Source organism: Devosia sp. XGJD_8 (genome assembly GCF_046614475.1).
Lineage (GTDB): Bacteria > Pseudomonadota > Alphaproteobacteria > Rhizobiales > Devosiaceae > Devosia.
The window spans coordinates 220098-277096 of the sequence record NZ_JBKJHF010000001.1 but is presented as its reverse complement, the minus strand read 5'-3'; the positions used below and the strand labels follow the sequence as shown (position 1 = coordinate 277096).

Sequence of the window (56999 nt, the reverse complement as noted above, 5' to 3'; positions counted from 1 at the left end):
TCTCGGTCACGGAATGTCCACCCATTGGCCGGTCTCGCCCGAGGTCAGGATGGCGTCGGCGATGAGGGCGATGCGATAGCCATCCTCGAAATTCGGCGAGGGCTGCTTGCCGGTGACGATGGCGGTGCAGAGATCGAAGCACTCGACGATCTTGGTCTCACCATAGCCAATGCCAAGGGCCGGGATGGGCCAGAGCCCCGATCCATAGGGATGGGCCGGACCTGTATAGACCGTGCGGAAGCCCCGGGCGTCACCGACGTCGTCGGCGAACATGACCTGCAGCTCGTCGCGTCGCTCGTAGTTGAAGGCCAGCGATCCCTTGGTGCCGTGGATTTCGAAGGTGAGGAAGTTATTGCGGCCATAGGCGTTCCGCGTTGCTTCGATCGAGCCGATCGCGCCGTTGGCAAACTTGAGCATGGTCAGCATCTCGTCATCGACGTCGACCGGGCCGCGTTCGGCATTGCGGTCACCACCGCCGACGCCCAGCTTGTCGACACCACCGGCCTGCTTGGGACGGGTGGGGATATGCGTCTTGACCAGGGCATTCACCGAGGCGATTTCGCCGACGAGGTAGCGGGCAAAGTCGACCACATGTGTGCCGATATCCCCGACCGTTCCCGAGCCTGCGACCGACTTCTGGAAGCGCCAGGACAGCGGGCTGTCGGGGTCGGCGGACCAGTCCTGCAGATAGGTACCGCGGAAGTTCAGGATGTCGCCGATGCGGCCTTCCTCGATGAGCTTCTTGGCCAGCGCCACGGCGGGCGTGCGACGGTAATTGAAGGCGACCATGTGGATGGAGCCGGACGCCTGGACCGCATCGAGCATGGTCCGGGATTCAGCGCCTGTTCGCGCCAGTGGCTTCTCGCAGATGATGTGCTTGCCTGCCTTGGCGGCGGCGATGGCGATCTCGGCGTGGGAATTGTTGGGCGTGCAGATGTCGATGATGTCGATGTCCGGCCGAGCGATCACTGCACGCCAGTCGGCGGAAGCCTCTTCGAAGCCGAAGCGATCGCGCGCCGTTTCGGCCATTTCCTGGTTGATGTCCACGACGACCTTGCGCACCGGGATGGCGGGCGCCGGCCAGAAGAACATCGGCATAGCGGCATAGGCCATGGCGTGGGCCTTGCCCATGAAACCGCCGCCGATCATGGCAACATTGAGCTTCTGCATTTGCTGTCTCGCTTTTGGAATGATGTGCGGGGACGGTCGAGGGAGGGCCGTCCCCGCTAAGGCGCCGGGAGGAGCGCCTAGTTCATGGAATCGCTGACCGTGGCCGGCGCTTCGGTTGAGTAGACCGCCTGCCAGGCGTCGAGCAGGTTGCTCTTCTCCACCGGGAGGGCTGGCAGGGCGACATAGGGAGGCGCATCCTTGCCGAGCAGACCGTAGCCGGCGAGCTTTGCCTCGGTCACGCCCTGGTCGAACGGCCGCTGCGCGCCCAGACCCTTGATGAAGCCGCCACGCGCCATGTCGATGGCGACGTTTTCGCCCAGGTCGATGGTGGTGATGACCAAGTCGTCGCGGCCGTTGGCGCGGGCGGCGGCGATCACGCCTTCGGCCGGCACGTCCCAGACCGCCCAGATGCCGTCGATATTGGCATTGCCCACCATCATTGCCGATGCGGCACGGTCGGCGTCACCCGTAAAGTCCGGCCCGCCGATGCCCTGTTCGGCGACGATATCGATCTCGGGGTAGTTCTGCTCGATGGTCGCCTTGAACGCATCGTAACGCTGGCGCGTCACGAAAAAGTCGGCAGCATGGAAGACGATGCCGATCTGGCCTTCGCCGTTCAGCGCCTTGGCCATCAGATGCGCCGATGCGACGCCATTGCCGTAATTGTCGGCAGAGACCACGCTGACATAGTCGGTGCCAGCCACGAACCCGGCCGGGACATTGTCCATGAAGACCAGTTTGACACCGGCTTCGGCGGCCTGGCGATAGGCTGCGGCCGTGGCCGTTGGATCGGTCGGGATCGAGACGATGATGTCGGGGCTCTGTGCCATGATGGTTTCGATGTCGGAAACCTGCTTGGCCGAGTTGAAGCCGGCGTCGGTGGTGGCGATCACCTCGATGCCCATGGCCTCGAACTGGGTCTCGAGACCATTGATCTGGGCCTGGCTCCAGTCGTCGCCGCCATAGTGCATGACGATCGCGGCTGTGGCGCCCATGGCCTTTATCTGGGCCAGTTCGTCATCGGACAGCGTGATCTCGGAGGCCGAGACGGGGCTCTCGCCGCCCGGGCCGGTGCTCAGCGTCTGGTTGGCGAGTGCAGCCAGCGCCTCGTCCGGGCTCTGTGCGATGGCAGTCCCGGCGATGGTGCCGGCCAGCAAGGCTGCGGTCAGCAGCGCGGTGGTCTTCAGATGTCCCATGGTATCCTCCCTGTGGTGACTTTTTTGGTGTTGGCCTGGTCAGGCGAAGTGCCGTTGCAGGTATGCGTGGCTGCGCGCCGCTCCCTCGTGGGGATCGGGCCAGCTATCGAGCTCGGCCATGACCCAGCCCGAATACTTGGTGTCCTTGAGCGCCTGGATGACCGCGCCGTTGTCGAGGTCGCCGGTGTCGAGCGGGGTGAAGCCGAACGGCTCGCGCTGCAGGCCCTTGAGGTGCACCAGGCTGATGCGCCCTGCAAACTCGCGAACCTGCGCCGCAGGGTCGCCGCCGGCTGCCGCCAGGTGTGCCGTATCGGGGCAAAAGTCGAGGTCGGTAAGGCCGAAAATTCTGGTCACCTCAGCCGGACCTTCCACGATGGTGGAGAGATGCGGATGGTAGTGGGCGCGTAGTCCGGCGCGTCGGGCGATCTCGCCGACCCTATCAAGTGCTTCGCCCAGACGCTGGTAGTCGTCCGCCTGGATGCCGTCGGCCCGCTTGGCGCCGCCGCCGATCACATAGTGGCTGGCTCCAGCCTCGGCGGCCGCCGCTGCTACGCGCTCGATCCGGGCCAGTTCCTCCGGGAGAATGTCCGGAAAGATGAAGTTGCCGCCCGAATAGGTCGAGACCAGTTCAAGGCCGGCATCAGCAAGCTTGCGGCGCAGGTCCGCGGGCGTCTGGTCGAGCAGATTGCCATCGAAGATTTCCACACCCGCGTAGCCGGCCCGCGCGATGTCGGCGAAGGCGCGATCCATGTCGGCAAAGGTCCGATAGGTCAGCTGCGTGATCGACGTGACCCCGACGGCATTGCCGCCGAGCGGGCCCCAACAATTGGCGTGATAGGCAAATTTGACCGCCATGCATTCCTCCTCAGTACAGATCGGCGTGCGCCGAAATGGGGTCCGTTGCCCCGGCTGTTGATCAAGGTTACGCAGCTTGAAAACACGAAGTCAACATTAAATCAGCATAAGGTTGATATCTTTTGCTGGAAAATAAGCAAAAGATCCTTCTTGATGCGGAGAACTACCCGGGCTAGGTTCCGAAATGCAGCCGGCAAGGGATGGATTCGTGGCGGAGGAGAAGACAGCGCAGCGGTCGGTTGGCCGCCCCCGCAGTGTCGAGGCTGCCCAAGCAAGCCTGGCGCTGTTACTCAATCTTGTGCGAACCGGCACGGCGACCACGCGGCAGGAACTCGAGCGCCGCTCCGAGCTGGGGAGGGCGGTCGTCGCCGACAGACTCGCGACGATGATCGACCTGGGCCTGCTCAAGGAAGGCGAACTAGGTCAAGCCACCGGCGGCCGGGCGCCCCGGCAGATGCAGTTCCGCCAGGATGCCGGCTCGCTGCTGGTGTCAGTGATCGACCAGAGCTCCATCGCCCTTGGCATTGCCGATCTCAACGGCCAGATGCTGGTGGAACATCACGAAGCAGCCCAACTCGACGCTGGCCCCGAGGCCATACTCGACCGGCTGGCGACCATTTTCGACTGGCTGCTCAAGGAAACCGAGAAGCCGGCGCCGTGGGGGATCGGCCTGGCGCTGCCCGGACCGATCGAGAAGCCGGTATCTGACTTCGAGGCGGTGCCCGTGCTGCAGACGGTGCAGTCGTGGCAGGACTTTCCGTTCCTGGAACGCATGTCAATGCGGTTCGGCGTGCCGGTTTTCGCCCGCAGCGGCGTTCAGACCATGACCATGGGCGAGGCCAAAGCGGGTGGCGGCCGCGGCCTGAGCGACATGATCTACGTCAAGCTGGGCCGATCGATCAGCGCCGGACTGATTTCCGAGGGGCATCTGCACCGGGGCGCCCAGGGCGCCGCCGGCATGATTGGGCACAGCCGGGTTGGCGAGGATCTGCTCGAGGCCGTGGTCGGCGCCGACGCCATCGCGCGGGAGGGAATGATCGCTGCCGAAGACGGGCGCAGCCCCTATCTGGCGCAGGCATGGGCGCGGCAAGGCGAACTTTCGGTCGTGGACATCGGGCATGCGGCCCAGCTGGGCGACCTGTTCTGCGTAGACTTGCTTGGCCGCTGCGGCCGCCTGGTGGGCGAGGCGCTTGCCCCATTGACCAATCTGGTCAATCCCGCGCTGATCGTTATTGGCGGCGTCGTCTCAGAGTCGGGCGGCGACAGTCTCCTGGCCGGTATTCGCGAAGCGGTCTATCGCCAGTCCCATCCCATGGTATCGCGCGACCTGCAGATCATCCGCTCCCAGATGGGCGCCTCCTCCGGCCTGGTCGGTGCCGCCCAGGTGGTCGTAGAGGAACTGTTTGCGCCCACCATCCTGCAGGGCTGGGTGGGACAGGGGTCGCCGCTGCGCCATCCCGATTTCCAGAAGAGCCGCGAGCACGTGGCTGCAACCCTGGCAAACAGAGCTGCCCCCCCAGCGGAGCGCGTCGCGCCATGAACAGCAAGACTTTGGGCAGGATGCCAGGGGAGACGGCCATGTCGATCGCAGGCCTCGGCCCCCACGGCGAGCGCGCCGTTCCCGCGGACCAGATCCAGCTATCGGAAACCGACGCCATCAATGCCCGGGCCCGCCGATTTTCGGTAGCAGTGGTCCTGCACACGACGACCAGCGACTGGTCCAAGCAGGAACTGGCCGGCATTGCCGCCACACTGGGTCTTCACTCGGCGGCACTGGTGGAAGTGGTCGACTGCAATTTCGATGTCGATCTGCAAATTGCCGCTTTGGCCAGACTGGCACGCCGGCCTGTAGATGCGGTGATCTCCATCCCCATTGGCAACGCCCGAGTGGCAGCGGCCCATAGCGCCCTGACGCAGAGCGGATGCAAGCTGGTACTGCTCGACAATGCCCCGACCGGCATGCTGCCGGGTGCCGACTATGCCAGCGTTGTCTCGACCGACAATTTCGGGCTGGGACAGAGCTGCGCCTCGATGCTGTCGGCCCACATTCCGGCCAATGGCGCTGCCGGCATTCTCGGCTATGGCATCGACTTCTTTGCCACCCACGAACGCGAGATCGCCTTCCGCAAATGGATGGCCACCCACCGGCCCGATGTCACTCTCGTGCGTGAACGTTTTGCTGAACTGGAAGGGGCCGGGCCAGCCGCCCTGGCCATGGTCGACAAGACCCCCGGGCTATCAGGAATTTTTGCTGTCTGGGATGTCCCCGCGATGAAGGCGGTTCGGGCACTCGCCGAGCAGGGCATCGACATTCCGATTACCACGGTGGACCTCGGCAACGAAGTCGCGCTCGATATGGCTCGTCATGGCATGATCAAGGGGGTGGGCGCCCAGTTGCCCTACGACCAGGGCAGCGCCGCGGCGCGCGTGACCCTAGCTGCCTTGCTCGGACTGCCGGTCCCACCATGGGTGGCCCTGGCCGGACGGGAGGTCACGCCGAGCGATGTCATTGAGGCGTATCAGGTGATCTGGCACTTGCCCGCCCCCAGGGCCATCATTGACAGTGTGCAGACGATGGCCTCCGCCAAGGCCTCAGATGCTACCCAATAGCGGGTATCCGTCGCCAAGCGGGCCAACGCCCTCATTCTGCACGGGCGAAGATAGAGCTTCCTTAAGCTATTCTACTCAGGGTGCTGGCAAGGCCAGCGTTGAGTGCGTCTCCAATGACCGTGTTTAGCATCATAAAGACGTTCTTCACGAAAGAGACTTCGCCGCCGCATTTCCTTGCCAAACCAGCACGTGCCATACCCATGGGGGCACGCGTGGCACCCCCCGGCTCGATGCGACCTCCTGCCCCGGACGATGATCGCCTCGAAGATCTGATCAGCCGGCAGGGCGAGACATCGCAATCAGTGGTGGCTGGCAGCTTCGAACTTGTCGGGCTGGACGAAATCAAGGAGGCCTTGGGCGCGAGGTGGCCCGACCTAGCAGCCCGCGCAAGCGATCTGGCCGAACAGGGCATCAGGCGACGGCTTGCCGACCGCGACATCCTGCAGGTGCTCAGCGAGACGGAGTTCTCGATCTGCTTTGCCAGGCTCGACCGGAAAGCGGCAGTCGAGCGCGCCAAGCAGATATCGCGCGAGATCAAGCAGGAGATCTTCGCCGAACTTCCCGAATTTTCCTCGAGCGTCACCGTCAAGCAGTATGTCGCCGAAATCGAAATCAAGAACCTTGCCGGCGATACCGGCAGCCTGGCCGATCGGTTGGTGCTGACCCTGCGCCGCATGCGGCTCGAAGCGGATCGGGCGATTCTGAATTACCGCCGCCTGCTGCTAAAGGACTTCCAGGTGCTCTTTGCCCCGCTGTGGGATCCCGAGCGCGCCATCGTCGACCTCAACCGCTGCGTGCTGGATCTCTCCCTGGGCTGCACCACGCTGTCCCAGTTCCAGGCCATTGCCGATCCCGACCAAATGGTCGACACGCTCGCTGACATGGACTGCCTCGCCCTGACCCGCGCGCTGGAAGTGCTGCACCGCTACGGGAAGGCGAGCAACGTTGCCGCCATACTTGTCCCGGTGGGCTATCAGACGCTGGCCCGCAGTTCGACCCGGCGTGAATACCTCAAGCTGCTATCCAGCGTGCCGGATGTCTATTTCGCCCTTTGTGAAGCTCGAAGTCACGAACGTGCCGGCGCGTCCCAATGTTGATCAGCTAAACACCCTTCTGTTTACGGTCAGTGCCATACGTCGCGACCTGACCCTGCAGGTGAACGCCAGCGCCGGATATCTTTCGGCGCTGGATGCCGCACCGCTTTGGGGCCTGTCTTGCAATCTCTCCGCCGGACAATTGCGCGACCCCACGCAGCGGACCGTGGCGCCGGCATTCATGGAATTTGCCAGAGACAACGGCCTTCGCACCATGGCGCATGGCGCCAATACAATCGGCCTGGCACTGGCCGCTGTCGACAGCGGTTTCGATTATGTCAGCGGCACGGCAATCCATCTCTCTCAGGATACGCCCCGCGCGCCCTCGCGCCTGCACCCCCTGACCTTTCCCAAACGCATCTCGGGATGAATGCCATGAACATTCCGGCGGAGACCGTTGTCCATGATTGACCTGCGCGCCGCACCCCCGGGACGGGATTCTGGTTCCCCGCTGCGTCTGCTGATCCTCGACGATGACCCGCTGGTTGGGGAGATGGTGCGGATGATGGCAGCGTCCATCGGCGCAGAAAGTGTCTATTGTCGAACCGCCAGCGAATTTTTCACCCAGGTCTCGGACTGGGCGCCGAGCCACATCCTTCTCGATCTGGTGATGCCCGGCGTTGACGGAGTGGAGGTGATCCAGCGTCTATCGGAGCTGGGCTGCCAGGCGACACTGATCATTGTCAGTGGCGTCGACCGTCGGGTGCTGGATGCCGCGCAGCGTTCCGCAAGGCAGCACCGCCTGCCGCTGGCGGGCGCCCTGTCCAAGCCGTTCAGCCGCAGCGCGCTGGCCACCCTGCTGGAGACCGGCGATTCGGCCCCGAAGCCGCAACCAGTTGCCGCCTCGCCAAAATCGAATCCATCCGGCGACGAACTGGCGCACGCCCTGTCGGAGGGTGAAATCGGCCCGGTGTTTCAGCCCAAGGTCAGATGCAGCGACGGCAGCCTGATCGGCTACGAGGCGCTGGCGCGCTGGACGCGCGGAGAGACCTACATCTGTGGGCCGGATGTCTTCGTGCCGCTGGCGGAGCGGACGGGACAGGCGGCCAGGCTCACGGAGATCATTGCGGATCGTTCGCTTGCCTGGCTCGGGACCAATTTTGCCACACTGCCGCATACGGTGGCGATCAACATCCCGGCACAATGCCTGCGGGACGATCAGACCGTGCGGATGGTTGCCGACGCCTGTTCGCGTTACGATATCGCGCCGGAGCGGGTGGTGCTGGAGGTAACCGAAAGTGGCGCCATCGACCCCGATTCCGGCGCGCTGGACGTTCTGACCCGGGCGCGACTCATGGGCATGAAGCTCTCAATTGACGATTTTGGGGTCGGCTATTCGTCATTGGTGCAACTGGCCCGGATGCCGTTTTCGGAAATCAAGATCGACCGCAGTTTCGTGGCCGAGCTGTGCCATTCCTGCGAGGCGCAGGCCATCATCGCCGCCATCATCGGCATGAGTGACGGGCTCGGCATGACCACGGTCGCCGAAGGGGTGGAGGATCTCGAGACCTATATGCGGCTCCGGGACATGGGGTGCCATGCCGCTCAGGGATACTTCATCGGCCGTCCCATGGCATCGGCTCGCGCGGTTGCCTGGTCCGACATAACGTGAAGCATCGGACAGGATGGGCATTTCGCGGCCAGCCGAGGCGGCTGGATCCCACTCTGCCGGGCTCGCAAAAGGAAAACCCACGATGGCATCCTCCGATCCATTCCAGTCCTTGCTCGGCCTGACTCCGAACCAAGGCAACGGAGACTTTAGCGGCGATGCCTCAACGCCGCTCGAGCCGGCGGAGACCGATCACCTGCGGCGCATGGCCGGCCGCATGGCGCGCCTGGGCGGCTGGCGCCTCGATCTCCGGCCAACCCGGTTGACCTGGAGCCCGGAAACAACCGAAATCCACGAAGAGGCCCCCGATGTCTCGCCCAATGTCGAGCAAGGATTGAGCTACTATGCGCCCGAGCACCAGCTGAGGATCCGCGCGGCAGTCGCCGACTGTGTCGAAAACGGCCGATCCTTCGACGAGGTGCTGCAACTGGTCACCGCCCGGGGCAACCGCATCTGGGTCCGCTCGATCGGCGAAGCCGTACGCGACGACGCCGGAAGCATCGTGGCCCTAGAGGGGGCATTCCAGGACATCTCCCACCTCGTCGCGATGCGCGATGAAGCCAATACGCTCTCCCGTCGCCTGCGGCAGACACTGGAGAGCATCAGCGATGCCTTCTTCCTGCTGGACAAGGAGTGGCGGTTCTCGTTCCTCAACGGCCAGGCCGAAAAACTCCTGGGGCGCCAGCGGGACGAGCTCGAGGGGCGGACGATCTGGACCGAGTTTCCCCAGGCGATGGGCAGCAGCTTCGAGACCAGCTATCGGGAGGCTGTCCGGGATGGCCATGCCGTGCGGTTCCAGGAGTATTTTCCACCGCTCCAAGCTTGGTTCGACGTCGATGCCTATCCCACACCGGAGGGGCTGGCGGTCTATTTCCGCGACATATCCCGCCGCAAGCGGTCCCAGGAAGAGGTCCGGATAAGCAACGAGCGGTTTCTGCTGGTCGCGCAGGCCACCAATGATGTGATCTGGGACTGGGACCTGGTCGACAGTACCCTCTGGTGGAACGAAAACTTCAAGACCCTTTTCGGCTACGACGCCGCGGACGTGGAACCGGGCCCTGAAGCGTGGCTAAACCGCATCCATCCGGAAGACGCCGACCGGGTCATTGACAGCATCCATGCGGTCATTGACGGCAACGAGAAGTCCTGGGTCAGCGAATACCGCTTCCTGCACCATGACGGGCATGCCCTCACGATCATCGATCGCGGCTCAGTCATACGCGACGAGAGTGGCAGGGCTATCCGGATGGTTGGCAGCATGCTGGATGTCTCCCCGCAGCGTGAGCTTGAGGGGCGGTTGCGGCAGGCGCAGAAGCTGGAGGCGATGGGCCAGCTCACCGGTGGAATCGCGCATGATTTCAATAACCTCCTGACGGTGATCCTGGGTAGTACCGAGCTGCTATGTGACGAACTGGAGAGCGGCCAGCAGCCGTACCTCCTTGCCAAAATGATCGCGACCGCCGCGCAGCGGGGGGCGGACCTGACCAGCCGCCTACTGGCCTTCGGTCGAAAACAGCCCCTGCAACCGCGACTACTCGACCTGGGCGGCCTCGTCGCCGGCATGGAAGCCATGCTGCATCGAACCCTGGGGGAGCACATCGAAATCCGGGTCATCCGCCCAGCGGTTCCCTGGACCGCCGAGATCGATCCCGCCTTGCTCGAAAGCGCGATCCTCAACCTCGCCATCAACGCCCGTGACGCCATGGGCAAGGGCGGCCGCCTGATCATCGAGACCGCCAATGCCACGCTCGATGCCGAGCGGGCCGCGGAGGAGGATATCGCCCCTGGCCAATATGTGGTGCTGACGGTATCCGACACCGGCCAGGGCATCGCTCCCGACGTCCTTCCCAAAGTCTTCGAGCCCTTTTTCACCACCAAGGAGGCGGGCAAGGGATCGGGTCTGGGGTTGAGCATGGTCTATGGCTTCGTCAAGCAATCGGGCGGTCATATCCGCATCCGCTCCGAGCTGGGGCACGGAACCACCGTCAGGCTCTATTTCTCGCGTTCCCTCAAGACCGCCCAGGCTTCGCCGGAGACCACGCCTCGAGGGGCGCCCAAGGGCGGGAACGAGCTGATCCTGGTCGTTGAGGACGATTCCCTGGTCCGTGCCAACCTCTCGCGCCAGCTCGAGAGACTGGGCTATCGCGTGCTTGAGGCCAATGCAGGCGCCCCCGCCCTCGAACTGCTCGCGGCCTACCCCGACGTTGCGCTCCTGTTCACGGACATCGTCATGCCCGGAGCCTTGAACGGCGCGGAGTTCGCGAAAAAGGCACTGGAAATCCGGCCCGGCCTCCGTGTGCTCTTTACCTCCGGTTACACGGAAGACGCCATCACCCATGACGGACGCCTCGATCCCGGCGTCGAGCTCCTGAGCAAGCCCTATAGCCGGGAGCAACTGGCGACCACGTTGCGACGGGTCATGTCATGATCGGGGCCCTAGCGAGGGCAACCGGCCCATTCTGTGGTCGGCACCGCCAGCAACGGAATAGCGGGAACAATCCGCAGTCGTTGTCTCACGTGATCAATTGCTGTTGTGGGAATGGCGAGGCCATGTCAGTACCGTCTGAGTGTTGAACGGGATCGAAATCTCCATGCCGGCCACCCAACGCGAGGTCGCTCGTCGCGCCAAGACATCACTGAAGACGGTGTCACGCGTCATCAACAACGATCCCCTGGTGAACGCGGAAACGCGTGCGCGCATCGAAGCCATCATCGCCGAAGTGGGCTACGAGCCCCACCAGGCGGCAAGGATGATGCGCTCGCAGAAGAGCAATATCATCGGGTTTCTGGCCGACGGTGTCGCAACCTATCCGTCTTCCATCGACCTTGTGCGTGGCGCGCAGGATGTTGCCTGGGAGCGCGGCAAGCAGATGATGCTGTTCAACATCGAGCGTGGCAGGCCAAGTTCCGCATTGGCAGACAGCCAACTGGCCGCGTTCCGGGCCGAGGCGATCATTTACGCGGCAACGTTTCACCAGCAGGTCGACATCGAACCGACCAGTGTGCCGCACATCCTGCTCAACTGTTTCGATGGGGGTGGGCGCCACCCCTCAATCCTGCCGGATGACTATCAACTGGCTCGGGACATCACGCGCATCATCTTCGAGCGCGGCTATCGCAGACCCGTCTTTCTCAACCTCAACACTGACATCGTCGCCAGTCACCTGCGCGGGAAAGGCTTCATCGAGGGCGCCGCCGCGGTGGGCATCGACGCGTCCGCCCGCGTCCATATCGCCGTGAAGTCCGCCGCCGGCGCACCGACCGAGTTCGGCACCCGCCGCATCCTGGCCGACCTGTTCTCCGCAGCGGATCGGCCCGATCTTGTGCTCTGCGGGCAGGACATCATGGCGATGAATGTCTATTTCGAACTGGCCGAGCTGGGGCTCAAGGTGGGCAAGGACGTGGCGGTAGCGAGTTTTGACAATCTCGATCCCATTGCCGGCCTGTTGCAGCCAGGTCTCTCCACCATGGAACTGCCTTATTACGAGATGGGCAGAGCCGCGATGAACCTGGCAATCGATGGGGCGACGCATAATCAAGTGCTTCGTCTCAAAGGCAAATTCATCGAGCGAAGCTCCCTCTAGCATCCGATTTTGCACAGCAGCCATGCGCTATTGACAACGTGAGACAATCTGCTCTAGCAATTGTCTCACGTTGTCATAAGGCGACAAACTACAATCGGGAGGAGAATACCATGAAGCAAACTCTCTATGCCGGGGTGGCCCTGGCCGCATGCCTGACGTCCTCGCATGCCCTGGCCGGTCAGCTCACGGCCTGGGTGATCGATGGCGAGAGCGAGAAGCCCTACTTCACGCAGCTCGAAGAGACGTTCAACGCCAAGTATGGCGCGCAGGGAACCACGCTCGATGTCGTGCCGATCCCGAGCTACAATGAAGCCATCCAGGCCGCGACGCTCGCCAACGACCTGCCTGACATCATCATGCTCGATGGTCCCAACATGGCCAGCGTCGCCTGGGCCGGCACGATCCAGCCGATCGGCGACTTGATCGATCCTGAAATCGTGGCCGACCTGCTGCCCGCCATCAAGGACCAGGGGACCTATGGCCCGGCCGGCGAATTCTACTTCGTCAGCCCCTATGATTCCGGCACTATCCTTTGGGGCAACAAGGCACTTCTCGAGAAGGCCGGCGTCCGTATCCCGACCACTGTCGAGGATGCCTGGACACGCGAGGAGATGCGCGACGCGCTGGAGAAGCTCGCCGCCCTGCCCGAGGTCGAATGGCCACTGGACGTCAAGATGAACTACGGCGCCGGCGAGTGGATGACCTACGGCTTCTCGCCGCTGGCCCAGTCCAATGGGGGCGACATCATCGACCGCACCACCTGGGTGGCCGAAGGCACGATCAATTCGGCGGCCAATGTCGAGACGCTGACGGAGATCCAGACCTGGAACAAGAACGAGTGGATCGTTCCGGCCAGCGCTGGCGACAACAAGTTCTACGGCGAAAAGACTGCGGCCCTGTCATGGGTCGGCAACTGGATGTGGCCCGCCCATCGCGAAGGGCTCGGTGACGATCTCGTGCTGATCCCGCCGCCCAATTTCGGTGCTGCCGGACCTGTCTCGGCCAATGGCGGCTGGGGCTGGGCCGTGCCGACGAGCTCGACCAACCTCGAGGACGTCAAGCTGTTCCTCAACTACGCCATGTCGAGCGAGCAGGTCGCCGCCTATGCCGATACGACCGGCTATGTGCCCTCCCGCACCTCGGCCATCCCGCTCTCGGCCACCTATGGCGAGGGCGGCGAAGGCGAGATTTTCGCCAAGCTCGCCGACTGTTGCGCCGTAGTGCGCCCGGTGCATCCGGCCTATCCGGTGATCACCTCGGCCTGGTCGCAGGCCGTCGTCAACATTCTCTCCGGCGACGTCGACGTGAAGGCCGAACTCGATCGCGCGGCACAGACCATCGATCAGGACATTGCCGACAACGACGGCTACCCGCCCTTCGGCGAGTAACCCAGCGGGACGCGGCGCCATCGCCGCGTCCCATTCGTCCAGACGCAAAGTCGGACCGGAGGAGCCCCCATGTCGATCAAGTCCCGCAGCCAGCGCCAGGAACTGGCCATGCTCCTGCCCGCCGTGATCTTTCTCACGGCGCTAATCGTGGTGCCATTCGCGCTCTCGATCTGGTTCTCCTTCACCGACCAGCGACTGGTGCCCCGTCCGATCCCCACCAAGGTGATCGGCTTCACCAATTACCTCCGCATGTTCGATGATCCGCTGTTCTGGCAGGCAATCTGGAACACGGTCCTGTTCGCGCTGCTGGTCGTGCCGTTCCAGCTCGCCATATCCCTGGGTGCCGCACTGATCCTCAATGCCGCAATTCCCTTCCGCAGCGTGTTCCGAGCGATTGCGATCCTGCCGCTGCTGCTGCCGATGACCGTTATCGTCGCCATCTGGGCGGTACTGTTCCGCATCCCCAATGGCCCGCTCAACACGGCCTACCAATGGTTCGCGGGGTCGGGGAACTATGTCGACTGGATCGGCAACCCTTCCACCGCCATGGTTTCGATCGTCGTGCTCTCGGCCTGGGCCACGTTCCCCTACCAGATGCTGATCTACCTCGCGGGCCTCCAGGACATTCCGCAGGATCTCTATGAGGCCGCCAAACTGGACGGCGCCAAGAGCTGGCAGCGGTTCCGCTATGTCACCTGGCCCGGGCTGCGCAACGTCAACATCTTCCTGCTCATCATCACCACCATCGGGGCGCTCAAGCTGTTCACCCAGGTCAATATCCTGACCAAGGGCGGACCCAACGGGGCGACGACCACCATCATCCAGTACCTGTTCCAACAGGGCTACGCGACCCAGAAGGTCGGCTATGCCTCGGCCGTGGCGGTGTTCTTCTTCCTGGCCGTCACCGCCATCGCCCTGCTGCAGCGCAGGTTCCTCAAGAACGAGGGAGAGGCGTGATGACCACATTGCGCATTCCGCGCGGCGCCGTGCTGCCGCTGCTCTTTGCCGGCATTCTGGCTCTGGGCGTGCTGCTGCCGCTGCTGATGATGGTGACCATCAGCCTCAATCCCAACGAGCAGGACATCATGGTGTCCATGGGCTCGATCCGCTCCTTCATTCCCCAGGTCTTCTCGCTTGAGAACTATGTGCAGGTGTGGACCGATCCCGTGCATCCGTTTCCGCGCTATCTGTGGAACACGCTGCTGATCACCGGATCAACGCTGTTGCTGTCGATCCTCTTCAATTCCATGGCCGCTTTCGTTTTGGCGCAGGGCACGCTCAAGGTGCGCAAGCTGGTCATGATCCTGATCCTGGCCACCCTCGCCGTCCCCGGGGAAAGTCTGGTGCTGCCGCAGCTCATGCTGGCGAGCTGGGCAGGACTGATCGACAGCTATCAGGTGCAGATCATTCCCGGCGTCGCCAACGCCATGTCCATATTCCTTTTCTACCAATTCTTCTCGCGCCTGCCCAAGGAGCTGATCGAGGCGGCGCGGATCGACGGTTTTTCCTTCTTCCAGATCTACCGCTACGTCGCCATGCCGCTCTCCAAGCCGGTGATCTCGGCGATTGCCGTGCTGCAGTTCCTCGAAATCTGGAATGCCTATCTCTGGCCGGTCATGGTCACGCGCGGGCCGGAATACCGGCCGCTCTCGGTTGCAATGTCCGCCTATTTCGGCACCAACCAGGCTGCCTGGGGCAACATCATGGCCTTCGCGGTTTCGATGGCCATACCCGTCATTCTTTTCTTCCTCATCATGCAGCGCCAGTTCATCGCCTCGGTGATGAGCTCGGGTGTCAAAGGTTAGTCAGCCGTGTCCGAAAAATTCCGTCCAAAGTTCCACTTCGCGCCGCGCGCCGGCTGGATGAATGATCCAAACGGCATGATCCGGGTCGATGGCGCCTATCACCTGTTCTTTCAGCATGATCCGGACAGCACCCTGCATGGGCCGATGCATTGGGGCCACGCCCGCAGCACCGACCTGGTGAACTGGGAAGAACTTCCGGTGGCGCTCTATCCAACCGAACTGGGCACCTGCTTTTCCGGCAGCGCGATCGAGACAGGCAATGGCGAACTGAAGCTGTTCTATACCGCGCATCAGAGGCACGGCGACCGGGACTTCCAGACGCAGTGCCTGGTGCATGCCGACCGGGCTCTGACCACCTTCGCCTCGGAACCGGGCAATCCTGTCGTCGCCAATCCGGGGATCGAGTGCTTCCGGGATCCCAAAGTGATCTGGCACGCGGGCACCGCCCGCTGGATCATGGCTGTGACCCAGGGCCAGAGCATCGGCTTTTACTCTTCGACGGACCTGATCGACTGGACCTTCGAAAGCGCCTTCGGCGAGACAGAAGGTCGGCACAGCGACGGTCCATGGGAATGCCCCGACCTCGTCGCCATGCGGGCTCCAGACGGATTCGAACACTGGATCCTGCTGGTCGGTATCGGCTCCGGCGCCTATGGCCACGGTTCGGGCGGCCAGTATTTCCTCGGCCAGTTCGATGGCCACCGCTTCGTCAATGCCAATACGCCCGAGACAGAGCTGTGGCTCGACTACGGGCGAGACTCTTATGCCGCCCAGACCTTCTTCGACCGAATGGGCGCTGCGCCGGTCAGCATCGCCTGGGCCAGCAACTGGACCTATGCCCGCGCTACCCCAACCCAGGCCTTTCGGGGCGTCATGTCCCTGCCCAAAGAGATGCACCTCGTCGAGACAGGACAAGGCCTCCGCCTTGCCCAGCGCGTTCCGGCATCCGTGAAACAGGCATTTGCGGCGCTCGCCGGGCCGACCGGCACCTATCGGCAGGATATCGCAGTCAATCTGGCCGTCGGCCAGCAAACCAACATCGCCCTGTTTAGCGAGCAGGCGCCCCATTTCATTGTGCAGCGAATATCCGGCGCCAGCGCGACCATCAGGACCATCCGTGCCGGTGTTACCGGCATGCCCGACTTCGCGCACGACTATGCCGTCGATCTCGCCTATCCCGCCGAGGGGCCGCTAGCGCTCGAACTCTATGTCGATCGCGGCCTGGTCGAACTGGGGTCAAGCGATGGACTGGTCTGGATCACCAACCTGTTCTTCCCCGAACATCCCGCCGGCGAGGTTGCGATCGTGACCCGGGAAGAGACGGAAAATGCCTAGGGCGAAGGTCCGGTTGATCGCGGCACTGCTCGCCACGACCCTATTTGGCCCAGCCGGCCATGGGCAGCAGGCGGTCTACTTTGCTGGCGAAACGGCGGGGGTGGGCGACCCGAATCCCTATGCAGAGAACGGCGTCTATTCCGTGTTCTACCTGCAGAACCAGGGACGCCATCCCTGGTGGCTGACGCAAACAACTGATCTCTCCAGCTATTCCACGCCGGTCGAAGCCATTCCGGTGGGCGAGTCTGGCGCGCCAGACTACTGGACGGGCTCGGGCAGCGTCGTGCGCGCCGACGACGGGCAGTACCACATCTTCTATACCGGCCATGACCCTGAGGCGCAGCCCAACGAAGTCACCATGCATGCCACTGCGTCCGCCCTGGACGGCCCGTGGCAAAAGCATGAGGCGAACACCTTTTCGGGCCTGCCGACATACGACGAATGGGACTTTCGCGACCCCTTCGTGTTCTGGAATTCCGAGGCAGAAGCCTGGTGGATGCTGATGACCACCCGCCACGAGGGCAAGGCAGCCGTCGGCCTCTACACGTCGCCCGATCTCGAAAACTGGGTGGCGGATGCTCCAATCTACAGCGAGGTCTCAGACCTCAACCTGGAGGTACCAGACCTGTTCCCGGTGGGCGACGACTGGTTCCTGCTCTATTCGGACCAGCGCGGCGATTCCCGGCAGGTCCGCTATCTGAGCGCAGCCAGCAGCGATGGCCCCTATGCCTACGGCCCATTCGACGCCCTGGACGGCAAGGCGTTCTATGCCGGCAAATCCGCCGGAGGCGAGGATGAGCGGCTGCTGTTCGGCTGGGTGCCACACAAGCAGCTGCGCAAGGACGCCATGGACTTCGTCTGGGGCGGGGACCTCGTGGTGCATGAACTGGAGCGCACCGGCGACGGAACGCTTGGCGTGCACCTGCCCGACATGATCCGCTCCCAGTTCGACAGCGAACGGCAGGCGATCGGACCTGATGAAGCCGACCTCGGCCTGGCCGATACGCCCCTGCTGATCACGGCTTCGCTCGACATCGCCGAGGGTGACCATTTCGGCATTGCGCTGACCGCTGCCAATAGCGGCCGTGTCAGCTCCATCGAGCTGGATGATGCCCGCGGCGTGGCCAGCTTCCTCTACAACGGGGACGCCAACTTCGCGCCGTCGGTGCGCTATCCCGTGCCCGAGGACGGCCAGTATCGGCTCGATCTCGTCATCGATCCCGTGCTGGGGCTCGGCATCCTCTACATCAACGATTTCCACGCGCTGAGCTTCCGCTACTACAAGGTCGGCGCCGCCGATCTGTCCCTATTCTCCGACACCGGGTTTAACGCGCTTGAGGGCACGGTCTTCACCCGCAGTCGCGACACCGAGGAGGCCAACAATGGCTGACGTGCGTTTTTCATCCGTTCGCAAGGGCTATGGTGCGGTGGAGGTCATTCCCGAACTCGATCTCACCATCGAGGATGGCTCATTCACCGTGCTGGTGGGCCCTTCCGGCTGCGGCAAGTCTACGCTGCTGCGCATGATTGCGGGCCTTGAAGAGGTTACGGCTGGCACCATCACCATCGGCGGCGAGGACGTGACGCATCGCGATCCGTCCGAACGCGGCATTGCCATGGTGTTCCAGAGCTACGCGCTCTACCCGCATATGACGGTGGCCGACAATATCGGCTTCGGCCTCAAACTGTCGGGTCTGCCCAAGGACGAGGTGGCCAAGCGCGTCGCCGATGCCGCGGCGATCCTCCAGCTCGACAAGCTGCTTGAGCGCAAGCCGCGCCAGCTCTCTGGCGGCCAGCGCCAGCGCGTTGCGATCGGTCGCGCCATCGTGCGCAAGCCAAAGGTCTTCCTGTTCGATGAACCGCTCAGCAACCTCGATGCCGCTTTGCGCGCGCAGATGCGCGTCGAGCTGGCAGAGCTGCACACCCGCATCGGGGCCACCATGGTCTATGTGACGCACGACCAGGTCGAGGCCATGACCATGGCCGATCGGATCGTGGTGCTCAATGGCGGCCGCATCGAACAGGCGGGGGCACCCATGGACCTTTATCGGGCTCCAGCAACCCCGTTCGTCGCCGGCTTCATCGGCTCGCCGCGCATGAACTTCCTCGAGGGCCAGGCGGCGAAGGCCCTGGGCGGGGACCTGGTCGGTATCCGCCCGGAGCATCTGGATATTTCGGCTGCATCGGGACTCTGGCAGGGCCGTCTGCGCCACGCCGAGCATCTGGGCTCGGAAACCTTGAGCTATGTGGATGTGGAAGGGGTCGGCTCCATGACGGTCAAGACCGAGGGCGAGGTCTCCGTGGCGCCGAACCAGCTGGTCTACCTTTCTCCACGCGAGGGACAGTTGCACGTCTTCAATGCGGGGAAGCGAACGAGAACCTAAGCCAAAATAGCAGGGCGCCGGCTCACCGCCTGCATCCGCGAGACGCTGGAAGTCTGCTGGCGCCCCTGCCCTGCCGGGCAGCGTGGCGCCCCCTTCGTCCGCACGATCAACATCCGCTATTCCCAAAGCGGACAGGGCGGATCACGCAGCAGGCTCGATCGACTATCCTCCAATTCAGCCCAACCCTGCCTGCGCCATGCAGATGCGGTCGACGAGGGCATCGAGGTCGCCCCTGGGCGGGCGGTGTGCCGCGAGCCGCTGCTTGAGATGCATGATGGGCTCGGCAAGGATTTCATCGAGCTGCTGGGCGCAGGAAAAATCGCCGACGACACCCTTGACCTTGGAATTGTCGAAGATCGCCGTCCATGACTTGTCGCCCAGCAGCGGGCCGACCCATTCGGGATTGTAGCGCACCAAGGTATCGGTGGGGACATGCACGATCCTGGCTTCGACGCCGAGCAGGCGGGCGATGGCGTTCTGGATGTCATCCCAGATATGGGCGCGATCATTGGTGATGTGGAAGATGTTGTTGAGTGCTGCCGGTTTGCCGAACAGCCGGACGAAGGGCACGGCGAAATCCGCCGACCGGGTCAGGGTCCAGGGGGTGTTGCCGTCGCCGGCCACGATGGTGGGTTCGCCCTCGAGCATGCGTCGCGCCATGATGTCGCTGTCGCCGATCATGACGGGCAGGCCGGTGCGTACCGTGTGGCTGGGCCGCACGATGGTCCAGGGCAGGCCCGCCGAACCGGCCAGCAGGTCTTCGCAGGCGATCTTGGCTTGGCTATAGGGCCAGTAGGGATTGATGGCCGGCGTCGCCTCGGTGATGACGTAGTGGCGGGCCGGCTTTTCGTAGACCGAGGCGGACGAGATGAAGATGTACTGGCCGCAGTGGCCGGAAAACACCTCGATATCGCGCGCCACCTGATCGGGCGTGAAGGCGATGAACTGGCAGACGACGTCGTATTTCGCCTTGGCCAGCTCGGCATATTCGGGCCCGCCCAGATCGCCGACAATCGAGGTCACGCCCCTGGGCAGCGCATCCGGCCGCTTGCCGCGGTTATAGACACTGACGCTGTGACCCCGCGCGACGGCATCCTCGACGCAGGGATGGGAAATCTGACCGGTGCCGCCGATGAAAAGAACCGTCATAGCCATTGCAATAACCTCGAAGTCGGACAGGAATGATGGATGCGGCTAGGCTGCCGCACCGGCAACTGCCTTGATATGGGCCAAGCCGCGCCGGTATCCGGGAACATCGAAATGCTCGAGCATCAGGGGCACGTCGCGCCCCAGTTTTTCGATCTCGGCGATATAGGCGCCATAGTCGAGATTGCCCTGGCCGGGGGGCACTTCGTCGAAGTGGAAGGAGATCGTGCCAGGCCCGCCCTGCATCACGATATCCTTGGCGTGGCAGGAGACGATCCAGGGACCCAGCAGCGCAAAGGCCTCGCGGATCATGCGCCCGGTATTGAAGTAGAGGCGCGGGGTGATCACCATATTGACCGCATCGATATGGGCGCCGAATTGCGGGCGATCGATGGCCTTGAGCAGCTTGAGGTAGTTCTCGGCCGTATCGGTAACCAGCCAGGGCACCATTTCAAGCGAGAACTTGGCGCGCCTTGGCTTGACCGCATCGATGACATAGCGGGCGGTCTCCACCGCGCGCTGGAAACCGGCCTCGCTCTGGTTGTCGGGATGGGGGCCGTAATCATAGTTGTCGCTGAGCTGCCAGGGATCGCCGGCGTGCCCGACCGTGCCGTGAAAGGCGACGCAGGCGCGGGCGCCCAGCTCGTCGGCCAGGGCCAGCTGGTGGACGGCATAGTCGAGATTGGCCTGACGCTGGTCCGGGTCATGGGCAATCAGGTTCTTCCAGGCGCCGCCCTCGGCAATCACTACGTCGGCATCCGCCATGGCCTGGACCAGGGCGGCGATCTCGTCGCGACTGTCGATGCTGATATTGGGCATATAGGCCGCGTTATAGCCAAAGGCGACGTGCGCCCGGGCATAGGCCTCGGGGTCGCCGGTATAGTCGATGCCGTATCCGCCGAGTCTGAGGGTCATGCGCGGTCTTCCTGTGCGGGCGGGCCGGGGTAAAGCAGGACCTTGCCGCATTGGCCGGTTTCCTGCAGCGCAAAGGCCTCGTTGACATCGGCCAGGGCGAAGCGATGCGTCGTCAGCTTGTCAAGCAGCGGGCGGGCATCGCGCACCCGCTGCATCATGCGCTCGCCCGCCTGGTCGTGGTTCCAGTGCCAGCAGCCGAAGATATCGACGCCCTTGCCAGTGATGCGGTTGACCGGCAGTGCCCCGCTCCAGGTGACGAAAGCAAGGCGGCCACGTGCCCGCACCAGCTCGAGCACGACCGGTGGCGCGGCCTCGTTATTGCTGGTCTCGATGGCGGCGTTGGCGCCATAGCCCCCGGTCAATGCCCGGACCTGCTCGGCCAGATCGGGCGCGCGGGGATCAAGCACATGCTCGGCGCCAAGCGCGCGGGCGAGCTCGGCCCGGAAGGGCTGGAGTTCGAGCGCGATGACGCGCGCCCCGATAGTGCGGGCATTGACGATGGCCCCAAGCCCGACTGCGCCACAACCCGAAACCACGATCGTATCGGCAGGCGACAGCTGCATGCGCTCCATGGCCGTGAAGCTGGGACCGAGGGCGCAAAGCGCCATGGCCGCATGATCGGTGTCGATGTCGTCGGGAACCGGATAGAGCAGATAATCTGGCTTGAGCAGATATTGCGCATAGCCACCCAGGCCGCAGCTCGAGCCAGTCTCGGCCAGCAGATCGCGCTGCTCGGTGCAGTGGATGTGGTCACCCGCGAGACAAGAAGGGCACTGGCCACAGCCCCAATGCGGCATGGCGATGACGCGGTCGCCGACCTTGAGCCGCGTCGAGGCGGCAGCATCCACCACCACGCCGACGGCCTCATGCCCGAGTTCGCCGCCCAGCTTGCCGGCACGCCAGGACTGCCACTCGGTGCACATCGGCGCCACGAGCACCTCGATCTTGACGACATCCCCCGCGGCCTGCGGCTCGGGTTGCTGCGATACCAGAGCCTGGCGCGCGCCTGTTATTTCCACGCTTAGAATTTCGCTTCCTCCTCAGAAAACCAAAGCCGGCCCGTGCCTAGTCTCCCCTGCCCGCAGTGCTGTCGCGCACGATCAGTTCAGGATCGATCAGAGTGACCCGCGGCTCGGGGAGGCCATCGGGCGCCGCGATCAGTTGCAGCAGCCGCTCCACTGCCAGCTCGGTCACCATGTCGACTTCATACTTGACCGAAGAGATCGGCGTGGCCGCATGTTCGGCGAATTCGATATTGTCGAAGCCAATGATGGCGACATCCCGGGGGACGCGCAGATTGTTCTTCTGGGTCCAGCGCAGGGCGCCGATGGCGAGGGAATCATTAGCGGCGAATACCGCGCTCGGCCGAACTGGCATGCTCATCAGGCGATCCATGGCCCAATAGCCCCGGATCACCGAATTGCCGAGCGGATCGGCCAGCAATTCCATGTCGACCGCGATGCCTGCCTCCTGATGAGCCTGGAGGTAGCCGTCGCGCTTTTCGAGGTTCCCCCTGGCATTGGAGGTATCGATGATGCCAATCCGGCGGTGGCCAATATCGATCAGGTGGCGCACCGCGCGATAGGCACCGCGCCGCTCGTCGACACAGACGGCGTCGATTCCGGCATCGGGATCGCCCACCAGCAGCACCACCGGATAATTGGCCTCGCGAAGCCGGCGGATATGGGCCAGTTCGCGGTGGCTGCGGGGATAGATCAGCATCCCGTCCACCTGCCGGGAGCGGAACATCTCGATGACGCGCTTTTCCTCATCGAGATCATTGTTGGAGGTGGCAAAGAGCGTGGAATAACCACGCTCGGAGAGTGCCATCTCGATGGCCTGCGCCACCTGCGTCAAAGCCGGGTTGGTGATATCAGTCAACACTAGGCCGATGGTCTTGGTCTCGCGACTGACGAGCGACTTGGCCACGTGGTTTGGCAAATAGTTGAGCGCCTCGGCAGCCTCGCGAATGCGAAGCGAGGTCTCTTCTGGGATGCGCGGACTCTGTCGCAGCGCAAGCGACACCGTATTGACCGAAAAGCCGGTGCGGTCGGCGATGTCCTTCAGGCGGATGGTGGACTTGCCCATGGTCTCAACATGCCCAAGGCGGCAGGGAGGCGGCGCAGGCCGCCCCACGGGCGCGTTTACGGGGCCGAAATGGAAGGATCAAAATCATGGGCGACCATACACATCAGAAGCGGCCGTAAACTAGACACCTTCTGCAAACTAGACACCTTCTGCGTGAAGGCGCCGGATGGCCTGATACTGCAGGCAGTCGGGGTGCATTTCCATCAGTTCGATGCGGTTGCCATCCGGATCCTCGAGCCACGCCTGGCGATTGCCATCCAGCCCGGCCTTGGGTTCGGAGAGCAAGGTGATGCCAGCAGCCTTGATGCGGTCGCAGGTGGCGTCGAGATCATCGATGGTCCAGCACATATGCGTCATGCCATTGGTGTGCCAGCTGGCGGGTGCACGGTCGTTTTCGGCGCCCGGGAAGATCTCCAGGTACTGCTCGTCGGTGATGCGCAGATACACCAGCCAGGTTTCGCCGTCATCGCGCTTGAGCCGCAGCATTTCGGGAAAGCCGAGCTTGTTGACGTAGTAGTCCAGTGACTTTTCGAGATCGATCACGTTGATCGCCACATGCCCGAGACTGGTAATGCCCTTCATAATTCCTCCCGCCGACTTTGCGGCATGACTGATCGTTTCCGCTGGCGACAGGCCAGCGGACCGCCCTGACATGACAGTAAGGGCGACCAAGTAGGAACGTTAATACGACAGCTATTATCCCAAGCCGCGACGTTGTCAACTGCCGCCAATGATCTCAATCCCAGTCCGGTCCCCAAGCTGGATCGATGACGCGCTGGCCGCGATCAATCGCCTCGATAGCAGCAATATCGTCATCGGAAAGGACCAGCTTGGTTGCCAGAAAGTTGGACCGGATGCGCTCGGGCTGGCCCGATGTGGGGATAGCGATGTAGCCCTTGGCGAACTCGAAAGCCAAGGCCACCTGCTCCGGCGTCGCGCCGTGGCGGCTGGCGATTTCAGCGATGACCGGCACGTCGCCGAGAATGCCGCGCGCGATGGGCAGGTAGCACGTGACGGAAATTCCGTTTTTTACACAATAGCTTGCGAGCTTCTTGTTCTGCAGGAGCGGGTTGAGCTCGACCTGATTGTTGGCGATCGGCAGGTCGCCGAGGATCGTCCGAGCCTGGTCGAGCATGGCTATGGTGAAATTGGAAACGCCGATCAGCCCGGTCAGGCCGAGGGCATGGGCCTCGGCCAGCTGCTCGATATAGACGGGCAGGGGCACGGCATTGTCTGGCGATGGCCAATGGATCAGCGTCAGGTCCAGCCGGTCGGTCTGCAGGTTGTCGAGGCTTTGCCGCAGCGAGGGAAGCAGCGCGCCTGCGCCCAGGTTGCCGGTGGCGATCTTCGTCGTGATGAAAATCTCGCCACGGTCCAGGCCCGAACGCTGCACGGCGTGGCCAACCTCCTTTTCGGTGCCGTAGTCCTGCGCCGTGTCGAGGTGGCGGTAGCCGGTCTCCAGCGCAACCAGCATTGCGGCAATACCCGCCTCCCCGGTCCGGCCATAGGTTCCGAAACCCATGGCAGGTATATCATATTGATTTTTCATCATTTTCCTCCACATCGAGAGGATCGCTGGCGACCCGCTCCCATCATTGGTCGATCAAAACATCCATCGGGCAAGCGAAATGTCTATTGACGGATCGTTCTGCATGAACCTAGTTTAACGATAATACTGCCCGCAAGAGCTGACACGACGAAGAGCGGAAAAATCCGTCGCGACGTGCAAGGGAGGACGAGCATGACCTTTCGGTGGAGCCGATGGTCACCCCAACTGGCCCTGGTGCCGGCTGGACTGGTGACTCTGGTTGCCTTCATTGGCGCCATCCTGTGGACCATCTACCTGTCGCTGACGCGCAGTCGCCGGCTGCCGGAATATGCGATCGACTGGTCCGAATGGGGCCGGCAATACGAGCGTCTGTTCAAGGACGATGCCTGGATGATCTCGTTGCAGAACCTGATCGTGCTCGGTCTGGGCAGTGCCCTGGCCATTGTCTTCGGCTTTGTGCTGGCCGCGATGATCGATCGGGAAAAACGCGGCGAGAGCCTGTTTCGCACGGTGTTTCTCTATCCCCTGGCCATTTCGCTGATCGTGACGGGCGCAGCCTGGCGCTGGATCTTCAATCCCGAACTGGGGGCCGAGCATTTCATCCATTCCATCGGCCTGACCTGGGTCAATGCCAGCTGGCTGGCCCGGCCGGAGACCGCCATGTATGGCGTCATTCTTGCCTCGGTCTGGCAGAGCGCCGGGTTCTACATGGCGCTGATGCTGGCCGGCCTGAAGTCGATCAATTCGGAAATCTGGAGCGCCGCCCGCCTCGATGGCGTGGGCATGTTCAAGCTCTATACCGAGATCATCATTCCGATGATGAAGTTCACCTTCGTCACCTGCGCCATACTGCTCTCGCTGGGCGTGATCAAGGCCTATGACGTCATCGTCGCGATGACCAATGGCGGACCGGGCCAGTCGACCTATGTGCCGGCCTATTTCACCATCCAGGCCCTGTCGGCCAAGGGTAATCTCGGCTTTGCCTCCGCCGCCGCGGTGATGATGCTGGTGCTGACCGCGGTCATCTTCCTGCCGCTGGTCCTGCTCACCGCCTGGCAGCAACGCCGCTCGGGAGCGCGCGCATGAACGATCTGAGCAATGCCCAAAAGGCCGTCGGGGCCGATATCGCGGTGCGCAGCGCGCCCTATTTTCCGCGCCGGAAAAAGGCCATTACCGGCCGGTCCATCGCCATCATCGCCTTTCTGTCCATCTGTGCGCTGTTCTTCTGCGTACCGCTCTATGTGGTGGTCGTCACGTCGTTCAAGACGATGGACCAGATCCGCGAAGGCGCCATGTTCGCCCTGCCCAATGTGTGGACGCTGGAAGCCTGGGACCATGCCTGGAACTCGGCCTGCTCGGGAACGCGATGCGAGGGGCTCAAGGTCGGGTTCTGGAACTCGGTCTTCATCCTGGTTCCCTCGCTGATCCTGTCGATCGGGCTGTCCATCGTCACCGGCTATGCGCTGGCGCTGTGGAACGTCAAATGGGCAGGACCCTTCCTCTTCGTGCTGTTCATCTGCGCCTTCGTGCCCTTCCAGATCATCATGTTCCCGCTGATCTCGATGACGGCAACGCTCAAGGTCTATGGCAGCATCTGGGGCGTGGCGATCATCCATGCCGTCCTGGCCATGCCGGTGCTGACGCTGATCTTCCGCAATTACTACAAGGACATTCCCCAGGAGATCATGAGCGCGGCCGTGATGGATAGCGGTTCGTTCTGGAAGATCTTCGTCGAGATCATCCTGCCCATGAGCGGGAATATCCTGATTGTGGTGCTCATCCTGCAGATCACCTCGATCTGGAACGACTACCTGATCGGGGTGACCTTCGGGGGCATGGGCGCCCAGCCGATGACGGTCAACCTGGCCAATCTCATCACCATCTCGACCGGCACGGTTCGCTACAACGACAACATGGCGGCGGCCCTGCTCACCGCCATTCCCCCCCTCGTCATCTATTTCCTCGTCGGCAAGCTCTTCGTCCAGGGCATTACCGCCGGCGCCATCAAGGGTTGATCGACATGCCCCGTGTCAGCTTCGAGCACATCACCAAGAATTACGGCGCGATGAAGGTTCTCGACGACCTCAACCTGGCCATAGACGACGGTGACTTCCTCGTCCTGCTCGGCCCATCGGGCTGCGGCAAGACCACGCTGCTGAACCTGCTGGCCGGCCTGCTCGACATTACCGACGGTCGCATCATGATCGGGGAACGCGACGTGACCGATCTTGATCCCAAGGACCGGGGGCTGGCCATGGTGTTCCAGTCCTATGCGCTCTATCCGACCAAGACCGTGCACGGGAACCTCAAATTCGGGCTATCAGCCAGCAAGCTGCCGCGCGAGGAGATCGAGAAGCGCATCGCCTGGGCGGCCAGACTGCTGCAGATCGAGCCGTTGCTGCATCGCAAGCCGGGCCAGCTCTCGGGCGGCCAGCGTCAGCGCGTCGCCATCGGCCGGGCGCTGGTCAAGAATGTCGCCGTGTTCCTGTTCGACGAGCCGCTGTCCAACCTGGACGCAAAGCTGCGCACCGAGATGCGGCTCGAGATCAAGAAGCTGCATGACCAGCTCAAGTCCACCATCGTCTATGTCACGCATGACCAGATCGAGGCCATGACCATGGCCACCAAGATCGCGGTGATGAATGGCGGCGTCATCCAGCAGTTCGGCACGCCGGACGAAATCTACGAGCGGCCGGCCAACCTGTTCGTCGCCGGCTTCATCGGCTCACCAGCGATGAACCTGCGCCAGGCCAGGCTCAGCGTGGCGGCCGGGAAGGTCGAGGCAGTGTTCGACTCGGGAGTGCGCCTGGACGTGTCGGACTATCCCTTTGCGGCCTCGCCGCAGGACGGCGCAGCGGTGATTGCCGGCCTGCGTCCGGAACATTTCGTGCTGGCGGCGAGCGGGCCGGTCGCGGCCAGCTTCACCGTCCCGGTTCAATATGCCGAGCGCACCGGGCCCGATGCCAGCGCCTACTTCATGTTCGAAGACGATCTGCTTGCCCTGCGCGTGGAGCCCGACTCCGCCGCGCGGCTGACGCCCGGCCAATCGGTGACGGTGAGCTTCAGCAAAGGCAAGGCCAACCTGTTCGACGCCCGGTCCGGGCAGCGAATGTAAGAAGATAAACTAGGGAGAGAGAACGATGTCTACCAAGAGGCTTGCCGGCATAATTGCCGGTCTCATGCTCAGCACCGCTTCGTTTGGTGCCATGGCCACCGACCTGGTCATCTACCATAGCTGGTCTGCCCCGCCGGAAATCGCTGCCCTCAACGTCCTCAAGTCCGGCCTCGAGGCCAAGGGCCACGCCTGGTCCGATATCGCCATTCCGCACGATACCGGCTCCAATGTGAACCTGATGAGCCTGATCACCGGCGGCCAGCCGCCCAATGTGTTCATGGAATCCAATCCAGGCGTCTATCGCGACATTGCCGGCATGGGTCTGGGCTTTCCGCTGACGCAGTGGTTCAACGAGCAGGGGATCGTCGAAAAGCTGCCGGCTGCGGTTGCAGCGTCGATCTCGGTCGATGGCGAGATCGTCAAAGTGCCGCAGGCGCTGCATATCGACGGCATGGTCTACTACAATATGGAAGTGGCCAAGGCGGCCGGGGTCGATCCTGCCGCCTGGACGTCGGTCGACGCCATGTTTGCCGATTTCCAGAAGATCCGCGACGCCGGCTATGCGCCGCTCGCCGTGGGGAGCCAGCCCTTCCAGGTGGGCTATCTGACCCATGCCCTGGTCGCGGCAATTGCCGGCCCAGACATCTACAAGAAGCTTTATGGCGAAGAGGTCGATCCGACGGCGCTGGACGACCCGGCTTTTGCCAAGACGCTCGAAACCCTGCGCCTGTTCGCCAATGAAGCGGGTCCGGAAGCACAGAACCGCCCCTGGAACGAGACCACCAACGAGGTGATCACCGGCAAGGCACTAATGCAGATCCATGGCGACTGGATGAAGGGGGAATGGCTTGGCGCAGGCAAGGTTGCCGGCACCGATTTCGGCTGCATTGAAATCCCCGGCGCACAGGCCGTGGTGGTGACGGTGGATGCCTGGGGCCTGCTCGGCGGCACCGCCGAGGACGTCAAGACGGCCGAACTCGACTTTGCCGCCGAGGTGCTCGATCCGGCTGGACAGGCCAAGTTCGCTGCCGCCAAGGGCTCGACACCGGTGCGCCTCGACGCGCCGGCCGAAAGCCTCGACGCCTGCTCGACCGAGGTGCTGCGCATTCTCGATGACCCATCCCAGCAGGTGCAGAACCCGCACAACACCGCCGACGCCGACTGGCAGGATTCGATCTGGAACGTTGTCTTCAACTTCTGGAGCGATCCCGACATGAGCGTGGAAGACGCCATCGCCCAGATGCATGAGAACTACGAGACCATTCTGGGCTGACACGAGTCCCTCCCTGGGCCGGCGACCACCGTGGCCGCCGGCCTCTCCCAGAAGCTGAAATGGACCGTTTGAAATGGACAAGCGCCTGCTTGATGAAGACGAAGTGATGCAGATCTGCTTCGTCACCGACGATGTGGTGAAATCCGCGCAATGGTTCGCGGACCTCACCGGCAAGCCCCTGCCCAAGGAAGGCCGTGCAGCCGAGCCGGCAGAGGCTCAGGCCATCTACATGGGCCAGCCAGCCGATGTCGGCTGCCGCATCATGATGTTCAAGTTCGGCAATATCGATGTGGAATTCCTGCAGCCGGGCCCGGAAAAGAGCGCCTGGCGCGACCTGCTGGAGCAAAAGGGCCCTGGCTGCCACCACATCGCCTTTCGCACCCGCAACCTGACCAAGCGCAACGCCTATCTTGAATCCAAGGGCCACGGACTTTTGCAGCGCGGCGAATTCGACGGCAGCCATGGGCGCTACGCCTATTACGACACGGTCAAGGAGCTGGGCGTGATGATCGAGCTGCTCGAGTTCGACAAGGACAAGGAAGCCCAGCCCTAGCGCCCATGCGCCTCCGCCCGTCGGGGCGGCAGGCGCGCGTCAACCATCTGAAGGCACCATGTCCTATCCCATCGCCTACCAGCTCTATTCCTCGCGCAATTTTCCGCCGCTGGCAGGGCAATTGCCCCTGCTCAAGGCCATGGGCTATGACGCAATCGAGCCGTGGCTGCCGGCCTACGAGGCTGATCCAAGACTGTTCCGCCGCCAGCTCGATGACGCGGGCCTGGCCTGCTACGGCTTTCACATGCCGCTGGCCGGGCTGGTGCAGGAGCCGAACCGCTTCATCGACATTGCGCTGACGCTGGGCGCCACGGTGATGATACCGCCCTATGTCACGGCGGAGGAGCGCCGCAATACATCCGACTACTGGCGCGGTCTGGGACACAAGCTGGGGCAAGGCGCGGACGTGGCAGCCCCCCACGGAATCAAGGTCGCCTGGCACAACCACGATTTCGAATATGTTCGGCTGCCCGATGGCACCCGGCCCATCGACCATATCTTCGAGGGAGGCGGGCCCGATGTCTGGTTCGAAATCGACTGCGGCTGGATCACCCGTGCCGGTGCCGACCCGGCCGCCGAACTGAAGCGCTACGCCGACCGCATCATCGCCATCCAGACCAAGGACACCGCGCCCCAGGGTACGCTGGCCGATGATGGCTGGACCGCGACGGGCGACGGCATCATCGACTGGTCCGCCCTGGTGCCGCTGTTCCGCCAGACCAGAGCCGATCACATCGTCACCGAACATGACAATCCCAGCGACTGGCAGCGTTTCGCACGGCGTTCCATCGACCATATCAAGGCCTTGGGGGTCTAGCCATGACACCACCAAGCCTGGCTGATCTCGACAATGAGCAGAGCCAGCTCGAACTGCCGAGCTTCGACTATGCGACGGCGTGGACCCTGGGGCTCAGGATGCAGCTTGAGGCGAGCGCGCGGTCTTTGCCGGTCGCGATAGAAGTCAGCCACGGCAATACCGTGGTGTTTTTCGCCCTGCTGCCGGGAGCCACGCCTGACAATCCGGACTGGACCCGGCGAAAGCGGGCTGTCGCTTTGCGCTACCACAAGAGTTCGCTCTACATGCGTTTGCTGTGCGAACAGCATGGCTGGGACTTCCATGATCGTTTTCGCCTGCCGCAGGTCGATTTTGCGGCCAGCGGCGGCGCCGTGCCCGTCGTGGTGCGGGGTGTCGGCGTGGTGGGCGCTGCTGCCGTGAGTGGCCTGCCCGATGTGGAAGACCACGCTCTCGTGGCCAGCGCCATTGCCGGTTTGCTGCTGCCGGACCCCAGGGAGGGACAGTGATGAGTACCAGCGAAACCGAGCAATTCTGGTCCAAACCGAACGGCATGATCCCGAACAGCCGCTACCCACTCCTGGTCCACCGCTCAGCCGTGCCGGGGGGCGGCGAGGACCTGGTGGTGGCGCGGTTCAGGGAAAATGGCTGGCTGAACAACTGGCATTACCCAGGCGTCTATACCTACCGCCATTTCCATTCCACCACGCATGAATGCCTGGGGGTTGCGCGTGGCTGGATGCAGGTGGAAATCTTCGGTGAAGGCGGCCCCATCTTGCGGGTCAGTGCCGGCGACGTCATCGTGATGCCGGCCGGTGTCTCGCATATGATGGTTGGCCACTCCGAGGACGTCAGCATGGCGGGCGGATATGCTGACGGTCGCGACTGGGATAACATCCGCCATGACCACCTGACCGAAGATCTGCGCCGCGATGCTGCCAAACGCATCATGATGCTCCCCATCCCTGGACGTGACCCGGCAACGGGAGCTCCCATGCAGCACTGGATCGACGCACCGTCTTCGGTTGACGCCGGTCTGAATGACTTCCGCGATGGCCTGGAAGTCAGTGACAGCTAGGCAATCGTGGAAACCACGATGCGGGACACGGCTCGGGCGTAGTGGCCCAGACTATCGCCGGGGCAAGGTCCGGTCTGGGGACATAATTGCCCGGGCTCGGGCGATAATTGGAGCGTCGATCATCTTGCCGTCCATTTGAAAGGCCCCGTCGCCGGCAGCGGCGCGTTCCAACACGCGCTTGGCCCATGCCTGCTCCTCCGCACTTGGCGCAAAGGCGGCGTTGAGCAGCGGCACAACGGCTGGATGAACGCAGGTGGCCCCGTCGAAGCCATGCGCCCTTGCCTCGCGGGCTGCCCCGGTGATGCCGGGCAGGTCGGAGTAGTCAGCCACGCTGCGCAGCAGGCCAAACGAGAGCAGCCCCGCGGCCTTTGCCGCGTAGTGGACCAACAGCTTGGGCAGGTGCAGCACGTCGGGAGTTGGCTGGGCACCGAGCGCCAGCGCCAGGTCTTCGCCACCCAGAGAGAGCGCGACAAGGCGCGGTGCCTTCGCTATTTCACTGGCGCTGAGCACGGCTGCCGGGTCCTCGATCAAGGCGACAAGACCCATTGGCGCCCTGCCCGCCTGTGCCTCCACACCTTCCAGCACTGACGCCAACGTGCCGAGCTCTTCCGCGCTCCGGACTTTGGGCACATAGAGCGCATCGGCGCCGGCGTGGCAGGCAGCAAGCGCATCGTCGTGCTGCCGATCGCCGCTATTGACGCGGACCATCACTGTCGCGCCGCCCCGGCGCACCATGGTCACCGCTTCGGCGAGTCCGAGGCGCGCCTGATCTTTGGTGTCTTCGGGTACAGAGTCCTCGAGATCAAGGATAATGGCGTCCGCCCCGCGCTCATGCGCCTTGGCAACGAAACGTTCGGAATGCGCGGGAACGTAGAGGAGAGAGCGCATCAAGTGGCCCCGATCCTGATGGACTGGGGATCGATCCCGGCTGCCAGCAGCACCTCGTCATTGTGCTGGCCAAGTTCGGGCGCCGGCAGCCGCCATGCTCCAGGCGTGGCGGAAAGGCGCGGCACGATATCGTGCATCGGCAGGGTGCCGAAGGTCGCGTCTTCGACATCGACGATAATCTGGCGCGCCTCGAAATGTGGATCGGCCATGGCGTCGGCAATGTTGAAGATGGGCCCCACCGTTGCGCCGGATTTGCGCATGGTTTCCAGAGCTTCTGCGCTGTTGTGGCTGGCAAACCAGGCACCCACCGCCTCATCGACCAGCGCGCGGTGCTTCACCCGGTCGGAATTCGTGGCAAAGCGCGGGTCCTCGTTCATGTCCGAGCGTCCGATGACCTCGAAGATACGGCGCGCCACGGCCGGGGTCGAGCCGGACAGCGCCAGAAACTTGCCATCGGCGCACTTGTAGACATTGCGCGGCGAGGCGGTATTGGAAGCGCTGCCGACACGCTGTTTGACCTTTCCGGTGATCGCGTGGATTGATGCTTCCGGTCCCAACACCGAAAACATCGGCTCAAGCAGCGACAGGTCGATCACCTGCCCGCGTGCCCTGCCCGTCTGGCGCGCGAACAGCGCCATCATCGTGGCCGAGGCGCCATAGATGCCCGCAATCATGTCGGCAAGCGCCAGGGGCGGCAGCACCGGCTCGCGATCTGGAAACCCAGTGCGATCGGCAAAGCCGCTCATCGCCTCGACAATGGTGCCAAACCCCGGAAACTGCGCATAGGGGCCGGTCTGCCCGAAGCCGGATATCCGCACCACGATCAGGTCCGGATTGCGTTCGAGCAACCTTTCGGGCGCCAGCCCCATCGCTTCCAGCGTCCCGGGCCGGTAGTTCTCGATGAACACATCAGCCGTCTCGATCAGCGTCCACAGCGCCGCCATTGCCGGCGCCTGCCGCAGGTTCAACACCACCGAGCGCTTGTTCCGGCCATAGGTTTTCCAGAACAGGGAATGCCCGTCGTCCTTCCAGTCGCGCAGCGGATCGCCCTCGGACGGCTCGATCTTGATCACATCGGCGCCGAAATCGGCCAGTTGTAGGCTCAGCATGTTGCCCGCCATCAGGCGCGAAAGATCGAGCACCCGGATGCCCTCGAGCGGCCCGGTCTGGGCAGGGTCGAAGAACTTGCGGGCGTGGCTCATCGCAGGCGCAGCCCGGTTGCCTTGTCGAACACGAAGAGCTTGGCGGGATCGATCACCAGATGGATGGTCTCATCCGGGCGCAACGGCGCATGATCGCGCACGACCACGGAGATATCCTCTTCTCCAATCCGGGCCAGGACCTCCTGCGCATCGCCAGTCGGCTCCACCACCAGCACCCTGGCCGGCACGCCGACCTCGCCCAGCGTGATGTGCTGCGGCCGCACGCCATAGACGATCTCGGTGCCCGCCGGGATATCCAGGGTGGTCCCCAGCGGCAGGGTCTGCCCGCCTTTCACCTGCACATCGGTGCCTCCTTGATAGCGCGCGTCGAACAGGTTCATCTCGGGTGAACCGATGAAGCTGGCGACAAAGAGGTTGGCCGGATTGTTGTAGAGCTCGAGCGGGGCGCCAGCCTGCTCGATGCGGCCGCCATTGAGCACGACGATCTTGTCGGCCATGGTCATGGCCTCGGTCTGGTCATGCGTCACGTAGATCATGGTCTTGCCCAGTCGCTGGTGCAGCCGCTTGATCTCGCCGCGCATCTTGACCCGCAGCTTGGCGTCAAGATTGCTCAGCGGCTCGTCGAACAGGAAGGCCCGAGGGTTGCGCACGATCGCGCGCCCCATGGCGACGCGCTGGCGCTGGCCGCCCGAAAGTTCGCGGGGCAGCCGGTCGAGCAGGTCTTCAAGCCCCAGGATATCCGCCGCCTCGCCGACGCGTCGCTTGATCTCGGCCTTGGGGGTGCCCGCCAGACGCAGCGAGAAGCTCATATTGTCGGCCACCTTCATGTGCGGATAGAGCGCATAGCTCTGGAACACCATGGCGATGTCCCGCTCCTTGGCCGGCATGTTGTTGACCACCTTGCCGCCGATGGTGATCTGGCCTGAGGTGATGTCCTCAAGGCCGGCTATCATGCGCAGGAGGGTCGACTTGCCGCAGCCCGAGGGGCCGACCAGCACAACGAATTCTCCATCTCCCATCTGCAGCGAGATGTCGTTGAGCACGGTCACCGCACCATAGCGCTTGCCGACATGGGCGAGTTCGATTTCCGACATGCTGGTCTCCTTGGTGGCCTAAACCGTTTCGACGATCTCGATACGCCCCACGCTCATGCGGCCCGCGGAGGCCAGGCGAATGCCGGCCATGCCATGGGCATAGCTGGCATCGGTGGTGTTCAACATGGGCACGCCGTCGACGGCCAGGCCGAGCGCATCGCCCGTGACGCTGAATGCGAGCTGGTAGCTCTTGCCCGTCTCCACCCTGAACGGCGCCCGCGCCAGTACCGTGCTGCCGAAATCCTCCCTGAGGATCACGACCTCGTCGCCCTCGAAGCCCGCCGCATAGAACCGTCCGGTGCCCTGCACCCGCGCCGTCACCAATTGCGACGCCCCCGCCAGCCGCCGCATATCGGCCTTCACCACCACGTCCCGCGCATAGTAATGGCCGGTCCACATGTCGGCATCGCCCGCTGTGTGTCCGTGGATGCGGCCATCCTGTTTCGTCCAGTGCCCGCGATTGTAGGTGAACCGCGTGATCGCGCCCCATTCCTGCGTCTCGGTCTTGGGCTCGATCACCGTATGACCGGCGCCTTCGACCCTGAAGTCCGCCAGGAACAGCCGCCCGAGAAACTTGAGCCGCCCGAAATACTCGATGGAGATGCCGACCTCGTCGATCGCTTCATCGCCCGCCGGCACGACGAAGCTGTAATCCTGCCATCCCGCCGCCGAGGGCACATCCCACGCCCCGGTCTCCTCGATGGCCCCGCTCATGGTCCGCCGCACATAGGGCGCGACGCGCAGGTTGCCGTCGCCGTTCCAGGGGTCGAGCCACAGCTTGAAGCTGACCGTCTGCCCGCCATCCACCACCGGGGTGAACATGGGCCGGTAGCGTTCGTCGTCAAAATCGCTGCGGCGGTAGAACGGTTTCCAGAACACCCGTCCGCCCTGCCCGCGCTCCAGCCGGTCGAGCTGGATTTCCAGCGACCCGCGCGAGCCCTCGACATGGCGCTCGGCGGAGTGGCGCAGCGAAATCTGGTTGAAGCCCTCGGTACGGAAACCATGGGTGGAACCCGGCAGGTCAAAATCGAACCGCAGCCCGCGGCGGGTAAAATCCTCCAGCCAGAGCTGAGGCACGTCACGCCCCGCCAGTTGCAGCGCCAGCACCGTCAGTTCGCGGGCAAAGCTGGGAATGTCGACAATGTTGATTGATCCCACGATGCCCGAGGCCACCAGGAAATCGTTGATCGGCTTGCGATACTTGTCCCAGCCTTCATGCAGGCCCTGGAACGTGGCGACGATGGCCGCAGCATTGCCCGCATTACAGTCGGTGTCCCAGCCCGCCATGGTGGCGATTTCTGCCGTCCGTGGCAGGTCGCCCTTGCCATAAAGGATAGCCATGATGGTCACCCCTGCATTGGGGATGATGTGGCAGACGCCCGGATAGCGGTCATAGCCCCACTCCGCTTCGAGCATGTCGCGGCAGGCGCGCCAGTCGTCCGGGTTGGCCGTGTAGAAATCGATCACCGCGCGGCAGACCCTGGCATAGGTCGAGGCTGCGTCGATGGTGCCCATCGCCGTCTCGATGATCTCGTCTATGCTCTTGGCTTCAAACGCAGCCGCAATCGCCGCGGCGCAGAAGCGCGCGCCGTTGAGGCCGTCACCATCGTGGGCGACGCTGGCGGCCATGGCCGACATGTCCGCGGCCCGCTGCGGATTGCCCGGGTTCACCCAGCCCCAGCTGTCGATGAAGATCTGCCCGCCGATCTGCTCGGCCACGGTGGTGCCGTTCTGGGCGATCGAGCCGGACTGCGGCGCCGGTATGCCGGCGCGCAGGTTGCGGTAGGCGGTGTGCTCGGTCGAGACGCCGAAGCCGCCCCACCAATACATGCCATGCTCTTCGGCGGCGTAGTTGAGCCAGGTCTTGCCCACATCCTCGGCGGTGGCATTGAGCCCATAATCGCGCAGCGCGCGGATGAAGTAGACCGGCCCGTTGGTATCGTCGTCAGCGGCGAAATTCTTGAAATCGCGCAGGTATTGCGTCACCTCGCCATAGGTCTTCTGGATGCGATCATAGCTCCAGATGGTCGGCTCGACGGGAGCGCCCAGGCGCACGCCGATCGCCTTGCCGATAAAGCCGGCATAGATCTTTTCGAGGATTTGGATTTCGGAGAGCATAGTCCGTCTTTCTCGGCAAAGGTGGTCAGGAAACCAGCGCCTGTGCTGGTACGATCAGGGCGGCGCGGGCGGCGTCGCGCTTGGTGGCAATCGCGCGGTCGGTCGCGAAGATGTCGCTTACCGTGCGCGTAAAGGCATCGGCGGAAGCCAGCAGATCGAGGCGGTTGGCAGCGTCGATCTGGGCGCGATCAGCGGCATCGATGACACTCTCGCCATGCAGCGCCCCCAGGATTGCGCCAGCCATCACCCCGATGGAATCGGTGTCCCGGCCCGAATTGATGCCGTCCTCGATGGAACGCCGGAAATTCCCGTCATTGAGCAGGCAGAAGCCCAGCGCGAGAGGCAGTTCTTCGATGGCCTGCAAGCGGCTCGGGCGATAGGCATCGGTGGGTCGCCCGACCTTTTCGGGCATGTGATTGACGTCGTCGCCCATCACAGAATAGCGGGCGATCACGCTGTGGAAGGCATCGCAGGCGCTGGCATGGTCGGTGCCGCTGGCGCGCAGGGCACGCGCCGTTTCGGCTATGGCTATGATGGCCGTGCGCGTACCGTCCTTGGCGAGCCCGATGACGGTGTCGACGATGGCGTCGATCGTTGCGCCAGGCACGAAGGCCGCGGCAACGGCAGCGGCCATTACCCCGGCGGCCTCGAGGCCATAGCTCTCCTGATGGCCGGCGGCAAAGGCGATGGCCTCGTCATAGGCCGCCTTCGGATCGGCGGCGTTCACTACGCCAACCGGAGCGATATACATCGCAGCCCCGCAGTTGACCATGTTGCCGATGCCGCCCTGGCGGGGGTCGCAACTGGAAAGCTGGTGGCGCTGGAAAATCCATTTTTCGGGGTAGAACAGGCGGTCGATCAGCATCGCTTCGCGTTGCAGCTCGGGTACCCACCGCTTGATCCAGGCGATCTGGCGCACCATGCCGTCGGCCATGTCCCAGGCGTCAAGATGCCGGCGCGTATCGGCATAGATGTCCATCATCGCCAGCGTCATCAGCGTGTCGTCGGTGACGATGCCGTCGCCCCGCACGCGGTGGTTTCGCTGCTCAGGCGGTAGGTCCATCTTGTGCCAGCGCGTCATCACGGAGGTCACCCGACCGTAGCGCTCGCGGATCTGGGCGGCGGAGAGCTTTTCCACCGGCGCACCGAGCGCATCGCCCAATGCAATGCCATGCAGCATGCCGCGAATGCGAGATTGGAGGGATTGGGTCATGACGCTTCGACTTTCATTCCGGTTGTGCCATCGGGCATGTGGACGATGGTTCAGTCGATAGGGATCTGGGGGTTGGGGGTTCCGGCCTCTCCACCGTTGGGAGATCGTGGATGGTTCAGAACCCCCACCCACCCCCTCCCGAAGGAGGGGTTCTGGGCCCTTATCCTAGTCGCCCAGCACTGTCGCCGCGTATTCAGCCATGCGCTGGCCACCGGCGGCGTTGTACTCGCTCACGAATGTGTCCCACTGGTCGAGCGAAGCCTCGCCGGTGATGAACCGGGCTACCCAGGAGCGATAGACCTGCTCGGCCGCGTCCACATCGGCTGCATAGTCGGCCGGCCAGACAAAGGCATTGTCGGCGGTAAAGTCAGCCTTGATCGTGTCGAGCGCAGACTGCGCCGTGGGGGACAGCAGAGCCGTCGGCGGAGTCCAGTTGGCCGCATTGAAGAAGCGCGCATACCAGGTCGAGATCTGGTCGGTGAAGGTCACCGTGCCATCGGCGCCCACCGTGTGGTGCACATCCGCAAAACCCATGCGGTCGATATCCTGGCCTTCCTTGGAGGCCATGAAATCGAGAACGGCAAAGGCCTCTTCCTTGTGCTCGGAGAGCGACGACATCGCCCAGCCGCGGGCTTCCTTGGATACGTCGACGGCTGCGAGCCCCTGGCCACCAGGGCCGGAGGGAACGGGCAGCAGGGCCAGCTCGATGTCCTCGCCGGGATGGGCCTGACGCATCTTGCCGGCATAGATGTCGATGACTTCCGGCGACGAGCCGAAGATCACCCCAGCCTTGCCGGTGTAGAACTTGTCTTCCTTCACGTCGAACGTGTTGGTCACATATTCCTTGTCGTAGAGACCCTTCTCGGCCAACCGGGCGTAAAACTCGATCTTGGCCTTTTCCGCATCGGTGACGCGGGCATTGACCCAGGCTCCATCGGCATTCTTCATCCAGGTGCCGGTGATGCCGAAAGCCTGGTTGAACACGGAGTCGAGTTCGGTGGTGTTACCAAAGCCGGTCAGGCCAAGCGTGTTGCCGGGCGTGCCGTCGCCATCGAGGTCGGCGTCGTGGATGGCCTGGAACAGGGCCTCGTATTCTTCCACCGTGGTCGGGGCCGCAAGACCCAGCTGGTCCAGCCAATCCTGGCGCATCACCGGCTGCGGCGCACGCGGCGGATAGACATAGAGCAGGTAGGGATAGTTGGCGAGGCGCTCCACGTTATGCGGCCACAGCGCCGCCTTGATGTGCTCGGACTTTTCGATCCAGGGATTGAGGTCTTCGAGGATGCCCTGCTCGGCCATCTTCTGGTCGCCCCCCTGGAAGTAGATGATGTCGGGAATATCGCCCGACAGCAGCATCACGCCGAGCGCATCGACATAGGCCGAAGTGCCGCCGGGCAGGTCGATGGTCTGGATGTCGATGTCGTGGCCCTGGGCCTTGAGCGCGGCCTCGATGGCCTCGATCTCCTTGACATCGTCAGGGTTGGTGGTGAGCAGGTCCTTGCTGACCAGCCGGATCGTGGTCTGGGCGAAGGCCGGTGCGGCAAGCGCCCCCAGCGTGGCGATGGCGGTTGTCGCCAGCAGCAGTTTCTTCAGCGTCATTTTAGTCTCCTCCTTGGTTTCTTGGTCTTGGTCGTTCACCGCTTGCGCGGAATTCTTGTTCACCCCGTTGGGGTGGTCGTCTGCGCTCTCATCCCTTGAGCGCTCCCGACATCGTTCCCTTGGTGAAGAACTTCAGGATCAGCGGGTAGATCGCCAGGATCGGCAGGATGGTGATGAAGATCATCCCGGCCTTGAGCGCGCGGATGTTGATCTGGGCCAGGCCGATATTGTTGTTGGCATTGTTGGCGCCCACGATGGCGATCTTGTCGCCTTCGATGACGAACTGCCGGAGTACGACCTGCAGCGGCCATTTGGTCTGGTCGTTGAGGTAGATCATCGAGCGGAAGAACTCGTTCCAGTGCAGCACGAGATAGAACAGCGCGATGGTGGCGAGCGCCGGCTTGGCCAGCGGCAGCACGACCATCCAGAAGGTCTGGAACGGGTTGGCGCCATCGAGCTCGGCCGCTTCCAGCAGCTCCTTGGGAATTTCCTCGAAGAAGCGGATCAGGATGATCAGGTACCAGGCGCTGATCGCCTTATACATGATCACCGACCAGGGCGTGTTGAGCAGGCCCAGGCGCTTCATGAGGAAGTAGTCCGGGATAATGCCGGGCTCGAAGACGATGGTCACCAGCACCAGGATAAAGATCAGCCGGCGCCCCGGCAGACCGGGTCGCGACATGCCCCAGGCCATCAGCGCCGTGCCGAAGACCCCGATGCACACGCTGGTGGCGGTCATCCAGATCGAGTTGAACAGGCCGCGCTGCACATTGGGATGCTGCAGCAACAGGGCCCAGACATCGATCGAAAACCCGTCGGGAATGATCGACAGACCCGAGAAGCCGGCGACCTTGCTGGGGTCGGTGAATGACAGGGCCAGCAGATTGAGCAGTGGCTGCAGGGTGAACACCACCAGCAGCAGCAGCGTCGAGACGATCAGCACATATTCGACCCGCTCGAGCGGCGTCCGGCGCGATTGGCTGGCCATCACCACACTCCCTTGCCGGTCAGGCGCTTGCTGACGAGATGGGAGGTAACGACGAGGATCATGCCGATCACCGCCTTGAACAGGCCCGCGGCCGTGGCCAGCGCGTATTCGCCCGTCGACAGCCCCATCCGGTAGACATAGGTGTCGAGGATATCGATGGCCGAGGCGTTGACGTCGTTCTGGAAGTTGATGACCTGGTTGAGGTCGGCGCTCAGGAACATGCCCATGTTGAGGATGAACAGCGTCGCAATGGTGGGGATGATGCCCGGAATGGTGACGTGCCAGATCTTCTGCCAGCGACTGGCGCCATCCATCTCGGCGGCCTCGTAGAGCGCCGGATCGATGGCAAAGATGGCTGCAAGGTACAGCAGGCTGTCCCATCCAGCCGAGCGCCAGATTTCCGAGATCACCAGCACCCAGCGGATCGTGCCGGTATTGGTCAGGTAATTGGTGGTGCCGAAGCCCATCGCCTGCTGCACCTGATTGACGGCGCCATCGGTCGGCGACAGCAGCGCGATGAACACGCCGGCAATCACCACCCAGGACAGGAAGTGCGGCAGGTAGATCGCTGACTGGATCACGCCGCGCAGCTTGCCGTTGCGCACCTCGTTGAGCAGCAGCGCCACCATGATCGGCACCGGGAAGACGAAGAGAATCTTCATGCCCGAAATGATCAGGGTGTTGGCCAGCACCTGGTAGAAGATCGGCGACGAGAACAGCTGCTGGAAGTTCTTCAGCCCGACCCAGATATTGGGCGGAATGATGCGGACCTGCTCGAAGGCCATCTTGGCTTCCCAGATCGGCACATAGTGCCAGATGAAGAAGAACAGCAGGCCTGGCGCCATCATGGCGTAGTACGGCCACCATTGGCGGACAGCACGCAGAAAACCATCAGCTTGCTGCAAGCTATCTGCAGGCAAACCGCCAGCAGGCTGACCGCGTTGCATGCCATCTGCGGGAACGTTCCCATCAGGTAGCGCAGCAGTAACCCGTTGTCCGTCACTGGCAACCATGGTCAGACCCTCCCTGCCCCCGCAACGCGCTGGGGTGCCGCGATCGACAGATCGGCGAGTGAGCCTCGCTCCATGAGTCGACACGGCATGTAGATGCGCCGGTGTTCCGGCTTGTGTTGTATTTCGTCGAACAGGCTTTCAACGGCCTTCTCGCCGATATCCCGGCCAGGCTTTGCCACCGTGGTCAAACCCGGCCAGGCGAATTCGCCAGATGGAATGCCGTCGAAGCCCAGAATGGAAACGTCGCGCGGGCAATCGAGGCCGGCATCGCGCACCGCCATCATCGCGCCCAGCGCCATCAGGTCGTTCGCGGCGAACACCGCAAGATGGCCGACCCGCGGCCGGTCGAGCAAACGGCGCATCGCCTGGCGACCGCCTTCGACGGTATATTCGCCGTCTTCGATCGCAAGGATGGCCGGATCGACATCGCGCTCGACGCAGTGCTCATGCACCGCCCGCAGGAAGCGGGCCCGCGCCAGACGCGATTTGGGCCCCAGGATCAGTGCCGGCGCCCTGTGTCCCTTGGCCACGAGATGGTCGAGCCCCAGTCGCACAGCCTGGGCAATGTCCGATCCGACGCTCGAAATATCGGGAAAGCGCTCGGCGCTCGAGCCGATGAAAACGCAGGGCAAACCGAACCGGTCCAGATCGTCGAAATTGTCGGACACCGGATTGACGATGGCGCCGTCGACCCGCGCCCGGCGCAGCGTCTTGAGGTGCGTTGCCTCGGCATTGGGGTCCCAATCAGACGAAAACACCAGCAGAGATGCACCTGCCCGAGCCGCCCGATCCTGGGCACCGCGCGCCACATCGGCCCAGAACGGATTGGCAATATCGGGGATCACGAGGCCAAGCATGCCGCTGCGCCCCGAACGCATACCCACGGCCAGGTGATTGCGCTCGTAGCCCACCGAAGTCGCGGCGGCGACCACACGCTCCCGCGTCTCGTCGGTAATATTGGACGAACCGGCCAGGGCCCGCGCCGCGGTGCTCTTGGACACCCCTGCGCGCTCGGCAACATCAATAATGGTGGGCCGACGTGTCCGGCTCTGTCCCATGATCCATCCCATGACGTCGGCCGCAACAGCTCCAAGACGTCATGGGAACGTTACCGCACACGGTCCATTTGTCAACTGACACCGTTGACAATTCCGGAAAGTGCCGGAAACCAAACGGCGGCTGACGTGGTCAACATCGCGTTTCCCGCCAAAGCGTCAAGACTTGATCGACCATTTGCGGATCGCGATGCGGCTCTCGATCTGTGCCCCGCAGCATCGGAAGGATCGATGCGACCTGCCGCTGCATTCAATCAGTGCTGAATGTCGGACCAGGTGTGGACTTTGCCGATGAGGTAGGTGGTGGAAAATGGCGGAGAGAAAGGGATTCGAACCCTTGAGACGGTTCCCCGCCTACACACTTTCCAGGCGTGCGCCTTCGACCACTCGGCCATCTCTCCGCATCGCCTTGTCTCCGGTCTGGAAGGCCGGAGGGGCCGGGGTTAGCCGGCGCGAGCGAGGCGCAATATACTTATCGCGGGCGGGGGCGCAAGGGATCACGACGCCGGGATGACAATTGTTTTTGTCGCAGGGGCCTGCCATCTTGTGAGCGAGCGGCCCGCCATGGCACAAACAAACTTGTGCACGGGGTGGAACGGGTGGGCCAGCCCCAACTTATCCCCGTCAGCACAGGGGATGGGAATGCGGCTGATCCTGAGAATATTGGGCACCTGGCTAATCGGCCTGGCGCTGGTCCTGCTTGTCGTTGACGGCACCAAATCGCTGGCCGCCAATGCGGTGGTGTACACGAGCCTGGCGGATCTGTGGATGCAGGTGCATCCGCCAAGCCTCGATGCAGTGGCCGGGTTTTTCGAGAGCCGGTTCTTTGCCGCGCTTCTCGATGCCGCGCTCAAGGCGGTGCTGGATTATCCGGCTTTTGCGGTGTTCGGACTGCCCGGAATTGCGCTGGCGCTGGCCGGGCGCGCACCGCGGCGGGAGCGTTTCCTGCGGCAGGACCAGATCTGAGCCGGGCTGTAACCTGGAGGCCGGCGCAAGCGAATAGGGCTGTGAAAGGAAGATATCATGTTCTTCAAATCCAAACCGACGACGATCCCCAACGCGGCCGAGGCGCTGCCAGGCCGCGACATGCAAATGCCTGTGGCGGCTGAGCATTTCGTCAACGGCCAGGCGCTCAAGGGCCCCTATCCCGAAGGCGCCGAGACGATCTATTTGGGCCTGGGCTGCTTCTGGGGTGCCGAGCGCCTGTTCTGGCAATTGCCGGGGGTGATCGTCACCGCGGTCGGCTACCAGGGCGGGGCGACGCCCAACCCGAGCTATGAGGAAGTCTGCTCGGGCCGCACCGGCCATACCGAGGCGGTGAAGGTGGTCTATGACCCCAAGGCGATCAGCCTCGAGATGCTGCTCAAGACCTTCTGGGAAGAGCATGACCCGACCCAGGGCATGCGTCAGGGCAATGACGTGGGCACGCAGTATCGCTCGGCCATCTATACGACCACGCCCGAACAGGCGGCGGTGGTGGAGCAGAGCCGGCAGGCCTATCAGGCAGCGCTGAACGCCAAGGGGCTGGGGCGAATCACCACCGAGATATCCCCGGCGGCCGAGTTCTTCTATGCCGAGACCTATCACCAGCAGTATCTGGCCAAGAATCCGCGCGGCTATTGCGGACTGGCCGGCACCGGGGTGTCCTGCCCGATCGGGCTGGGCGTGACGGCTGCCGCAGAATAGTCACCACTGTGAACGATGAATGAATAGACTGAACGCCGATCCGGGACACCGGGTCGGCGTTTTTCGTCTTGCCGGACCATTTCCTTGGCCAACAGCTATCCCGCCATCATGCATCGCGACGGTTTCGAGGCGTTCATCCTGACGCTGCCGAAGGCGACCCTGGTGCGCCAATGGCGCGACGATTCCGTTGCCAAGGTGGGCGGCAAGATCTTCGCGCTGCTCGACCAGGACCCCGGCGAGGTGTGGCTCAAGGTCTCGGAGCTGGCCTACCTAATGCTGACCGAACTCGATGGCGTGCGGCCGGCGCCATATTTCGCGCGGGCGGGGTGGGTGGCGATTTCGGCCGCCAGCCCGCTCAGCGGCGATGAGGTGGAAGCCTATATCAGGGAGGCGCATCGGCTGGTGGCGGGAAAGCTGAGCCGGAAGGTGCGGGCCGAGCTGGGGCTGGACCTGGCGGGCATCTCGCGCTGAGAGACCCCCACCCGGCCTCCCCCTGGAAGGGGGAGGAGCTGGCCGGTGGGTGGGGCGGTATGGCGCCAAGGCTATTCGGGCATGACCGCGAAGACCTGGAGCGGGGTGTCGGGCAGACTGACATCAGCGAGCCAGGGTGGCAGCGTGCCGGCGGCATGGAGCTTGACGAAGCTGTCCTCAGCGGCGCCGGGAATGCCCTGCAGTTCCGGCATGGCGGGGCAGAGCACGACGAGGCCGATGCCGCGGGCATCGAGAATGGCGCGGGCCTCGGCAATCGGCTCGTTGAAGAAGCGGAAGGCGTCGAGGACGCCCTTCTCGTTGCGGTGATAGGGGGCCGCGACCACTTCGTGCGGGGTATAGAGCAGGAGGTGGGCGCCCAGATCGATGGGGCTCATGATGCGCTCGGGCGGCAGCGCCGCCAGATCGGGGAAGGCCGCGGGAACAAGGCATGGCTCCTTGCTGGCGCGGACCTCGGACACGGTCTGGGCGCGGCCGGGCACGACATTGACCACGGCCGTCACCAGCAGCGACAGCACCACCCCGGAAAAGGCCAGCCAGCTCAGCACCAGGCCGGCAATGGCGGGGGCGCGCGGGGCGGCAAGGTAGCGACGGCGGGCAGAGACGATGAGCCAGGCGGCGGCCGGCATGGCGGGCATGACGGCAAGACGGGCGCCGCGCACCTGGGCCAGCATGACGATGGCGGTGAGCGCCAGGAAGACCAGCAGGGCGGCCCACTCGGCCCGGCCCTCGCGCACGCGCCACAGGCGCCAGAGCACGACAATGGTGCCGAGCAAGGCCGGCACGCCGACGGCCACGGCATAGGCGGGCAGGTCGAACAGGTTGGTGAACCAGGGGCGCGCCTCGACGATGGCGCCGATCCAGTTGGCCTGCAGCCAGGGATCGAGATTGCCGTAGGGGCCACCCAGGCATTGCGGATAGGCGGCGACAACCAGCGCCAGACCGGCGAGGCCCAGCCCGGCCAGCAGCAGGAAGCGCTGCCAGGCCGCGCGCGGCGACGGCAGCAGGCTGGCAAGGGTGAAGACGGCGCCCACGACCAGGGCGACGGCGACATAGACCGGGGAGATGACGTCGCAGGCCGCCTCGAGCCAGCGGGAGGGCGGGCGGAAGATGGCGAGGTGGATGATGGCGCCGGCGGCAAAGGCGAGGCCGAAGCCGCGCATGGCGGCGGCGCGGGCGGTGTCGAAGGTCCAGGCCAGGCCCATGACGAGGATGGCCGCCGCAATGGTAGGCAGCGCCTCGGTGGCGATGGCAAGAGCGGTGGCGGCGCAAAGCCCGCAGAGCAGGGCAAAGCGCGGCCGGCGCAGGGCCTCGATGCCGGTCCAGACCATGATGAGGGTGAGCAGGATGATGACGTTGTGATGATCGACCCGGCCTGGCATGAATTCGGCCGTGATGGCGGGGCTCAGCACCGGCAGGACGAGAGCGGGCAACACGCCCTCGGGACCGACGAGGCGCTGGGCCAGACGGGCACTGACCCAGAGCAGCACGGCCAGCAGCAGCATGGGCCAGACCGAACCGGCAGCGACCAGAGCGCCATCCATGCCGAACAGCGGTGTGAAGACCATGACCAGGATGGCCAAGGGCAGGTCCACCAGGCGGGACCAGTGCAGCTCGGCGCCCCAGGGCGTATTGAGGCGATGGGCCGTGAGGTCGTACCAGCCCTGCCCGCCGAGAAAATCGCGCACCATGACCATGCGCATGGCATCGTCGGTATCGGCGAAAAAGGGCAGGCCGACCCGGCCATAGAGCGTGCGGACCAGCAGGATGGTCACCGCTGCCAGGAAGACCATGGCAAAGAGGCGGAGATCAATGCCGCGGCGGGCGGAAGTCTGGCCGATCAAGGGGATGTCCTGGGCTGGGGCGGCGGCAGGATGACCCTAGACGGGTTAAGACGGGGTGGAAACCGATGAGCGGCGATGACCGCTTTGCCAACCGCCCAAACAAGCGCATTGCTTTTGCCTCGGACTGAATATACCAAGATTGTCCTTTTTTAATTACGGGCTGGATCATGTCGGATTCGCAAAGCGGCAGCTGGGCCGAGATCTTCACGCCGCGCTTTGCGCCGGTCACGCTGATCATCGGGCTGGGCGTGGCCCTGCTGGCATTCAACTCCTTCGTGGCGACGGTGTCGCTGCCCACGGCGGTGCAGGAAATGGGCGGCGTCGCGCTGATCTCCTGGGCCATCACGCTCTATCTGGTCTTTGCCATTGTCGGCGGGTCGGGCGCGGCGCTGCTCAAGCAGCGGCTGGGCGCACGGCTTGGCCTGCTGGTTTCGGCAAGCGTGTTCCTGGCGGGGACGCTGATTGCGGCCGCTGCGGGGCACATGCCGCAGGTGCTGGTGGGGCGGGCGCTGCAGGGGCTGGGCGAGGGCGTAGTCGCCTCGATCTGCTTTGCGCTGATCCCCGAGCTGTTTCCCTCGCGGCTGGTGCCCAAGGTGTTCGGGCTCAATGCGATGATCTGGGCCGTGGCGGCGTTTGGCGGGCCGGCGGTCGCGGGGCTGCTGACCGAGTTGGTGTCATGGCGGGCGGCGTTCCTGTTCAGCGTGCCGCTGGTGCTGATCTTTGCCGCCATGGTGGGCTTCGTAGTGCCGGCCAAGGACGTGGGGGCGGCCAAGCCGGTACAGTTTCCCGGGCTGCGGCTGCTGGCCATCGGGGTTGGCATCATGCTGGTGGCGCTGGCGGCGGTGACCGGGCCCTGGCAGGCGACGGGCCTCCTGCTGGGTGCGGGCCTGCTGCTGACTGGCGCGGTCTGGTTTGACGGGCGCAGCCGCGACCGGTTGATGCCGCTGGATGCGTTCCGGCCGATCTCGGTGGTGGGGACGGGGCTGTGGATGACGCTGCTCATCAACGTGGCGGGGGCCGGCTCGGCGGTCTATCTGGTGCTGGTGGTGCAGCAGATGTGGGGCTTCGGCCCGACCATGGCCGGCGTCATCGCGGCCGTATTGGCGGTGGCCTGGAGCATCTCTGCCGTTGCCGTGGCCAATGTGCGGCAGAAGGAAACGCGGAAGATCCTGATCAAACTCGGGCCGGCCATGATCGGCACGGGGCTGATCCTGGTGCTGGCCGGGTTGCAGCTGGACCAGGTGGCCGTGGTGGTGATCGGGCAATTGATCATCGGGGGCGGCTTTGGCAGCTGCAACGGCTATCTCAACCTCACCATGATGGAAGCGGCCAGCGATGGGGAACGGGACCGCACCTCGGCGCTGATGCCCACGACGCAATCGGCCGGCAATGCCATCGGCGCGGCCCTGGCGGGCGTCGCCGCCAATTCGGCGGGCCTGGCCACCGCCGCCTCGACGGGTGAGATCCGGAGCGCCATCATCCCGGTCTATCTGCTGGGCGCCGCCATGGCCGCACTGGCCTTTGCCGCGGCCTGGCAAACAGTGCGCCTGGTGCGCCCGCAGGACCCCGAATCGAGCTTTGCGGCGGGGTAATCGCTATCGCGATAGGTCGATGGCGTAGATCTGCAGGGTGGCATCGGGCGGGCTGACCGGCACCAGCCAGGACCAGGACAGACCCGAAAAATCGGGGAGGCCATGGAGCGCCTGGCTGGGCGGGAGACCGCGACAGAAGACCAGGTAGTCAAGCCCCCGCTCGCGGGCCACCGCCCGCGCCTCGGCCTCGCCGCCCGCATAGAAGCGCACCATGTCGCGCAGGCCGGCCTCATTGCGGTGATAGCCGGCCGAGACGATGGAATGGGGCGTTTCGAGCAGCAGGGTCGGCCCGATCAGCAGGAAGGACATCAGCCGGCCCGGCGGCAGGGCCGCCAGGGGCTCGTAGGCAGACCGTTCAAGGCAGGCGTGCCAACTGATCCCTTCCGGGGAGGGTGGCTCGGGCGCCAGCATGGCATAGGCATAGGTGAACAGGGTCCAGTGGGCCGCGCTCATGAAGGCCAGCACGGTGAGCCCGGCCTGGGCGGCGGCAACCAGCGTCTGGCGCGTGCGGAACCAGGACCAGACGCGCCAGACCAGCCAGGCAGGGCCGGGCAGGACGGCGATGGTCAGCAGGCGAAAGCCGCGCACCTGGAGGCAGAAGACCAGGAAGAGGGCGAGGCAGAAGCCGGCGAGCACGAGCCAGCGCCAGCGCTGCCCGGCGGGCGCCAGCACGGTCACCAGCAGGACGGCGGCCATGCCCAGTACCGGCATGATGAGCAGGGCAATCTGCGCGCGCATCTGGCTGCCCCAGATCCAGATCGGCTGCGCCTCGCCGATCTCGGACAGGAGGATCGTCGCCAGATCGGCATCGAGATTGCCATAAGGGCCATTGCGGCATTCGGGAAAGAGCCACAGCACCACGACCAGCGTCAGCAGGCCCAGGCCGGCCAGCAGCCCCAGCCGGGCCAGAGGATGGCGCAGGAAGGGACCGGCCAGCACGGCGGCCAGCATGACCAGGCCATAGCTGGCGCCGGCCACGACATAGGTGGCCGAGAGCGCGTCGCAGGCCGGTGCCAGCCAGGCCTCGACGGGGCCGGAGGCCAGGAGATGGATCAGGAGGCCAGCCGGAAAGGCGGCGGCAAAGGCAAGGACTGCGGGCCTGCTGCGCTGCGGCTCGACCAGCCAATAGAGCGCAAAGCAGATAAGCGCTGCCACGACCGAGGGCAGGACCTCGGTGCCGATGGCGAGGGCGGTGGCGGCGATGATGCCGGCGGCGAGCGCCCAGAGGGTGCTGCAGCGCCCCAGCAGGCTGGCCAGGATCAGTGCCAGGGTGAGCGCAATCTGCACATTGTGGTGGTCGACCCGGCCGGGCATGAATTCGGTATAGATGGCGATGGCCATGGCCAACAGACCCAGGGCCGGCAGGCGAGCGGCGGGGCCGGCCAGGCGCTCGGTCAGCTCGGCCAGCAGCGCCACGGTGGCCAGCAGCACCAGGAGGGGCCAGACAAAGGCCGCCCAATAGGGCGCCGCCTCATGGGCGAATGGCGTCAACAGGGCAATGAGCAGGACCAGGGGCGCGTCGACGAGGCGCGACCAGTGCATTGGCGCGCCGAAAGGGGCATTGTCGCGATACTGGGTGGTATCGAACCAGGACTGGCCGTTGAGCAGGTCCATGGCCTGGACGAGGCGCATGGCATCGTCGCCGGCGACGAAGGGGACGTCGCCGCCGCGCAAAGCCGTAATGGCCAGAGCAATGGCAATGACCGCCCAGACCAGGACGATCTCGACCCCCTTATGCCGCAACCAACCCATCTGCCACCCTGCCCCCAGTGGCAAAGCCATAGCAATGGCGGGTTAAGCCCCGCCTAAAGCGGGCGCAAAAGAAAGGGCGGCAGCTTCTGCTGCCGCCCAGTTTCGTCAGGGAGAAAACGCTCTTTTCGCGCTATGCGCGGGGCTGGGGAACAATGCGGAGATAGGGCTTCAGTTCCTTCCAGCCTTCGGGGTACTTGGCCTTGGCCGCCTCGTTGGTGACGGCGGGCACGATGATGACATCCTCGCCATTCTTCCAGTTTACCGGGGTCGCCACCTGGTGCTTGGCGGTGAGCTGGAGGCTGTCGATGACGCGGATGACCTCATCGAAATTGCGGCCGGTGGAGGCGGGATACTCGATCTTGAGCTTGACCTTCTTGTCGGGGCCGATGACGAAGACCGAGCGTACGGTCAACGTGTTGTCGGCATTGGGATGGATCATGTCATAGAGGCGCGCCACCTCGCCCTTGGTATCGGCCAGGAGCGGAAAGTTCAGCGCGGTGCCCTGGGTCTCGACAATGTCCTTGGCCCAGCCGGCATGATCTTCGAGCCTGTCGACGGAAAGGCCCAGCACCTTGACGCCGCGCCTTTCAAATTCAGGCTTGAGCTTGGCAGTATAGCCCAGCTCGGTGGTGCAGACCGGAGTGAAATTCTTGGGGTGGCTGAACAGCACCGCCCAGGCGCCATCGATATAGTCGTGGAAATGGATCGGGCCTTCGGTGGAATCGAGGGTAAAATCGGGGGCGGTATCGCCAATCAGAATTGCCATCTTTTTGCCTGTTCCTTATTGGGCCCAAGGCCCTTATGCGGTTGACTTGAATATCGGCTGCCGCGCCGCCAAAAGCAGCTGTCGCGGGCGAAATGCTTTTATGTTGTGAGCGAGGGCAGCGCCATGGCGTTCCAAACGGCGCAGCCTTGGGAGAACAGCGCCTAGCTCAGCAGCGCGAGCAGGCTGACCGGGCTGCGGGGATTGCCGACCATATAGGCCAGCAGCGGCGGCAGCACACCGAAGCACATCGCTACCAGCGGGGATGCATTGAGCAGCCGGGCGATGAGATAGACGATGAGAAAGGCCGCCGACGCAAAGAGCAGGTTGGCCGCATTGTCGGCCAGCAGTGCCATCAACCGTCCCATAGCGACCCTCCCAGATGCGCCCGTCCATTCAGGGTGGGCGCGGGATGTTTTCATTCCATGGCGGAATGAACTCGCATTTGGCTAAAGTTGTTATCGGGTGGAAGCGGGGGCGCCGTTGCTCCAGGTGACCTGCTCGCCGGCCAGCGGAATGACCGACAGGCTCATCTTGCCGCTGCCCTGCTGAATTTCGCGGGCATGGGCCAGGTAGATCAGCGAGTTATTGGCGGCGTCATAGATGCGGCTGACGCGCAGCGACTTCCAGATCAGCGAGCGCCCTTCGCGGAAGATTTCCTCGCCGCCCGAACGGGTGGCGATGTCGCCGATGGTGATGGGGCCGGTGACCGAGCAATCGAGCGCGGAATAGGAGGGGTCCTCGAACCAGTTGCCCTGCTGCAGCCGATCGATGAAGGAGCGGTTGAAATAGGCCAGGTGGCAGGTGACGCCGTCGACTTCGGGATCGGCGACGGCATCGATGGCGATGTCATTGCCGGTCCAGTCGACGCCAACGCTGCCCACCTCTCGGCTGTCGCCGCAGGCGGCAAGCGTGACGGCGAGAATGGCGGTCATGGCGAGGGCGGCGAGACGGTGCATCAGCGGGGCTCCTGTAGGTCGGGGCATAGATGGCCCTTCGGTGCCACCACCGCAAGGGCGGGCGGGTTCAGTAGCGCTTCTGGCGCAGATGCCGCTCCAGCCAGCGGACCAGGAGGGACAGCGAAATGGTCATGGTGAGGTAGAGGAAGGCCACGACATTATAGGTCTCGAAGAACAGGAATGTGCCCGAGGAATAGACCTTCCCGAGCTGGGTAATGTCCTGCACCCCGAGCGCCGAGACCAGCGCGCTGTCCTTGATCATGGAGACAAAGTCATTGGCCAGAGGCGGCAGGATGGTGCGCAGGGCCTGGGGGAAGATGATGAGGCGGAAGCATTTCCAACGCGAAAAGCCGAGCGCCCGGGCCGCCTCGATCTGGCCGCGGTCCACGGCCTCGATGCCGGCGCGGAAGATTTCGGCGATGAAGGCGGAGTAGCAGATGGTGAGCGCCACGATGGCGCGCCAGACGAAATCGAACTGGCGGACGGTGATGGCGGTATCGAAGGGCTGCAGCAGCCAATTGACGCCGCCCACCATGGCCGGGGCGCCGACAAAGGCGACGTAGAACAGGAAGACCAGTACGGGAATGCCGCGGATGATCTCGACATAGAAGGTGGCTAGTTCGACGAGGATCCGATTGCCGGAGGTGCGCGCCAGGGCGATGAGCAGACCGAGAATGGTGGCGGCAAAGAAGGCGACGGCGGTGACCCAGAGCGTGGTGGCAATGCCGCCGGACAGGGCGCGGAAGATCTGGGAATAGCCGGTATCCCCGGTTATGCCCCACAGGCCGAGCACGAAGAGCAGCGTGATGGCGAGCAGCCACCACGGAATGCGGGAGAGGATGGAGGGCTTGCGGGGGGTGTAGGTCATGTGTTTTCCGGCGCCGGAGTGGGCGAAGGCCGCATCCGGCGTGTGTGGCCCCACTCCACCCTCGATCCCTCCCCATCAAGGGGGAGGGAGGCGCCAGCGCGGGTATTGGGGTTCATCGTCTCCCCTCCCCGCGAGGGGAGGGTGTCGAGTGGGAATTCAGCGCCTCAACTACTGCGCGGAATTGTATTCGTAGAACCACTTCTGCTGCAGGGCATCCATGGTGCCGTCGGCCTTGATCTGGGCGAGGGCGGCGTTGACCGGGGCGACGAGGTCGGAGCCGGGCGGGAAGATGAAGCCGAAATCCTCGGTGCCGAGCGGGGTGCCGACGACTTTGAAGGCACCCGGATTGGCGCCGATATAGCCATTGGCCGAGGTCTGGTCCATCAGCACGGTATCGATGTCGCCGGACAGCAACGCCTGGACCGAGGCGCCGAAAGTGTCGAACAGCTTGATGCGCGGATTGGCTTCGTCGCCATCCAGCACATTGTAGACCGCGACGTAGAAGTTGGTGGTGCCGGCCTGGGCACCGACCAGGAAGCTGGCATCGGCGGCAAAGCTCTCGGCGTCGGTGAAGCGGCTCTCATCGGCCCGCACCAGCATGAGCTGCTGGGAGGTGAGGTAGGAGTCGGAGAAATCGACCTGGCCCTTGCGCTCGTCATTGATGGTGATGCCATCCATGCCGACATCGAACTGGCCGTCGCGCACCGACTGGATCATCACATCCCAGGAGGTCAGCTCCCAGCGGACGCCGGCATTGAGGCGCTTGGCGATCTCGTTGAAGAGATCATATTCAAAGCCGATGCCCTCGCCGGTGGCCGGATCGGCGAAGTTGAGCGGGACATAGGCATTTTCGGTGACGGCGACGATCTCGCGGCCGGCCAGATCGGGCAGGTCCTGCGCCTGCGGGGCAGCGACGCCCAGGGCGAGAATGGCCGCGGCGGCGGCAAGCAGCTTGTTCAGGTTTGGCATGAGGCAGCAGTCTCCCGGTGCATAGGTTTGCCGGGAGACTAGACCAGACGGAGAGGGGTTGGAAACGGGGATTTCCCGCTTGTCAGCTCTCGTCGACGACTTCGGCCTCCGGGCCGTTCTTCTTGACGGATTCGATGGCGTTGACCGCGCTGGCCTTCTGCTTGTAGCGCTCGGAGCGGACCATGGTTTCGCCATTGGAGGCGACGAAGCGGACGAAGAACTGTTCGTCCTTGGAGGCGTCGATCTCGAAGCGATAGCCCTTGCCTGTCTCCCCCTTTGTCAGATCGACCGTGGCGGCGCCGGGGGCGTTCTTCTTGACCGATTCGATGGCCGACTTGGCGCTGGCCTTCTGCTGGTAGTTTTCCGACCAGACGATGGGTTCGGCATTGTAAACAAAGGCGAATTTGAACTGATCGTTGGCGGCGGCTGTGATCTTGAACTTATGCGCCATGACGCTGGCCCTCCTCAGGAGCGGCCCGCGACCGGGCCGCTTTGCAGGAAACAGAGTAACGCACTGACGGCGGAAGAATAGAGGGAGCCAGCGCCAAATCGCAGGCCCCCTCACCTGGCGCTACGCGCCGACCTCTCCCCCGAGGGGAGAGGTAAGGAAGTATCAGGTGCGCAGCACGCCGCCAGATTGCTTGGTGACTGCTGCAATTATGCTGGCGGAAATCTTGTCGATTTCTTCCTCGGTCAGCGTCTTGTCGGTGGGCTGGAGCGTCACCGCGATGGCGACGGACTTCTTGCCTTCGCCCACATGGCTGCCCTCGAAGACGTCGAAGACATTGACGTCGCGGATCAGCGCCTTGTCGGCGCCGCGGGCGGCCTTGAGGATGGCGCCCGCCGTGACGGCCTTGTCGACGACGAAGGCGAAATCGCGGGTCAGCGGCATCAGCGCCGAGAGATCGAGCGCCGGCTTGGTTTTCGTCGGTTTCTTGCGCGGCTCGGGCAGGGCATCGAGATCGAGCTCGAAGGCAGCCACGGGGAAATCGAGATCGAGCTCGGTGGCCCAGGCGGGATGCAGTTCGCCGAACCAGCCCAGGGTCTTGGGACCCTGCGCGATGCGACCACCGCGACCGGGATGGCTCCAGGGCGCCGGCTCGGCGAAGAGCTGCACCTTGTCGATGTCATAGCCCAGCGCATCGAGCACGGCAGCCAGATCGGCCTTGGCATCGAAGACGGTGACCGGCTCGGCCTTGCCGGACCAGTGGCGGCCCGACCCTTCGAGCCGGGCCGTGCCGGTGCGGATGCCGGTGGCATAGGTGTGCTGCCCTTCGGGCGCGTCGGAGAGGAAGACCTGGCCGACTTCGAACAGGGCCAGGTCCGCCAGGCCGCGATTGGCATTGCGGCGGGCGGCGGCGAGCAGGCCGGGCAGCAGCGAGGGGCGCATGTCGGTCATGTCGGAGGCAATGGCATTGGCCAGCTGCAGGCCTTCCTGGCCGCCGCCGAAGCGGGTGGCCTCGTCATGGGAGATGAAGGACCAGGTCACGGCCTCATCGAGACCTCGGGCAGCAAGAGCGCGGCGGGCGATGCGGCGGCGGTTCTGGATGGTGGTCAGCATGCGCGGCGCGACGTGGTTGAGACGCGGCAGCGGCTCGACCGGGACGTTGTCGACGCCGACCATGCGCATGACCTCTTCCACCAGATCGGCCTTCTGCGTCACGTCGGGGCGCCAGGAGGGCACCTTGACGGTGAACGTATCGCCCTTGCCCGTCATCTCGAAGCCGAGGCGGAAGAGAATGGCGGTGGCCACCATGGGCTCGACGTCGAGCCCGGTGAGGCGGCGAACCTCGGAGAGGGGGAATTCGACGACGGTGTCGGGGAAGACATCCTCGCCAGAAATGGCGGGCTCAAGCGGGGTGCCACCGCAGAGCTCGAGCACGAGGCGGGTGGCGAGTTCGAGACCGGGTTCGGTGAGCGCGGGATCGACATGGCGCTCGAGGCGATAGCGGGCGTCGGAGACAATGCCGGTCTTGCGGCCGCTGCGGGCGATCAGTTCGGGATCCCAGCTGGCGCATTCCATGAAGACATTGGTGGTCGCATCGGTCACGCCCGAGCGGATGCCGCCCATAATGCCGCCGAGGCATAGCGGGCCGGTATCGTCGGCAATGACGGTCATGGTCTCGTCGAGCGTATAGACCTTGTTGTCGAGGGCGTCGAAGGCCTCGTTGCGCGCATTGCGCAGCACCGGCTGGCCATTGAGCTTGTCGGCATCATAGGCATGCAGCGGGCGGCCCCAGCCGAGCGAGACCAGGTTGGTGATATCGACGATGGCGTTGATGGGGCGCAGGCCCACCGCGCGCAGGCGCTGCTGCAGCCAGGCGGGGGACGGTCCGTTCTTGATGCCCTTGATATAGCGGCCGGCGAACTTGCGGATGGCCTTGGGCTCATCGGAACCGAACTGGTGCGGCAGCGGCGCGATGGGGCTCGGGCCGTTCGAGGCGACCGGGGACATGTCGGTGGCTTTGAGCGTGCCCAGGCCAAAGGCGGCCAGATCGCGGGCTATGCCATAGACGCCGGTGGCGTCGCCGCGATTGGGGGTGATGGAGATGTCGAAGACCACGCCATTGATGCCGGCATAGTCGGTATATTTGACGCCGACGGGCGCATCGGCGGGCAGCTCGATAATGCCGTCATGGTCGTTGGACAGTTCCAGCTCGGCATTGGAGCAAAGCATGCCGTTGCTGACCTGCCCCCGGATATTGCCTTTGCCGATGGTCATGTCCTTGCCCGGGATATAGGTGCCGGGGAAGGCGAAGACCGACTTGAGGCCGGTGCGCGCATTGGGGGCGCCGCAGACCACGTCGATGAGCTCGCCCGTGCCCGCGTCCACCTTGCAGACGCGGAGCTTGTCGGCATTGGGGTGCTGTTCGGCCGAGACGATATGGGCGGTGACGAAGGCCGCGAGCGCTTTGCCCTGATCTTCCATGCCCTCGAGTTCGAGGCCAACCAGGGTCAGCGTCTTGCCGATCTCGTCGGGGGACGCATCGGTATCGAGGTGCTCCTTGAGCCAGTCGAGGGTGAATTTCATGTGTTTGGCACCTTAGCGGAAATCGGACTTGCTGCCGTTGATCGGCGGCAGGGCACGGGAAATTTTCATCAGTTCGACGAGGACGTTGGCAAAGCCGCGGGCATCGTCGATGGCTTTGTGAGTGTGGGCGATGTGGCCGTAGAATTCGGCGGGCAGCTTGCTCATGCCCCAATCGAGATAGGGCGCGCCGCGCAGGGTGCCGGCCATGGTGTAGAGGCAGACGCCGCCGCCGCGGAAGATCTGCCGGCCCTTGAAGGGACCGGACAAAGCGCGCGTGCCGGCATATTCGTCGAGATAGTGGTCCATCCACAGCCCGTCGAAAATCATCGGCGCGGCGACGAAGACCTTGGGGCCGGGCAGGCCTTCGACCCAGTC

Annotated in this window: 54 protein-coding genes, 1 tRNA gene and 1 pseudogene (2 of these 56 cut by a window edge); 25 read left to right on the top strand and 31 right to left on the bottom strand. The window is 63.9% G+C overall.

The features are described from left to right. From ACLI1C_RS01385 to ACLI1C_RS01370, 4 genes are all read right to left on the bottom strand, one after another. Positions 1-25, bottom strand: the 5' portion of a protein-coding gene (locus ACLI1C_RS01385; RefSeq protein WP_411395060.1) for a sugar ABC transporter ATP-binding protein. It extends 1547 nt beyond the left edge of the window; the window shows 25 of its 1572 coding nt (coding positions 1-25); the start codon lies at positions 23-25; the stop codon falls past the left edge of the window. Continuing rightward, entirely contained in the window at positions 7-1170 is a 1164-nt protein-coding gene (locus ACLI1C_RS01380) for a Gfo/Idh/MocA family protein (RefSeq protein ID WP_411395059.1), read from the bottom strand. Before ACLI1C_RS01380 ends, ACLI1C_RS01385 begins: the two co-directional genes overlap by 19 nt. Before the next feature lie 77 nt (positions 1171-1247). Further along, the gene (locus ACLI1C_RS01375) at positions 1248-2366 is read right to left on the bottom strand and encodes a substrate-binding domain-containing protein (protein ID WP_411395058.1); all 1119 of its coding nucleotides are present in this window, start codon (positions 2364-2366) and stop codon (positions 1248-1250) included. Between the two features lie 39 nt (positions 2367-2405). Further along, a complete protein-coding gene (locus ACLI1C_RS01370; protein ID WP_411395057.1) occupies positions 2406-3221 on the bottom strand; it encodes a sugar phosphate isomerase/epimerase family protein in 816 nt (271 codons plus the stop codon). A 208-nt stretch (positions 3222-3429) separates the two neighbouring features. Between ACLI1C_RS01370 and ACLI1C_RS01365 the strand changes: the two genes are divergently transcribed. The 13 genes from ACLI1C_RS01365 (at position 3430) to ACLI1C_RS01305 (ending at position 19030) form a co-directional block, all read left to right on the top strand. Then, a complete protein-coding gene (locus ACLI1C_RS01365) occupies positions 3430-4761 on the top strand; it encodes an ROK family protein (protein ID WP_411395056.1) in 1332 nt (443 codons plus the stop codon). Between the two features lie 38 nt (positions 4762-4799). After that, positions 4800-5831 carry a substrate-binding domain-containing protein gene (locus ACLI1C_RS01360; protein WP_411395055.1) on the top strand — a complete coding sequence of 344 codons (1032 nt, stop codon included), beginning with the start codon at positions 4800-4802 and terminating at the stop codon, positions 5829-5831. 212 nt (positions 5832-6043) lie between these two features. Beyond that, positions 6044-6928, top strand: coding sequence for a hypothetical protein (locus ACLI1C_RS01355; RefSeq protein WP_411395054.1), 885 nt, complete (start codon positions 6044-6046; stop codon positions 6926-6928). Next, on the top strand, positions 6867-7295 hold the full coding sequence (locus ACLI1C_RS01350; protein ID WP_411395053.1) for a hypothetical protein: 429 nt from the start codon (positions 6867-6869) through the stop codon (positions 7293-7295). Before ACLI1C_RS01355 ends, ACLI1C_RS01350 begins: the two co-directional genes overlap by 62 nt. Before the next feature lie 33 nt (positions 7296-7328). Beyond that, on the top strand, positions 7329-8537 hold the full coding sequence (locus tag ACLI1C_RS01345; RefSeq protein WP_411395052.1) for an EAL domain-containing protein: 1209 nt from the start codon (positions 7329-7331) through the stop codon (positions 8535-8537). Between the two features lie 82 nt (positions 8538-8619). Continuing rightward, positions 8620-10962, top strand: a complete 2343-nt coding sequence (locus ACLI1C_RS01340; RefSeq protein ID WP_411395051.1) for a PAS domain-containing protein — start codon at positions 8620-8622, stop codon at positions 10960-10962. Between the two features lie 163 nt (positions 10963-11125). After that, a complete protein-coding gene (locus tag ACLI1C_RS01335) occupies positions 11126-12118 on the top strand; it encodes a LacI family DNA-binding transcriptional regulator (protein WP_411395050.1) in 993 nt (330 codons plus the stop codon). 110 nt (positions 12119-12228) lie between these two features. After that, entirely contained in the window at positions 12229-13506 is a 1278-nt protein-coding gene (locus ACLI1C_RS01330; protein WP_411395049.1) for an extracellular solute-binding protein, read from the top strand. A gap of 69 nt (positions 13507-13575) precedes the next feature. After that, entirely contained in the window at positions 13576-14463 is an 888-nt protein-coding gene (locus tag ACLI1C_RS01325) for a carbohydrate ABC transporter permease (protein WP_411395048.1), read from the top strand. Beyond that, on the top strand, positions 14463-15311 hold the full coding sequence (locus tag ACLI1C_RS01320; protein ID WP_411395047.1) for a carbohydrate ABC transporter permease: 849 nt from the start codon (positions 14463-14465) through the stop codon (positions 15309-15311). Before ACLI1C_RS01325 ends, ACLI1C_RS01320 begins: the two co-directional genes overlap by 1 nt. A 6-nt stretch (positions 15312-15317) precedes the next feature. Continuing rightward, on the top strand, positions 15318-16646 hold the full coding sequence (locus ACLI1C_RS01315; protein ID WP_411395046.1) for a glycoside hydrolase family 32 protein: 1329 nt from the start codon (positions 15318-15320) through the stop codon (positions 16644-16646). Continuing rightward, entirely contained in the window at positions 16639-18036 is a 1398-nt protein-coding gene (locus ACLI1C_RS01310) for a hypothetical protein (protein ID WP_411395045.1), read from the top strand. Before ACLI1C_RS01315 ends, ACLI1C_RS01310 begins: the two co-directional genes overlap by 8 nt. Continuing rightward, positions 18029-19030 (top strand): ABC transporter ATP-binding protein, encoded by a 1002-nt coding sequence (locus ACLI1C_RS01305; protein ID WP_411395044.1) that lies wholly within the window; start codon positions 18029-18031, stop codon positions 19028-19030. The genes ACLI1C_RS01310 and ACLI1C_RS01305 overlap by 8 nt, the downstream gene beginning before the upstream one ends. Positions 19031-19204: 174 nt before the next feature. On the opposite strand, the gene ACLI1C_RS01300 is transcribed toward ACLI1C_RS01305, so the two are convergent. The 6 genes from ACLI1C_RS01300 to ACLI1C_RS01275 all read right to left on the bottom strand — a co-directional run bounded on the left by ACLI1C_RS01300 (position 19205) and on the right by ACLI1C_RS01275 (position 24701). Beyond that, the gene (locus ACLI1C_RS01300; RefSeq protein ID WP_411395043.1) at positions 19205-20185 is read right to left on the bottom strand and encodes an SDR family oxidoreductase; all 981 of its coding nucleotides are present in this window, start codon (positions 20183-20185) and stop codon (positions 19205-19207) included. A 39-nt stretch (positions 20186-20224) separates the two neighbouring features. Next, complete coding sequence (locus tag ACLI1C_RS01295) at positions 20225-21091, bottom strand: sugar phosphate isomerase/epimerase family protein (RefSeq protein WP_411395042.1); 867 nt, start codon at positions 21089-21091, stop codon at positions 20225-20227. After that, a complete protein-coding gene (locus ACLI1C_RS01290) occupies positions 21088-22110 on the bottom strand; it encodes a zinc-dependent alcohol dehydrogenase (RefSeq protein WP_411395041.1) in 1023 nt (340 codons plus the stop codon). Before ACLI1C_RS01290 ends, ACLI1C_RS01295 begins: the two co-directional genes overlap by 4 nt. Before the next feature lie 46 nt (positions 22111-22156). Next, positions 22157-23179 carry a LacI family DNA-binding transcriptional regulator gene (locus ACLI1C_RS01285; RefSeq protein ID WP_411395040.1) on the bottom strand — a complete coding sequence of 341 codons (1023 nt, stop codon included), beginning with the start codon at positions 23177-23179 and terminating at the stop codon, positions 22157-22159. 138 nt (positions 23180-23317) lie between these two features. Then, positions 23318-23761, bottom strand: a complete 444-nt coding sequence (locus ACLI1C_RS01280) for a VOC family protein (RefSeq protein ID WP_108459637.1) — start codon at positions 23759-23761, stop codon at positions 23318-23320. Positions 23762-23915: 154 nt separating this feature from the next. After that, a complete protein-coding gene (locus tag ACLI1C_RS01275; RefSeq protein ID WP_411395039.1) occupies positions 23916-24701 on the bottom strand; it encodes an aldo/keto reductase in 786 nt (261 codons plus the stop codon). Positions 24702-24920: 219 nt separating this feature from the next. Here ACLI1C_RS01275 and ACLI1C_RS01270 point away from each other — a divergent pair, with 219 nt between their 5' ends. The 8 genes from ACLI1C_RS01270 (at position 24921) to ACLI1C_RS01235 (ending at position 31540) form a co-directional block, all read left to right on the top strand. Further along, positions 24921-25814, top strand: coding sequence for a carbohydrate ABC transporter permease (locus ACLI1C_RS01270; RefSeq protein ID WP_411395038.1), 894 nt, complete (start codon positions 24921-24923; stop codon positions 25812-25814). Further along, on the top strand, positions 25811-26743 hold the full coding sequence (locus tag ACLI1C_RS01265; RefSeq protein ID WP_411395037.1) for a carbohydrate ABC transporter permease: 933 nt from the start codon (positions 25811-25813) through the stop codon (positions 26741-26743). The genes ACLI1C_RS01270 and ACLI1C_RS01265 overlap by 4 nt, the downstream gene beginning before the upstream one ends. 5 nt (positions 26744-26748) lie before the next feature. Continuing rightward, the gene (locus ACLI1C_RS01260) at positions 26749-27843 is read left to right on the top strand and encodes an ABC transporter ATP-binding protein (RefSeq protein ID WP_411395036.1); all 1095 of its coding nucleotides are present in this window, start codon (positions 26749-26751) and stop codon (positions 27841-27843) included. Positions 27844-27868: 25 nt separating this feature from the next. Continuing rightward, positions 27869-29116, top strand: coding sequence for an ABC transporter substrate-binding protein (locus ACLI1C_RS01255; protein WP_411395035.1), 1248 nt, complete (start codon positions 27869-27871; stop codon positions 29114-29116). Positions 29117-29189: 73 nt separating this feature from the next. After that, positions 29190-29669, top strand: a complete 480-nt coding sequence (locus ACLI1C_RS01250) for a VOC family protein (protein WP_411395033.1) — start codon at positions 29190-29192, stop codon at positions 29667-29669. Positions 29670-29727: 58 nt separating this feature from the next. Then, positions 29728-30486 carry a sugar phosphate isomerase/epimerase family protein gene (locus tag ACLI1C_RS01245; RefSeq protein ID WP_411395032.1) on the top strand — a complete coding sequence of 253 codons (759 nt, stop codon included), beginning with the start codon at positions 29728-29730 and terminating at the stop codon, positions 30484-30486. A gap of 2 nt (positions 30487-30488) precedes the next feature. Beyond that, the gene (locus ACLI1C_RS01240; RefSeq protein ID WP_411395031.1) at positions 30489-30971 is read left to right on the top strand and encodes a heme-degrading domain-containing protein; all 483 of its coding nucleotides are present in this window, start codon (positions 30489-30491) and stop codon (positions 30969-30971) included. Next, positions 30971-31540 carry a hypothetical protein gene (locus tag ACLI1C_RS01235; protein ID WP_411395030.1) on the top strand — a complete coding sequence of 190 codons (570 nt, stop codon included), beginning with the start codon at positions 30971-30973 and terminating at the stop codon, positions 31538-31540. The genes ACLI1C_RS01240 and ACLI1C_RS01235 overlap by 1 nt, the downstream gene beginning before the upstream one ends. A 51-nt stretch (positions 31541-31591) precedes the next feature. On the opposite strand, the gene ACLI1C_RS01230 is transcribed toward ACLI1C_RS01235, so the two are convergent. The 10 genes from ACLI1C_RS01230 to ACLI1C_RS01185 all read right to left on the bottom strand — a co-directional run bounded on the left by ACLI1C_RS01230 (position 31592) and on the right by ACLI1C_RS01185 (position 43072). Beyond that, entirely contained in the window at positions 31592-32428 is an 837-nt protein-coding gene (locus tag ACLI1C_RS01230; protein WP_411398179.1) for an HpcH/HpaI aldolase/citrate lyase family protein, read from the bottom strand. Continuing rightward, positions 32428-33630, bottom strand: coding sequence for a CaiB/BaiF CoA transferase family protein (locus tag ACLI1C_RS01225; RefSeq protein ID WP_411395029.1), 1203 nt, complete (start codon positions 33628-33630; stop codon positions 32428-32430). Before ACLI1C_RS01225 ends, ACLI1C_RS01230 begins: the two co-directional genes overlap by 1 nt. Continuing rightward, a complete protein-coding gene (locus tag ACLI1C_RS01220) occupies positions 33627-34685 on the bottom strand; it encodes an ABC transporter ATP-binding protein (RefSeq protein WP_411395028.1) in 1059 nt (352 codons plus the stop codon). The genes ACLI1C_RS01225 and ACLI1C_RS01220 overlap by 4 nt, the downstream gene beginning before the upstream one ends. A gap of 18 nt (positions 34686-34703) precedes the next feature. Further along, a complete protein-coding gene (locus ACLI1C_RS01215; RefSeq protein WP_411395027.1) occupies positions 34704-36803 on the bottom strand; it encodes an ADP-ribosylglycohydrolase family protein in 2100 nt (699 codons plus the stop codon). A gap of 25 nt (positions 36804-36828) precedes the next feature. Then, positions 36829-38016 (bottom strand): ADP-ribosylglycohydrolase family protein, encoded by a 1188-nt coding sequence (locus ACLI1C_RS01210; protein ID WP_411395026.1) that lies wholly within the window; start codon positions 38014-38016, stop codon positions 36829-36831. Between the two features lie 165 nt (positions 38017-38181). Then, positions 38182-39615, bottom strand: a complete 1434-nt coding sequence (locus ACLI1C_RS01205; RefSeq protein ID WP_411395025.1) for an extracellular solute-binding protein — start codon at positions 39613-39615, stop codon at positions 38182-38184. An 88-nt stretch (positions 39616-39703) separates the two neighbouring features. Beyond that, positions 39704-40603 (bottom strand): carbohydrate ABC transporter permease, encoded by a 900-nt coding sequence (locus tag ACLI1C_RS01200; RefSeq protein ID WP_411395024.1) that lies wholly within the window; start codon positions 40601-40603, stop codon positions 39704-39706. Next, positions 40603-41451: an ABC transporter permease gene (locus ACLI1C_RS01195; protein ID WP_411395023.1), complete on the bottom strand. Its 849-nt coding sequence runs from the start codon at positions 41449-41451 to the stop codon at positions 40603-40605. Before ACLI1C_RS01195 ends, ACLI1C_RS01200 begins: the two co-directional genes overlap by 1 nt. A 167-nt stretch (positions 41452-41618) precedes the next feature. Then, positions 41619-42674, bottom strand: coding sequence for a LacI family DNA-binding transcriptional regulator (locus ACLI1C_RS01190; RefSeq protein ID WP_411395022.1), 1056 nt, complete (start codon positions 42672-42674; stop codon positions 41619-41621). A gap of 308 nt (positions 42675-42982) precedes the next feature. Continuing rightward, positions 42983-43072 (bottom strand) — tRNA-Ser (locus ACLI1C_RS01185). Between the two features lie 241 nt (positions 43073-43313). Here ACLI1C_RS01185 and ACLI1C_RS01180 point away from each other — a divergent pair. The 3 genes from ACLI1C_RS01180 to ACLI1C_RS01170 all read left to right on the top strand — a co-directional run bounded on the left by ACLI1C_RS01180 (position 43314) and on the right by ACLI1C_RS01170 (position 44828). Further along, positions 43314-43637 carry a hypothetical protein gene (locus tag ACLI1C_RS01180; protein WP_411395021.1) on the top strand — a complete coding sequence of 108 codons (324 nt, stop codon included), beginning with the start codon at positions 43314-43316 and terminating at the stop codon, positions 43635-43637. 57 nt (positions 43638-43694) lie between these two features. Next, the gene (msrA, locus tag ACLI1C_RS01175; protein WP_411395020.1) at positions 43695-44357 is read left to right on the top strand and encodes a peptide-methionine (S)-S-oxide reductase MsrA; all 663 of its coding nucleotides are present in this window, start codon (positions 43695-43697) and stop codon (positions 44355-44357) included. 84 nt (positions 44358-44441) lie between these two features. After that, a complete protein-coding gene (locus ACLI1C_RS01170) occupies positions 44442-44828 on the top strand; it encodes an MmcQ/YjbR family DNA-binding protein (protein WP_411395019.1) in 387 nt (128 codons plus the stop codon). 71 nt (positions 44829-44899) lie between these two features. On the opposite strand, the gene ACLI1C_RS01165 is transcribed toward ACLI1C_RS01170, so the two are convergent. Continuing rightward, on the bottom strand, positions 44900-46690 hold the full coding sequence (locus ACLI1C_RS01165) for a hypothetical protein (RefSeq protein WP_411395018.1): 1791 nt from the start codon (positions 46688-46690) through the stop codon (positions 44900-44902). Positions 46691-46857: 167 nt separating this feature from the next. Here ACLI1C_RS01165 and ACLI1C_RS01160 point away from each other — a divergent pair, with 167 nt between their 5' ends. Further along, positions 46858-48282 carry an MFS transporter gene (locus tag ACLI1C_RS01160; RefSeq protein WP_411395017.1) on the top strand — a complete coding sequence of 475 codons (1425 nt, stop codon included), beginning with the start codon at positions 46858-46860 and terminating at the stop codon, positions 48280-48282. Between the two features lie 3 nt (positions 48283-48285). Here the strand turns inward: ACLI1C_RS01160 and ACLI1C_RS01155 are convergent, their stop codons facing one another. From ACLI1C_RS01155 to ACLI1C_RS01110, 10 genes and pseudogenes are all read right to left on the bottom strand, one after another. After that, positions 48286-50034 carry a hypothetical protein gene (locus ACLI1C_RS01155; protein ID WP_411395016.1) on the bottom strand — a complete coding sequence of 583 codons (1749 nt, stop codon included), beginning with the start codon at positions 50032-50034 and terminating at the stop codon, positions 48286-48288. A gap of 130 nt (positions 50035-50164) precedes the next feature. Continuing rightward, complete coding sequence (locus tag ACLI1C_RS01150; protein ID WP_411395015.1) at positions 50165-50800, bottom strand: peroxiredoxin; 636 nt, start codon at positions 50798-50800, stop codon at positions 50165-50167. Between the two features lie 161 nt (positions 50801-50961). Next, complete coding sequence (locus ACLI1C_RS01145) at positions 50962-51165, bottom strand: hypothetical protein (RefSeq protein WP_411395014.1); 204 nt, start codon at positions 51163-51165, stop codon at positions 50962-50964. Positions 51166-51255: 90 nt separating this feature from the next. After that, the gene (locus ACLI1C_RS01140) at positions 51256-51756 is read right to left on the bottom strand and encodes a CreA family protein (protein ID WP_411395013.1); all 501 of its coding nucleotides are present in this window, start codon (positions 51754-51756) and stop codon (positions 51256-51258) included. Between the two features lie 67 nt (positions 51757-51823). Continuing rightward, positions 51824-52624 (bottom strand): amino acid ABC transporter permease, encoded by an 801-nt coding sequence (locus ACLI1C_RS01135; RefSeq protein WP_411395012.1) that lies wholly within the window; start codon positions 52622-52624, stop codon positions 51824-51826. Between the two features lie 168 nt (positions 52625-52792). Further along, positions 52793-53593, bottom strand: a complete 801-nt coding sequence (locus ACLI1C_RS01130; RefSeq protein WP_411395011.1) for a transporter substrate-binding domain-containing protein — start codon at positions 53591-53593, stop codon at positions 52793-52795. An 82-nt stretch (positions 53594-53675) separates the two neighbouring features. Next, the gene (locus tag ACLI1C_RS01125) at positions 53676-53876 is read right to left on the bottom strand and encodes a YegP family protein (RefSeq protein ID WP_411398177.1); all 201 of its coding nucleotides are present in this window, start codon (positions 53874-53876) and stop codon (positions 53676-53678) included. A gap of 12 nt (positions 53877-53888) precedes the next feature. Continuing rightward, positions 53889-54044, bottom strand: a pseudogene (locus ACLI1C_RS01120) (YegP family protein); the annotation flags it as partial. Between the two features lie 162 nt (positions 54045-54206). Next, complete coding sequence (pheT, locus tag ACLI1C_RS01115) at positions 54207-56624, bottom strand: phenylalanine--tRNA ligase subunit beta (RefSeq protein ID WP_411395010.1); 2418 nt, start codon at positions 56622-56624, stop codon at positions 54207-54209. A 12-nt stretch (positions 56625-56636) separates the two neighbouring features. Further along, positions 56637-56999 carry the end of an ASCH domain-containing protein gene (locus tag ACLI1C_RS01110; protein ID WP_411395009.1) on the bottom strand. Its footprint extends 681 nt past the window's final position, so the window shows 363 of its 1044 coding nt (coding positions 682-1044); its start codon lies beyond the right edge, outside the window — the gene reads right to left on this strand; the stop codon is at positions 56637-56639.

Bases quoted from the DNA above. Each gene is read 5' to 3' on its own strand.
- ACLI1C_RS01380 (WP_411395059.1), bottom strand. From the start codon at position 1,170: ATGCAGAAGCTCAATGTTGCCATGATCGGCGGCGGTTTCATGGGCAAG.
- ACLI1C_RS01375 (WP_411395058.1), bottom strand. From the start codon at position 2,366: ATGGGACATCTGAAGACCACCGCGCTGCTGACCGCAGCCTTGCTGGCC.
- ACLI1C_RS01370 (WP_411395057.1), bottom strand. From the start codon at position 3,221: ATGGCGGTCAAATTTGCCTATCACGCCAATTGTTGGGGCCCGCTCGGC.
- ACLI1C_RS01360 (WP_411395055.1), top strand. From the start codon at position 4,800: ATGTCGATCGCAGGCCTCGGCCCCCACGGCGAGCGCGCCGTTCCCGCG.
- ACLI1C_RS01350 (WP_411395053.1), top strand. From the start codon at position 6,867: ATGTCTATTTCGCCCTTTGTGAAGCTCGAAGTCACGAACGTGCCGGCG.
- ACLI1C_RS01345 (WP_411395052.1), top strand. From the start codon at position 7,329: ATGATTGACCTGCGCGCCGCACCCCCGGGACGGGATTCTGGTTCCCCG.
- ACLI1C_RS01340 (WP_411395051.1), top strand. From the start codon at position 8,620: ATGGCATCCTCCGATCCATTCCAGTCCTTGCTCGGCCTGACTCCGAAC.
- ACLI1C_RS01335 (WP_411395050.1), top strand. From the start codon at position 11,126: ATGCCGGCCACCCAACGCGAGGTCGCTCGTCGCGCCAAGACATCACTG.
- ACLI1C_RS01330 (WP_411395049.1), top strand. From the start codon at position 12,229: ATGAAGCAAACTCTCTATGCCGGGGTGGCCCTGGCCGCATGCCTGACG.
- ACLI1C_RS01325 (WP_411395048.1), top strand. From the start codon at position 13,576: ATGTCGATCAAGTCCCGCAGCCAGCGCCAGGAACTGGCCATGCTCCTG.
- ACLI1C_RS01320 (WP_411395047.1), top strand. From the start codon at position 14,463: ATGACCACATTGCGCATTCCGCGCGGCGCCGTGCTGCCGCTGCTCTTT.
- ACLI1C_RS01310 (WP_411395045.1), top strand. From the start codon at position 16,639: ATGCCTAGGGCGAAGGTCCGGTTGATCGCGGCACTGCTCGCCACGACC.
- ACLI1C_RS01305 (WP_411395044.1), top strand. From the start codon at position 18,029: ATGGCTGACGTGCGTTTTTCATCCGTTCGCAAGGGCTATGGTGCGGTG.
- ACLI1C_RS01300 (WP_411395043.1), bottom strand. From the start codon at position 20,185: ATGGCTATGACGGTTCTTTTCATCGGCGGCACCGGTCAGATTTCCCAT.
- ACLI1C_RS01295 (WP_411395042.1), bottom strand. From the start codon at position 21,091: ATGACCCTCAGACTCGGCGGATACGGCATCGACTATACCGGCGACCCC.
- ACLI1C_RS01285 (WP_411395040.1), bottom strand. From the start codon at position 23,179: ATGGGCAAGTCCACCATCCGCCTGAAGGACATCGCCGACCGCACCGGC.
- ACLI1C_RS01280 (WP_108459637.1), bottom strand. From the start codon at position 23,761: ATGAAGGGCATTACCAGTCTCGGGCATGTGGCGATCAACGTGATCGAT.
- ACLI1C_RS01275 (WP_411395039.1), bottom strand. From the start codon at position 24,701: ATGGGTTTCGGAACCTATGGCCGGACCGGGGAGGCGGGTATTGCCGCA.
- ACLI1C_RS01270 (WP_411395038.1), top strand. From the start codon at position 24,921: ATGACCTTTCGGTGGAGCCGATGGTCACCCCAACTGGCCCTGGTGCCG.
- ACLI1C_RS01265 (WP_411395037.1), top strand. From the start codon at position 25,811: ATGAACGATCTGAGCAATGCCCAAAAGGCCGTCGGGGCCGATATCGCG.
- ACLI1C_RS01260 (WP_411395036.1), top strand. From the start codon at position 26,749: ATGCCCCGTGTCAGCTTCGAGCACATCACCAAGAATTACGGCGCGATG.
- ACLI1C_RS01255 (WP_411395035.1), top strand. From the start codon at position 27,869: ATGTCTACCAAGAGGCTTGCCGGCATAATTGCCGGTCTCATGCTCAGC.
- ACLI1C_RS01250 (WP_411395033.1), top strand. From the start codon at position 29,190: ATGGACAAGCGCCTGCTTGATGAAGACGAAGTGATGCAGATCTGCTTC.
- ACLI1C_RS01245 (WP_411395032.1), top strand. From the start codon at position 29,728: ATGTCCTATCCCATCGCCTACCAGCTCTATTCCTCGCGCAATTTTCCG.
- ACLI1C_RS01240 (WP_411395031.1), top strand. From the start codon at position 30,489: ATGACACCACCAAGCCTGGCTGATCTCGACAATGAGCAGAGCCAGCTC.
- ACLI1C_RS01235 (WP_411395030.1), top strand. From the start codon at position 30,971: ATGAGTACCAGCGAAACCGAGCAATTCTGGTCCAAACCGAACGGCATG.
- ACLI1C_RS01230 (WP_411398179.1), bottom strand. From the start codon at position 32,428: ATGCGCTCTCTCCTCTACGTTCCCGCGCATTCCGAACGTTTCGTTGCC.
- ACLI1C_RS01225 (WP_411395029.1), bottom strand. From the start codon at position 33,630: ATGAGCCACGCCCGCAAGTTCTTCGACCCTGCCCAGACCGGGCCGCTC.
- ACLI1C_RS01220 (WP_411395028.1), bottom strand. From the start codon at position 34,685: ATGTCGGAAATCGAACTCGCCCATGTCGGCAAGCGCTATGGTGCGGTG.
- ACLI1C_RS01215 (WP_411395027.1), bottom strand. From the start codon at position 36,803: ATGCTCTCCGAAATCCAAATCCTCGAAAAGATCTATGCCGGCTTTATC.
- ACLI1C_RS01210 (WP_411395026.1), bottom strand. From the start codon at position 38,016: ATGACCCAATCCCTCCAATCTCGCATTCGCGGCATGCTGCATGGCATT.
- ACLI1C_RS01205 (WP_411395025.1), bottom strand. From the start codon at position 39,615: ATGACGCTGAAGAAACTGCTGCTGGCGACAACCGCCATCGCCACGCTG.
- ACLI1C_RS01200 (WP_411395024.1), bottom strand. From the start codon at position 40,603: ATGGCCAGCCAATCGCGCCGGACGCCGCTCGAGCGGGTCGAATATGTG.
- ACLI1C_RS01195 (WP_411395023.1), bottom strand. From the start codon at position 41,451: ATGATGGCGCCAGGCCTGCTGTTCTTCTTCATCTGGCACTATGTGCCG.
- ACLI1C_RS01190 (WP_411395022.1), bottom strand. From the start codon at position 42,674: ATGGGACAGAGCCGGACACGTCGGCCCACCATTATTGATGTTGCCGAG.
- ACLI1C_RS01180 (WP_411395021.1), top strand. From the start codon at position 43,314: ATGCGGCTGATCCTGAGAATATTGGGCACCTGGCTAATCGGCCTGGCG.
- msrA (WP_411395020.1), top strand. From the start codon at position 43,695: ATGTTCTTCAAATCCAAACCGACGACGATCCCCAACGCGGCCGAGGCG.
- ACLI1C_RS01160 (WP_411395017.1), top strand. From the start codon at position 46,858: ATGTCGGATTCGCAAAGCGGCAGCTGGGCCGAGATCTTCACGCCGCGC.
- ACLI1C_RS01155 (WP_411395016.1), bottom strand. From the start codon at position 50,034: ATGGGTTGGTTGCGGCATAAGGGGGTCGAGATCGTCCTGGTCTGGGCG.
- ACLI1C_RS01150 (WP_411395015.1), bottom strand. From the start codon at position 50,800: ATGGCAATTCTGATTGGCGATACCGCCCCCGATTTTACCCTCGATTCC.
- ACLI1C_RS01145 (WP_411395014.1), bottom strand. From the start codon at position 51,165: ATGGGACGGTTGATGGCACTGCTGGCCGACAATGCGGCCAACCTGCTC.
- ACLI1C_RS01140 (WP_411395013.1), bottom strand. From the start codon at position 51,756: ATGCACCGTCTCGCCGCCCTCGCCATGACCGCCATTCTCGCCGTCACG.
- ACLI1C_RS01135 (WP_411395012.1), bottom strand. From the start codon at position 52,624: ATGACCTACACCCCCCGCAAGCCCTCCATCCTCTCCCGCATTCCGTGG.
- ACLI1C_RS01130 (WP_411395011.1), bottom strand. From the start codon at position 53,593: ATGCCAAACCTGAACAAGCTGCTTGCCGCCGCCGCGGCCATTCTCGCC.
- pheT (WP_411395010.1), bottom strand. From the start codon at position 56,624: ATGAAATTCACCCTCGACTGGCTCAAGGAGCACCTCGATACCGATGCG.